This window comes from Caballeronia sp. INML2 (assembly GCF_023631365.1).
Lineage (GTDB): Bacteria > Pseudomonadota > Gammaproteobacteria > Burkholderiales > Burkholderiaceae > Caballeronia > Caballeronia turbans.
This window is the reverse complement of record NZ_JALQDH010000053.1, coordinates 1-57,671: the sequence shown is the minus strand read 5'-3', so window position 1 is coordinate 57,671 and position 57,671 is coordinate 1. Positions and strand designations below refer to the sequence as shown.

51 protein-coding genes (1 of these 51 running past the window's edge) are annotated in these 57,671 nt (G+C 63.9%); 38 read left to right on the top strand and 13 right to left on the bottom strand.

Translation table 11 applies throughout. From position 1 onward, the window contains the following. From phnL to NCT32_RS19840, 5 genes are all read left to right on the top strand, one after another. Positions 1–9: the 3' end of a phosphonate C-P lyase system protein PhnL gene (gene phnL / locus NCT32_RS19860; protein ID WP_061120742.1), read on the top strand. It extends 759 nt beyond the left edge of the window; 9 of the gene's 768 nt are visible here — the last part of the coding sequence; its start codon lies beyond the left edge, outside the window; its stop codon occupies positions 7–9. After that, a complete protein-coding gene (locus tag NCT32_RS19855) occupies positions 3–1,136 on the top strand; it encodes an alpha-D-ribose 1-methylphosphonate 5-triphosphate diphosphatase (RefSeq protein WP_061120743.1) in 1,134 nt (377 codons plus the stop codon). Before phnL ends, NCT32_RS19855 begins: the two co-directional genes overlap by 7 nt. 276 nt (positions 1,137–1,412) lie before the next feature. Continuing rightward, entirely contained in the window at positions 1,413–2,777 is a 1,365-nt protein-coding gene (locus NCT32_RS19850) for an MFS transporter (RefSeq protein ID WP_061120744.1), read from the top strand. A gap of 249 nt (positions 2,778–3,026) precedes the next feature. After that, the gene (locus NCT32_RS19845; RefSeq protein WP_250477508.1) at positions 3,027–4,565 is read left to right on the top strand and encodes a methyl-accepting chemotaxis protein; all 1,539 of its coding nucleotides are present in this window, start codon (positions 3,027–3,029) and stop codon (positions 4,563–4,565) included. Positions 4,566–4,727: 162 nt separating this feature from the next. Next, entirely contained in the window at positions 4,728–5,006 is a 279-nt protein-coding gene (locus NCT32_RS19840) for a hypothetical protein (RefSeq protein WP_061120786.1), read from the top strand. A 74-nt stretch (positions 5,007–5,080) separates the two neighbouring features. On the opposite strand, the gene NCT32_RS19835 is transcribed toward NCT32_RS19840, so the two are convergent. Further along, the gene (locus NCT32_RS19835) at positions 5,081–5,515 is read right to left on the bottom strand and encodes a VOC family protein (protein WP_061120746.1); all 435 of its coding nucleotides are present in this window, start codon (positions 5,513–5,515) and stop codon (positions 5,081–5,083) included. 114 nt (positions 5,516–5,629) lie between these two features. Here NCT32_RS19835 and NCT32_RS19830 point away from each other — a divergent pair, with 114 nt between their 5' ends. Both NCT32_RS19830 and NCT32_RS19825 read left to right on the top strand, forming a co-directional pair. Next, positions 5,630–6,568 (top strand): LysR family transcriptional regulator, encoded by a 939-nt coding sequence (locus NCT32_RS19830; protein ID WP_061120747.1) that lies wholly within the window; start codon positions 5,630–5,632, stop codon positions 6,566–6,568. Positions 6,569–6,604: 36 nt separating this feature from the next. Then, entirely contained in the window at positions 6,605–7,735 is a 1,131-nt protein-coding gene (locus NCT32_RS19825) for an FUSC family protein (protein WP_061120748.1), read from the top strand. A gap of 236 nt (positions 7,736–7,971) precedes the next feature. Here NCT32_RS19825 and NCT32_RS19820 read toward each other — a convergent pair whose 3' ends face one another. Further along, the gene (locus NCT32_RS19820; RefSeq protein WP_061120749.1) at positions 7,972–9,855 is read right to left on the bottom strand and encodes a PAS domain-containing sensor histidine kinase; all 1,884 of its coding nucleotides are present in this window, start codon (positions 9,853–9,855) and stop codon (positions 7,972–7,974) included. 385 nt (positions 9,856–10,240) lie between these two features. On the opposite strand from NCT32_RS19820, the gene NCT32_RS19815 reads away from it, so the two are divergent. The 3 genes from NCT32_RS19815 to NCT32_RS19805 all read left to right on the top strand — a co-directional run bounded on the left by NCT32_RS19815 (position 10,241) and on the right by NCT32_RS19805 (position 12,900). Further along, on the top strand, positions 10,241–12,049 hold the full coding sequence (locus NCT32_RS19815; protein WP_250490491.1) for an alkaline phosphatase: 1,809 nt from the start codon (positions 10,241–10,243) through the stop codon (positions 12,047–12,049). Between the two features lie 180 nt (positions 12,050–12,229). Further along, complete coding sequence (locus tag NCT32_RS19810) at positions 12,230–12,457, top strand: hypothetical protein (RefSeq protein ID WP_061120751.1); 228 nt, start codon at positions 12,230–12,232, stop codon at positions 12,455–12,457. A gap of 221 nt (positions 12,458–12,678) precedes the next feature. Beyond that, entirely contained in the window at positions 12,679–12,900 is a 222-nt protein-coding gene (locus tag NCT32_RS19805; RefSeq protein ID WP_061120752.1) for a hypothetical protein, read from the top strand. A 53-nt stretch (positions 12,901–12,953) separates the two neighbouring features. On the opposite strand, the gene NCT32_RS19800 is transcribed toward NCT32_RS19805, so the two are convergent. Both NCT32_RS19800 and NCT32_RS19795 read right to left on the bottom strand, forming a co-directional pair. Next, positions 12,954–14,483: an MDR family MFS transporter gene (locus NCT32_RS19800; protein WP_061120787.1), complete on the bottom strand. Its 1,530-nt coding sequence runs from the start codon at positions 14,481–14,483 to the stop codon at positions 12,954–12,956. Between the two features lie 58 nt (positions 14,484–14,541). After that, positions 14,542–14,955, bottom strand: coding sequence for a hypothetical protein (locus tag NCT32_RS19795; RefSeq protein ID WP_143756416.1), 414 nt, complete (start codon positions 14,953–14,955; stop codon positions 14,542–14,544). On the opposite strand from NCT32_RS19795, the gene NCT32_RS19790 reads away from it, so the two are divergent. Continuing rightward, complete coding sequence (locus tag NCT32_RS19790; protein ID WP_061120753.1) at positions 14,948–16,297, top strand: ATP-binding protein; 1,350 nt, start codon at positions 14,948–14,950, stop codon at positions 16,295–16,297. The two genes, NCT32_RS19795 and NCT32_RS19790, sit on opposite strands and share 8 nt — an antisense overlap. Before the next feature lie 167 nt (positions 16,298–16,464). Then, a complete protein-coding gene (locus tag NCT32_RS19785) occupies positions 16,465–17,148 on the top strand; it encodes a response regulator transcription factor (RefSeq protein WP_250490490.1) in 684 nt (227 codons plus the stop codon). Positions 17,149–17,174: 26 nt separating this feature from the next. Here NCT32_RS19785 and NCT32_RS19780 read toward each other — a convergent pair whose 3' ends face one another. Beyond that, positions 17,175–17,369: a DUF3563 family protein gene (locus NCT32_RS19780; protein ID WP_061120755.1), complete on the bottom strand. Its 195-nt coding sequence runs from the start codon at positions 17,367–17,369 to the stop codon at positions 17,175–17,177. A 292-nt stretch (positions 17,370–17,661) separates the two neighbouring features. On the opposite strand from NCT32_RS19780, the gene NCT32_RS19775 reads away from it, so the two are divergent. From NCT32_RS19775 to NCT32_RS19750, 6 genes are all read left to right on the top strand, one after another. Continuing rightward, positions 17,662–18,027 (top strand): hypothetical protein, encoded by a 366-nt coding sequence (locus NCT32_RS19775; RefSeq protein ID WP_061120756.1) that lies wholly within the window; start codon positions 17,662–17,664, stop codon positions 18,025–18,027. Between the two features lie 163 nt (positions 18,028–18,190). After that, a complete protein-coding gene (gene dinB / locus NCT32_RS19770) occupies positions 18,191–19,369 on the top strand; it encodes a DNA polymerase IV (RefSeq protein ID WP_061120788.1) in 1,179 nt (392 codons plus the stop codon). Between the two features lie 179 nt (positions 19,370–19,548). Next, a complete protein-coding gene (locus NCT32_RS19765; protein ID WP_061120757.1) occupies positions 19,549–20,484 on the top strand; it encodes a TauD/TfdA family dioxygenase in 936 nt (311 codons plus the stop codon). A gap of 33 nt (positions 20,485–20,517) precedes the next feature. Beyond that, positions 20,518–21,540, top strand: coding sequence for an ABC transporter substrate-binding protein (locus NCT32_RS19760; protein ID WP_061120758.1), 1,023 nt, complete (start codon positions 20,518–20,520; stop codon positions 21,538–21,540). 104 nt (positions 21,541–21,644) lie between these two features. After that, positions 21,645–22,466, top strand: coding sequence for an ABC transporter ATP-binding protein (locus tag NCT32_RS19755; RefSeq protein ID WP_061120759.1), 822 nt, complete (start codon positions 21,645–21,647; stop codon positions 22,464–22,466). Continuing rightward, positions 22,463–23,341, top strand: a complete 879-nt coding sequence (locus NCT32_RS19750) for an ABC transporter permease (protein ID WP_061120760.1) — start codon at positions 22,463–22,465, stop codon at positions 23,339–23,341. The genes NCT32_RS19755 and NCT32_RS19750 overlap by 4 nt, the downstream gene beginning before the upstream one ends. 6 nt (positions 23,342–23,347) lie before the next feature. Here NCT32_RS19750 and NCT32_RS19745 read toward each other — a convergent pair whose 3' ends face one another. Then, positions 23,348–24,241, bottom strand: coding sequence for a LysR family transcriptional regulator (locus tag NCT32_RS19745; protein ID WP_061120761.1), 894 nt, complete (start codon positions 24,239–24,241; stop codon positions 23,348–23,350). A 109-nt stretch (positions 24,242–24,350) separates the two neighbouring features. On the opposite strand from NCT32_RS19745, the gene NCT32_RS19740 reads away from it, so the two are divergent. Continuing rightward, positions 24,351–25,355: an aldo/keto reductase gene (locus NCT32_RS19740; protein WP_061120762.1), complete on the top strand. Its 1,005-nt coding sequence runs from the start codon at positions 24,351–24,353 to the stop codon at positions 25,353–25,355. 4 nt (positions 25,356–25,359) lie between these two features. Here NCT32_RS19740 and NCT32_RS19735 read toward each other — a convergent pair whose 3' ends face one another. Next, the gene (locus NCT32_RS19735) at positions 25,360–26,553 is read right to left on the bottom strand and encodes an MFS transporter (RefSeq protein WP_061120763.1); all 1,194 of its coding nucleotides are present in this window, start codon (positions 26,551–26,553) and stop codon (positions 25,360–25,362) included. A 113-nt stretch (positions 26,554–26,666) separates the two neighbouring features. Between NCT32_RS19735 and NCT32_RS19730 the strand changes: the two genes are divergently transcribed. After that, a complete protein-coding gene (locus tag NCT32_RS19730) occupies positions 26,667–27,485 on the top strand; it encodes an exodeoxyribonuclease III (RefSeq protein WP_061120789.1) in 819 nt (272 codons plus the stop codon). Here the strand turns inward: NCT32_RS19730 and NCT32_RS19725 are convergent. Both NCT32_RS19725 and NCT32_RS19720 read right to left on the bottom strand, forming a co-directional pair. Continuing rightward, the gene (locus tag NCT32_RS19725) at positions 27,482–28,306 is read right to left on the bottom strand and encodes an alpha/beta hydrolase (protein ID WP_061120764.1); all 825 of its coding nucleotides are present in this window, start codon (positions 28,304–28,306) and stop codon (positions 27,482–27,484) included. The two genes, NCT32_RS19730 and NCT32_RS19725, sit on opposite strands and share 4 nt — an antisense overlap. A gap of 744 nt (positions 28,307–29,050) precedes the next feature. Further along, positions 29,051–30,415, bottom strand: coding sequence for a nucleobase:cation symporter-2 family protein (locus NCT32_RS19720; protein ID WP_061120765.1), 1,365 nt, complete (start codon positions 30,413–30,415; stop codon positions 29,051–29,053). A 395-nt stretch (positions 30,416–30,810) separates the two neighbouring features. On the opposite strand from NCT32_RS19720, the gene NCT32_RS19715 reads away from it, so the two are divergent. The 16 genes from NCT32_RS19715 to NCT32_RS19640 all read left to right on the top strand — a co-directional run bounded on the left by NCT32_RS19715 (position 30,811) and on the right by NCT32_RS19640 (position 49,246). Further along, positions 30,811–31,728: an STAS domain-containing protein gene (locus NCT32_RS19715; RefSeq protein WP_061120766.1), complete on the top strand. Its 918-nt coding sequence runs from the start codon at positions 30,811–30,813 to the stop codon at positions 31,726–31,728. 63 nt (positions 31,729–31,791) lie between these two features. Then, positions 31,792–32,151: an STAS domain-containing protein gene (locus NCT32_RS19710; protein WP_061120767.1), complete on the top strand. Its 360-nt coding sequence runs from the start codon at positions 31,792–31,794 to the stop codon at positions 32,149–32,151. Positions 32,152–32,172: 21 nt separating this feature from the next. After that, positions 32,173–32,613 carry an anti-sigma regulatory factor gene (locus NCT32_RS19705; protein WP_061120768.1) on the top strand — a complete coding sequence of 147 codons (441 nt, stop codon included), beginning with the start codon at positions 32,173–32,175 and terminating at the stop codon, positions 32,611–32,613. Next, entirely contained in the window at positions 32,598–33,662 is a 1,065-nt protein-coding gene (locus NCT32_RS19700; protein ID WP_061120769.1) for an ATP-binding protein, read from the top strand. The genes NCT32_RS19705 and NCT32_RS19700 overlap by 16 nt, the downstream gene beginning before the upstream one ends. Beyond that, positions 33,659–35,383, top strand: a complete 1,725-nt coding sequence (locus NCT32_RS19695) for an ATP-binding protein (RefSeq protein WP_250477503.1) — start codon at positions 33,659–33,661, stop codon at positions 35,381–35,383. Before NCT32_RS19700 ends, NCT32_RS19695 begins: the two co-directional genes overlap by 4 nt. Beyond that, a complete protein-coding gene (locus NCT32_RS19690) occupies positions 35,380–37,299 on the top strand; it encodes a response regulator (protein WP_061120770.1) in 1,920 nt (639 codons plus the stop codon). Before NCT32_RS19695 ends, NCT32_RS19690 begins: the two co-directional genes overlap by 4 nt. 445 nt (positions 37,300–37,744) lie before the next feature. Beyond that, the gene (locus tag NCT32_RS19685; RefSeq protein WP_061120791.1) at positions 37,745–38,398 is read left to right on the top strand and encodes a GntR family transcriptional regulator; all 654 of its coding nucleotides are present in this window, start codon (positions 37,745–37,747) and stop codon (positions 38,396–38,398) included. A gap of 35 nt (positions 38,399–38,433) precedes the next feature. Beyond that, the gene (locus NCT32_RS19680) at positions 38,434–39,240 is read left to right on the top strand and encodes an SDR family oxidoreductase (protein ID WP_061120771.1); all 807 of its coding nucleotides are present in this window, start codon (positions 38,434–38,436) and stop codon (positions 39,238–39,240) included. Between the two features lie 15 nt (positions 39,241–39,255). After that, a complete protein-coding gene (locus NCT32_RS19675; protein ID WP_061120772.1) occupies positions 39,256–40,188 on the top strand; it encodes a 3-keto-5-aminohexanoate cleavage protein in 933 nt (310 codons plus the stop codon). Between the two features lie 14 nt (positions 40,189–40,202). Then, positions 40,203–40,976 carry an N-acyl homoserine lactonase family protein gene (locus NCT32_RS19670; protein ID WP_061120773.1) on the top strand — a complete coding sequence of 258 codons (774 nt, stop codon included), beginning with the start codon at positions 40,203–40,205 and terminating at the stop codon, positions 40,974–40,976. A 40-nt stretch (positions 40,977–41,016) separates the two neighbouring features. Beyond that, on the top strand, positions 41,017–42,144 hold the full coding sequence (locus tag NCT32_RS19665; protein WP_061120774.1) for a sugar ABC transporter substrate-binding protein: 1,128 nt from the start codon (positions 41,017–41,019) through the stop codon (positions 42,142–42,144). Between the two features lie 9 nt (positions 42,145–42,153). Continuing rightward, positions 42,154–43,665 carry a sugar ABC transporter ATP-binding protein gene (locus NCT32_RS19660; RefSeq protein WP_061120792.1) on the top strand — a complete coding sequence of 504 codons (1,512 nt, stop codon included), beginning with the start codon at positions 42,154–42,156 and terminating at the stop codon, positions 43,663–43,665. A 10-nt stretch (positions 43,666–43,675) separates the two neighbouring features. Further along, complete coding sequence (locus tag NCT32_RS19655) at positions 43,676–45,775, top strand: ABC transporter permease (protein WP_250490489.1); 2,100 nt, start codon at positions 43,676–43,678, stop codon at positions 45,773–45,775. Positions 45,776–45,802: 27 nt separating this feature from the next. Then, complete coding sequence (locus NCT32_RS19650) at positions 45,803–46,747, top strand: 3-hydroxyacyl-CoA dehydrogenase (RefSeq protein ID WP_061120776.1); 945 nt, start codon at positions 45,803–45,805, stop codon at positions 46,745–46,747. Positions 46,748–46,762: 15 nt separating this feature from the next. Next, positions 46,763–47,665, top strand: coding sequence for an SMP-30/gluconolactonase/LRE family protein (locus NCT32_RS19645; RefSeq protein WP_061120793.1), 903 nt, complete (start codon positions 46,763–46,765; stop codon positions 47,663–47,665). Between the two features lie 51 nt (positions 47,666–47,716). Then, the gene (locus tag NCT32_RS19640; RefSeq protein ID WP_061120777.1) at positions 47,717–49,246 is read left to right on the top strand and encodes a class I adenylate-forming enzyme family protein; all 1,530 of its coding nucleotides are present in this window, start codon (positions 47,717–47,719) and stop codon (positions 49,244–49,246) included. Here NCT32_RS19640 and NCT32_RS19635 read toward each other — a convergent pair. Genes NCT32_RS19635 through NCT32_RS19620 form a run of 4 tightly spaced genes read right to left on the bottom strand, consistent with a single transcriptional unit; the run spans position 49,239 to position 53,740 of the window. Then, positions 49,239–50,675, bottom strand: coding sequence for an efflux transporter outer membrane subunit (locus tag NCT32_RS19635; RefSeq protein ID WP_061120778.1), 1,437 nt, complete (start codon positions 50,673–50,675; stop codon positions 49,239–49,241). The genes NCT32_RS19640 and NCT32_RS19635 overlap by 8 nt on opposite strands. A 10-nt stretch (positions 50,676–50,685) precedes the next feature. Continuing rightward, positions 50,686–51,846, bottom strand: a complete 1,161-nt coding sequence (locus tag NCT32_RS19630; RefSeq protein WP_061120779.1) for an ABC transporter permease — start codon at positions 51,844–51,846, stop codon at positions 50,686–50,688. Next, positions 51,843–52,787 (bottom strand): ABC transporter ATP-binding protein, encoded by a 945-nt coding sequence (locus NCT32_RS19625; protein ID WP_061120780.1) that lies wholly within the window; start codon positions 52,785–52,787, stop codon positions 51,843–51,845. The genes NCT32_RS19630 and NCT32_RS19625 overlap by 4 nt, the downstream gene beginning before the upstream one ends. Beyond that, positions 52,784–53,740, bottom strand: coding sequence for an HlyD family secretion protein (locus NCT32_RS19620; RefSeq protein WP_061120794.1), 957 nt, complete (start codon positions 53,738–53,740; stop codon positions 52,784–52,786). Before NCT32_RS19620 ends, NCT32_RS19625 begins: the two co-directional genes overlap by 4 nt. 421 nt (positions 53,741–54,161) lie before the next feature. Between NCT32_RS19620 and NCT32_RS19615 the strand changes: the two genes are divergently transcribed. Further along, positions 54,162–56,585, top strand: a complete 2,424-nt coding sequence (locus NCT32_RS19615; RefSeq protein WP_061120781.1) for a penicillin acylase family protein — start codon at positions 54,162–54,164, stop codon at positions 56,583–56,585. Between the two features lie 373 nt (positions 56,586–56,958). Further along, on the top strand, positions 56,959–57,333 hold the full coding sequence (locus tag NCT32_RS19610) for a DUF4148 domain-containing protein (RefSeq protein ID WP_250490488.1): 375 nt from the start codon (positions 56,959–56,961) through the stop codon (positions 57,331–57,333). Positions 57,334–57,671: the final 338 nt, after the last annotated feature.

Sequence of the window (57,671 nt, the reverse complement as noted above, 5' to 3'; positions counted from 1 at the left end):
ACATGCTGATCAAGAATGCGCGCATCGTGACGCGCGACGAGGAGTTCGCGGGCACCGTGCGTGTCGAGGACGGACGCATCGCCGACATCGCGCCGGGCAATACATCGGCGCGCGATGCCGTCGACTGGGACGGCGACTATCTGCTGCCGGGCTTCGTCGAACTGCATACGGACAACATCGAAAAGCATCTCGCGCCGCGTCCGGGCGTGTTGTGGAATCACGAGGCCGCGATCATCGTCCATGACGCGCAAGTGGCATCCGCCGGCATCACGACGGTGTTCGATGCGCTCGGCGTGGGCTCGCGTCCCGAAGACGGCGTGCGCGGCCGCGAACTCCAGGTGCAATGCGCGAAGTCGATCGGCAAGTTCGTCGAGCGCGATCTCCTGCGCGCCGATCACTTTCTGCATCTGCGTTGCGAAGTGGGCACGACGGATGTCGTCGAAGTGTTCGATTCGCTCTCGTCTCATCCGCTTTTCAGGCTCGCGTCGGTGATGGATCACACTCCGGGGCAACGGCAATGGCAGGACCACGAGAAGTGGCGCAAATATCAGGAGCGTCACGGCAAGTGGAGCGACGAGCACACGAAAAAGATCCTCGCCGAGCTGGCGGAACATCAGGCGCGCTATGCCGCGAAGCATCGCGCGGAAATCGTCGGGCGTTGCAAGTCCCTGAACATCTCGCTCGCGAGTCACGACGACACGCTCGTCGAGCACGTCGAGGAAGCGGCGCGCGACGGCATCGCGCTCGCCGAATTCCCGACGACGCTCGACGCCGCCCGCGCCGCGCGCCACCACGGCATCGCGACCATCATGGGCGCGCCGAACGTCGTGCGCGGCGGCTCGCATTCGGGCAACGTGTCGGCGCTCGAACTGGCGCGCGAAGGGCTGCTGGATATCCTGTCCTCGGACTACGTGCCGTCCAGTCTGCTGATCGCTGTATTCGATCTCGTGAGCAAAGCGGCCTGGTCGCTGCCGCGCGCGGTCGCGACGGTGTCGTGGGCGCCGGCGCATGCGGCCGGCCTGACCGATCGCGGCGCCATCGCGGCGGGCCTGCGCGCGGACTTCGTGCGCGTCGCGTCGGTGGACGGATTGCAGGTTCCACGCGAGACGTATCGCGCGGGACGGCGCGTAGCCTGACACGCCGCGCTTCATTCCCATCCCGCCGATAGCCACAGGTCAGCGCTTCGTCATACGCGGGTAAGCCCGCGTTGACGAAGCGCGAGCTTCTTCAGTACCCTCACACGCGTGTTCGCTATGTGAATCGGTGTTCGTCTAACGAACATTCGCGCCGATTTCCATGCAACGACCGGGTCTGCGGCTCGCACGACAACGACAAAAACGCCGGCGGGAAGCGGTTTCAGTTCCGGGATGCGGCCTTGCGAGGCGCGCGCCCATCATCGAAAAGGGAATGAAGTGAGTAGAAGTCCTGCCGTGAACGTACAGACGTTCATCAACGAGCATCCGTTCTCGCCGTTTCAATGGCTCATCTTCGTGATGTGCTTCGTGATCGTCCTTCTGGATGGTTTCGATACCGCCGCGATCGGCTTCATTGCGCCTTCGCTCGTCAACGAATGGCATATCAGCCGGCCGGCGCTCGCGCCCGTTCTGAGCGCGGCGCTCTTCGGGCTCGCCGCGGGCGCGCTGCTTTCCGGGCCGCTGTCCGACAAGCTCGGCCGCCGCGCGATGCTGCTCTCGTCGGTGCTGCTCTTCGGCGTGGCGTGTCTCGCGTCGTCGTTCGCCGCGGACCTCACGCAACTGACGACGCTGCGCTTCATCACCGGCGTCGGCCTCGGCGCGGCCATGCCGAACGCCGTCACGATGATGAGCGAGTTCTGCCCCGACAACCGCCGCGCGACGCTCATCAATCTGATGTTCTGCGGCTTTCCGCTCGGCGCGGCGTTCGGCGGCTTTCTCGCGGCATGGATGATTCCGCATTTCGGCTGGCGCAGCGTGCTGATGCTGGGCGGCGTGGCGCCGCTCGTGCTGTCGGTGCTGCTCATCGTGAAGCTGCCGGAATCGGTGCGTTATATGGTGGCGAAGGCGAAGCCAGTCGAGAAGATTCGCGCGACGCTCGCGCGCATCTCCTCCGACGCCATGCAGGCGGGCTCGTTCTTCATGACGGAAGCCGCGCCCGCCGCGGCGGGGCAGAGCGGCATGAGCGTGGTGCTGTCGCGCTCGTACATCGTCGGCTCGGTCATGCTGTGGCTCGCCTACTTCATGGGCCTCGTGATCTTCTACGCATCGATCAACTGGATGCCGATCCTGCTGAAGGAATCCGGATTGACGCCGCAGAAAGCGACGCTCATTTCCGCGCTGTTCCCGCTCGGCGGCGTCGGCGCGGTGCTGTGCGGCGTGCTGATGGACAAGTTCAACGCCAACCGCATCATCGCGGCGTGTTATGCGCTCACCGCCGTGAGCGTGTATCTGATCGGTCAGGCCGTGGGCAACGTCGGCATGCTCGTGCTCGTCGTGTTCCTCGCGGGCGTTCTGATGAACACCGCGCAATCGTCGATGCCCGCGCTGGCGGCGGCGTTCTATCCGACGCAGGGACGCGGCACGGGTGTCGCGTGGATGCTCGGCATCGGGCGCTTCGGCGGCATCGCGGGATCGTTCCTCGTCGCCGAACTGACGCGCCTGCATTTCAGCTTCGGCGGCATTTTCGCGACGATCGCGGTGGCGGGAATCGTCTCGGCTGTCGCGCTCCTGATCAAGCAGGCGGCGCATCCGGAGACGGCGATGGCGAGCGACCTCAAGGCGACGGAACCGGTCGGGCATTGATTCGACGCAGTTTCGTGCAGGCATAGCGCCCCGCGTGGCTTCGGTCTCGCGGGGCGTTTTTCTTTGCATGACCCGCGTCGCGCGAGGTCCAGCGCCTCAAGAACGGCATCTGTCTGCCGTTAATTCCCATACGGCTTTCGATCGCAGGGCCACGATGCGCCTTTTCACGCAAACGTAAAACGGCACACGATCGCAAGCCGCACAGCAAGCGCCTGCCCCGGCGCTTTCATCGGCTCCTTCAACCAGATCGTGAAAAAAATATCCTTCAAGACCAAGCTCATGAGCACCGTGGGCTTCGTATGGCTCAGTCTGATTCTTCTGTGCGCGCTCAATGCGATCTCCACGAAACACTCGCTGATGCGCAACCGTGAAAACGCGCTCGCCGAACAGGTTCAATCGGCGACGAGCGTCGTCAGGTTCTATGTCAAGCAGGCGCAAAGCGGCGCGCTGCCCGCGGAAGACGCGAAGAAGCTCGCGATCGCCAGCGTGCGCGCGATCCGTTACGGCACGAACGGCTATCTCGCCATCCTCGATTCGAAGATGTTTCAGGTGCTGAACTCGGTGCGCCCGGACACGGAAAACAAGATCAATGATTTCGTCGACAGCACCGGCAAGCACTTCACCGGCGAAATCGTCAAGCACGGTCTCGACGGCTCGCATATCACGACCTATCTCTATCCGAAGCCCGGCGAGACCGAGCCGCTGCCAAAGATCACATACGGCGACTACGTGCGCGAATGGGACTGGCATATCTACACGGGCGCGTATATCGACGATATCGACACGGCCTTTCATGCGATCGTGCTCAAGTCGCTGCTGCTCATCGGCGTGATCGGCGCGGCGTTGACGCTCGCGATGGCGCTCATCATCCGCGGCGTGCTGAAGAGCATCGGCGGCGATCCGCAGGATGTGTCGATCGTCTGCCAGCGCATCGCGGCGGGCGATCTCGCGCAGGCCGTGCAGGTGAAGCCGGGCGACGATTCGAGTCTCATGCATTCGATGCACACGATGCAGTCGCGTCTCACGCAGACGATCGCGCAGATCAAGCTCGTCGCGGATGGCATCACGGCGGCGTCGCGGGAAATTGCAGACGGTCATCACGATCTGTCTTCGCGTACCGAAGAGCAGGCGGCTTCGCTCGCGGAAACCGCATCGAGCATGGAAGAGCTCACCTCGACCGTGCGCCTCAATTCGGATAACGCCGGCCAGGCGAGCCAGCTCGCGGCGAGCGCGTCGTCGACGGTCGAAAGCGGCAGCGGCGTCGTGCTCGGCGTCGTGGCGACGATGGACAAGATCGCGGGCAGCTCGGAGAAGATCGTCGACATCATCGGCGTGATCGAAGGCATCGCGTTTCAGACCAACATTCTCGCGTTGAACGCGGCCGTCGAGGCGGCGCGCGCGGGTGAGCACGGGCGCGGATTCGCGGTGGTCGCATCGGAAGTGCGCGCGCTCGCGCAGCGTTGCGCGGCCGCGGCGAAGGACGTGAAGACGCTCATCGACGAATCGGTGACGAACGTCACGGCGGGGCAGGATCTCGCGCAGCAATCCGGCGACACGATGAAGCAGATTCTCACGTCCGTCACGCGCGTGAACGACATCATGAACGAGATCTCGTCGGCCTCGTCGCAGCAAACGCAGGGCATCGAACAGGTCGGCGTCGCGATCACGCAGATGGACGCCGTCACGCAACAGAACGCGGCGCTCGTCGAGCAGGCGACGGCCGCCGCTGCCGCGCTCGCCGTTCAGGCCGAAGAGCTGAAGCGCGCGGTCTCCGTGTTCAGAACCTGAACGCCTTTCATTCGACGACACTCCGTTTGCGAATCGTCAGACCGTGGCATGTCGCGTGCTGATTCGTATCGTGCGAACCGGCCGCGGCTCAAGCGTCGCGGCCAGCAGGCAGAACAAGCCGCAAGCATCGCATTTCGCAAACCGCAAACAGGAGTGTCCGATATGAAACGTTTCGCCCTTTCCGCCGCTGCCGGCGCCTTCGCTCTCGTCTGTGCATCCGCTTTCGCGCAGGACAATCCGCCGAGCTCGAGCACGGGCCTGCAGGCCGGCGACAACGCGCAAACGACCACGCAGCACGCGCAGTCGAAATCCCACAAATCCACGCATTCGAAGAAGATGCAGAAGAGCCCGATGAACGCGGGCCCGTCCACCGCGCCGGGCGGCACGGCGGCGCCGAGCGGACCGGGCGCGCCGGTCAGCGCGAGCGGCTCGGGTCAGTAACGGGAAACGCGCGATGAAATGACGAACGGGACGCCGCTGGCGTCCCGTTTGCTTTTGGGCTTTTGATCGACGTCTTACTTCGCGAACAGCGACGACATATCCGCGAACGCCTTGATCTCCACGGCATTGCCCGACGGATCGAGGAAGAACATCGTCGCCTGCTCGCCGACTTCGCCCCTGAAGCGCACATGCGGCTCGATGATGAAGCGCGTGCCCGCGGCGCGCAGTCTGCCGGCCAGTTCTTCCCATTGCGGAACAGACAGCACGACGCCGAAGTGGCGCACCGGCACCGCGTCGCCGTCGACCGCGCTCGTCGAACGATGCCCGGCTTCCTCGGGCGCGAGATGCGCGACGATCTGATGCCCATAGAAATTGAAATCGACCCAGGCGTCGGAGCTGCGGCCTTCCGGGCAGCCGAGCAATTCGCCGTAAAACTCGCGCGCAGCGGCGAGGCTGTGAACGGGGAACGCGAGATGGAAGGGCGGCATGGCGTGCTGGGTCGTGCTCATGGCGTGAATCCTTTAATCGACATGTGGGGAACGAAACCCCAGTGTATTGATAAATAAATCTGTTGAAAAACGATATATTGCGTGAGTCACCTCCAATATTTTCGATGAATCGACATGCTGCGCGAACTTCAGACCTTCATCGCGGTGGCGCGCCACGGTACGTTTGCGGGCGCGGGCGCGCATATCGGCCTCACGCAGTCGGCGGTGAGCGCGCAGATGCAGCGCCTCGAAGCGCATCTCGGCGTCACGCTCTTCGACCGCACCGGCCGCTCCGCGACGCTCAACAAGGCGGGCAGACGCACGCTCGAACTCGCCGACGAACTGATCGCACTGTACGCGCGTCTGGCCGAACCGGAAGGCGAGGACGGGCGCGGCGGCTTGCTTTCGGTGGGCGCGATCGCCTCGGCCCATGCGGTGCTTTTGCCCGAAGCGATCGGCGCATTCCGGCGCGTGCTGCCCGCCTGGCGCATCCGGCTCGTGCCGGGCGTTTCGCTCAATCTGCTGGCGAGCGTCGATGCGGGCGAGATGGACATGGCCGTCATCATCCGTCCGCCGTTCGCGCTGCAGATAGAGCTGCGATGGCGCACGCTCGTCGCGGAGCCGTTCGTGCTGCTCGCGCCCGCCGCCAGGAAAGGCGCTGACTGGCGCGAACTGATCGAAACGGAGCCGTTCATCCGTTATGACCGGCGCTCGTTCGGCGGGCGGCAAGTCGATATGTTTCTGACCAAGCGCCGCATCGCGGTGCGCGACTCGATCGAAGTCGACGAGCTGCCGGGCATCGCGCAACTGGTGGCGCGGGGCCTGGGCGTGGCGCTTCTGCCGGTGTCAGACGGCATCGGTGCGTGGCCGCGCGGTGCGGTCGCGCTCGAACTCGGCGATGCCACGTTCCATCGCGAGATCGGTCTCGTCGAGCGCGCGCGGCGCCTGCGTGCGGACGAGCCGGATGCGGCGACGCGGCTCGCGGGCTGCATCGTCGAGGCGGCGGGGCGTGGCGCGGCGAAAACGCCTGTCGGACGCGCACGCAGGCGGAACCCGGGGCGCGGCATCGCCTAGAATGCGTTGCAGACGCGTTCCCTTCGGTGGATGCCCATGGATGACGAGGAAGATATCGGCGACGCGAGATCCGGCCTCGCGGACACGGCGCTGACGCTCGCGCGATCGGGCGCACGTCGCGCCGAGGCGGCGCTCGCGTGGCTCGATCGCGTCGATCCCGGCACGCATCGGCGTATCAAGGGATTGCGGCTCGTCACCGCGTACGGCCTCGCGGCGGCGCTCGGCGCGTTGCAGGACGTGACGCAGAGCGTGCCGCCGGGCGTGTCCGTCGGCGGGCTCGCGGGCGGGTTCGCGCTCTGGGCGAGCGTGTCGGAGGCGCGCGCGACGCGTTTCGAATCGAGCCGCGATCTCGTCGTGCTGTGCATCGCGGCGGCGTTCGGTGCGCTGACCTTTGCTCTGTTCGGCCCGTCGCTGCGCGAGCTCGGGCGCGGCGGCGCCGAGCTGATTCTCGTGACGGGCGCCTTTCTGGCGGGCTACCTGAAGCGGTTCGGAGTGACCGGCGCGGGTATCGGCTCGCAGCTCTACATCGGACAGCTTCTCGCCTATGGGATGGACCTCAGGCCCGGCGATTCACGGGCGATTCTGATCGCCTTGCTGATCGGGATGCTTGCTGCCATCGTGCCGCGCATGTTGAGCGGGCCGGCCGAGCATCCGGCCGTGCTGCCGGCGTTGGCGTCCGAGCCTGCGTATGGACGTCACGCGATATCGCCGGCGTTCGCGATGGGCCTGCAGGCGGCGTGCGGCGCGCTCGTCGTCGTAGTGCTGAACCGCGCGTTCGGGCTGGCGGAATCGGCGTGGGCGATCACGGCTTGCGTGTATGTCGTCGCGACGTCGGCGGTCGGGACGGCGGAGCGCGTGCGGCGACGCATCTACGGGACGCTCGTCGGGGTGCCGATCGGCATCGTTTGCCTGCCGCTTGCGGAGCATTGGCCGCTCGTCGTCTGGATCTTGTCCGCGTTCGCGATGATCGCTTATGCGATGGCGTTGCCGGAGCGGTATGACGTCGCGTGTGGGGCCTTTGCGTTCGTGCTCATCGTGACGATGGCGGCGAGCGGGGTGCATTCCGTGGAACTGCTGACGGCGCGGGCCTGGGAGACGCTTTTGGGTGGGGCGTTGGGGTTGCTTGCGTCGAGGGTTATTTTTCCGTTGCGGGTGGTGAGGGGGTAGGGTGGTGGTTTTTGGCGCCGCGGTGCTCCCTCTTCTTTTGGATAGCAAAGTTATCGGATTTGAAGTCAGAACGAAACAGGCAGGCGAAATGTTGTGTCGATGAAGCTGCGCAAAGCTGACGCTTCTTGAATTCGAGCGTTATGCGAGTAAGCGCCGCCCCGCACGGCGCAACGCTGATAAACCAACGCGAACACGCAACTGCCGAAAGCGCAAAAGCACCAGCTAACCCAACCAGCTCAACGCCCCGCCACCTTCTCCAGCAACCTGTCCAGCACGTCGAAATCGACCGGCTTCACGAGATGCATATCGAAGCCCGCCTGCGCGGAGCGTTCCTTGTCGCTCTCCTGCCCGAACCCCGTCATCGCGACCACTTTGGCGGGTCCAAGGAGCCGTTGCGAGCGCAGCGTCCGCAGCACCGCGTACCCATCCATATCGGGCAACGCCAGATCGAGCAGAACCAGATCCGGAGGAAAATGCCGAATGACTTCGAGCCCTTCCTTGCCGTGATACGCGGTGCGCACGTCATGCCCCTTCATCTGCAGCAGCATGGCGAGGCTGTCGGCTGAATCCTGGTTGTCGTCGATCAGCACGACGCGCAGACCATCGCCCGCGGCCTGCGTCGCGTTCTGCGCGAGCACGCGATGCGGCCGCGGCGCATCGTCGTCGGACGCATAGGGCAGGCGCACCGTAAACGTGCTGCCCTGATTCGGCCCGGCGCTCACCGCGCTGATCGAGCCGCCATGCATCTCGACGATCGACCGGCACAGCGTGAGTCCGATGCCGAGCCCCGCTTCGCCGGGATTGAGATAGTGATCCTCCTGCACGAAGAGATCGAAGATGGACGCGAGGCCCTTTTGCGAAATGCCGCGCCCGGTGTCGATCACTTTCAGCAGCAGGGCGGTCGGCTCAGGCTCGACGACAACGCTGATCGTGCTCCCCCGCGGCGAGAACTTCGACGCGTTGTTCAACAGGTTCTGCACGACCTGCACGAGCCGTGTGCTGTCCCCCACCACATGAACCGGCTCCTGCGGCAGCTTCGTGACGACGCGCTGCATGCGCTCATCGGTGAAAGGATGCACGAGCTCGGTGCTGCGCGCGACGATATCGCTCACGTCCACGCGCGCCATGCGCAGATCGATCTTGCCCGTGGTGATGCGGCCCATGTCCAGCAGATCGTCGACGAGCCGGCCGAGATGCGACGTCTGCCTGTCGATGATGTCGCGGCACGCGGCGACGCGCTGCGGCATGTCCGTTTCCATCTGCATCACGCCGATGGCATTGCGCACCGGCGCGAGCGGATTGCGCAGCTCGTGCGCGAGCGTAGCGAGAAACTCGCTGATGCGCCGCGACGATACCTCGAGCTGCTCGAGGCGCTTGCGCTCGCTCATGTCGCGCGTGACCTTCGCGAAGCCGCGCAGCACGCGATGCTCGTCGTACACCGCCGTGATGATCACGTTCGCCCAGAAGAGCGAGCCGTCCTTGCGCACGCGCCAGCCTTCGTTTTCCACGCGGCCAGTGCGAATCGCGGTCTGTAGTTCGATCTCGGGAAGGTTCGCGGCCAGATCCTCGGGGCAATAAAACGTCGAAAAGTGCTTCCCGAGAATCTCCGATGGCTGATAGCCCTTGATGCGCATCGCGCCCGTATTCCAGCTCGCGATATGGCCGCCCGTATCGAGCATGAAGATCGCGTAGTCGCTCACGCTTTCCACGAGCAAACGGAAGCGCTCTTCGGACAGACGCAGCTTTTCCTCCTCGGCGCGCTTGGCGGTGAGATCGTGCGTGCATTTCGCGTAGCCGATGATCTCGCCCTTCGTATTGCGCGCCGCGGTAATGACGACGTTCGCCCAGAACAGCGAGCCGTCCTTGCGCACGCGCCAGCCTTCATCCTCGAAGCGGCCGGTCGCGTACGCCTGCTTCAGTTCGTATTCGGGCCAGCCGCGCGCCACCGACTCCGCCGTGTAGAAGCGCGACAGATGCTGGCCGATGATCTCGTGCGCCTCATAACCTTTGATCTTGCGTGCGCCGCTGTTCCAGCTCGTGATGCGGCCGTTGAGGTCGAGCATGAAAATCGCGCAGTCTTCGATCGCATCGACGAGCGCGTGATACTGCGCGTCGGTCATTGCGCGCCCGCTCGAAGCCGGGCCTGCGACGCCGAGTTGGGGAACGGCGGATCTCGATCTGGTCATGGGTCTGTAGTCAGCGCAGCGGTGATGTGGTGTATCGCATTTCCGTGTAGCCGGTGCGTGGCCGGTGGACATCGCCTGGACAAAAGTCGCTTACGACAGTTTACCCGCTGGCGGCGCCTCGCACCGAAGCCTTTGTAACAAGCGGTAGGCGGCGGCTGGCCGTCCCGTAAACGTCCCTTGACAGCGCGCGGTGTGATTTATAGCTTTTAATCATTTCAATCCCGAAAAGAGCCTCGCTCATCCGTCGGATCGGCCGCTCGACGCATCCAGCGAACTCGTCTGTTGCGCACCGCCCTGACGTTTGCAAACGGAGGCTCTCATGGACCGTCGTCGCTTCCTCTCGCTGTCCGCGTTCTATACCGTCGCGGCCGCCACCGGCACGCTTGCCGCCTGCCATTCGGGCGATCACGACGACAACGGCAACGCCGGGGGCGGCGGTTCGACGCCGCCGCCCGCGGGCGCATTTGCGTTCCCGCAAGGCGTCGCGAGCGGCGATCCGCGCGACGTCTCCGCGGTATTCTGGACCCGCTGCGTCGCGAACGGCAGCAATGCGGCGGCGTCGCCGTCGCCCGTCGCGGTGACGTTGCAGGTGTCAGCGCAGCAGAACTTCGCGCAGCTCGTCGCCAGCGTGCCGTTGAGTGCCGTCGCAGATTACGACTTCACCGTGCGGACCAAGGTCACCGGTCTCGCCGCGAAGACGACGTACTACTACCGTTTCGTCGCGGGCAGCGACATCAGCGCGACGGGCACGACGCGCACCGCGGCCGCGGCGAACGAAGCCATCCCGCAACTGCGCTTCGCTTGGTTCGTGTGCCAGAACTGGAGCGCGAATCACTGGCAGGCAATGTCGCTGCTGGCCGCTGAAACCGATCTCGACTTCGTCGTGCATCTGGGCGATTACATCTACGAGGCGGGCTTCGCCGCGCAACCCGGCACCGTGGAGCCGGCGCATCCGGCGATCACGCTGCCGAGCGGCGGCGCCTATGCCAGCACGTTCGATGACTACCGCACGCTATATCGCACATATCGCGGCGACGCGCGCCTGCAGAACGTGCATGCGCGCTTCCCGGTCATCGCGATCTGGGACGATCACGAATTCTCCGACGATTGCTGGCAGGATCATCAGACCTATACGAACGCCAATCTTCAGCAGACCGCGCGACGCCGCAATGCGAATCAGGCGTGGGCCGAGTACTTGCCGGTCGACTGGGGCGACGTGTCGTTCGATCTCAACAACACGGCCTACGACAACATCCGCATCTATCGCGACTTCCACTTCGGCTCGCTCATGCATCTCGTGATGACCGACGAGCGGCTCTATCGCGACGATCACGTCGTGAGCGAAGCGGCCATCGCGCAGGCGCTCGGGCACGATCCGGTCAACGGCAACGATCTCGTCGGCTCGCGTTATTTCGTGGCCCAGCAAGTGCTCGCGCGATTCGAAGCAGCCGATACGCAACGGCTCGGGCGCGTACCCTCTATCTTCGGTCCCGCGCAGACGCAATGGTGGAAGGACACGCTGAAGGCTTCCACCTCGATATGGAAGGTATGGGGCAACGAAGTGATGATGAACCGACTGTGGCTCGATCTCACGTCGATCGCGCCCGCGCCCGATAACGTCGTGTTCGTGCTCGATTGCGACGCGTGGGATGGCTATCCGTCGCACAAGGCGGATCTGCTGTCGTTCGTGAAGGCGCAGAACATCACGAATCTCGTCGCGATCACGGGCGATCTGCATGCGTTCCAGGCGGGCATCGTGCGCGACGTGCCCAATCCCGCGACGGGCACGCCGGTGATGATCGATCTGATGTCGGCGGGCATCAGCAGCCAGCCTTTCTTCGAAGACGTGAAGACGTATGCGGCGGGCATGCCCCTCGCCTCGCTGATCGGTTCATCGGCGCTATTGGACAGCTTCATCCGCCAGAACAATCCGGACATGCTGTATGCCGATCACGACGGCATCGGCTACGCATCGGCGACTCTCACGCCCACGCAATTCGTCGCGATCTTCAACAAGATGAAGTTCCTCAATGCCGACGGCACTGCGCCGCAAAGCCCGCTGCAAAAGCGCACGCGACTGACGATCAATGCGGGCGCGGTATCCGTCGCTGTCGAGGACAACGTGTGAATGCACAACGCGCTTCATACACAAGCGATCGATCCATCCATTCCTATCCGTGCTTTTGAGGGGATTTCAACGCCGATCCGCGCACGTAGACTGCGTGCACATTTCATGAGGTCGGTTGCTGGCAGGCAGTGCAATGAGGCCGATTTGAAGTGGCTATGTGAAACCCTCAGGAGCACTATCATGACCGGCAAACTCAAAGGCATCTTCCTCGTCGCGGCGCTCGCGGGCGCTTCCCATGCAATGGCGAGCGGCTATGGCCCTGCACCGTATTACTCGCCGATGGACGGCGCGCCCATGTCGCAGCAAGGCATGAACATGCAGACCATCGCACAGGATGCACAGCAAACCAACGACGCGAGCGTCGACAAGTCGAAGCAGGACAGCCCGCTCATGCAGGCGCAGGACTGAGCACGTCTGCGATGACTTCGCGTCCTGCCGGTCATGCCGGCGGGACGCGCTCGTCCTGAATCCGCCGATGCGGTGACACCCATGGTGAGCCGTTCTTCCGGGGGGATTTCAAGTCGAGCGCACGCAATTACACTGCGGGCACATTTCGGAGGGTCGAGCCTGTGGCAGGCAGTGCGAAGAGGCCCTTGAAGTGAACCTTCGAAACCTTCAGGAGCACGACCATGACAGGAAGACTCATCGGCATTGTCCTCATCGCGGCGCTGGTCGCCGGATGCTATGCGCTCGCACGCGGCCATGGTCCCATGACGTACTACATGGACGACAACGCGCTGCTGTCGCGCTATCTCGCCGATGCACAGACGCTCGCAAGCGACAGTCAGCCCGCGAGCGCGAGTGTCGCGACCGTGAAGCACGACAGCCCGCTGCTTCAGTCGCAGGACTGACGACGCTCGGCGAAATGCGGCTGATGTACTGGGTCCAGATCATCGCCGACGATTCAATGGAACGCCTGATTCGCCGCGTTTTTCGCGGCGTTCGATGCGCCGTCCGCGCCGACGTTCCCGACGGTTTCCTTCGCGCGCCCGATCTCGATCTTCGGCATGAACAGCATCGCGACGACGGTGCCGAGCGCGATCACGAACATTGCCGCGAACGTCAGATGCAGCGAGTGATGCAGCACGAGTCGGATCTCGTTGTTCGTCGCGAAGTCGCCGGGCACGGACGAGAGCAGTTGCTTCAACTGGTCCGCGTGCACGGGCGGCAGGCCGTCCGTATGCGTGAGGCCGTAGTTCTGCACCGCGCCGAACACGGCGGCGCCGAGCGTGTTGCCGAGATTGCGCGAGAAGAGGTTCGATGCGGTCGCGCTGCCTCGCTCGTGCGGCTGCACGATTTCCTGGATCAGGATGAGACACGACACGCTCGTGATGCCCATGCCTAAGCCGAGCACCGCCGAGCCGACGCCCGCCCAGATCGCGCTCGATTGCGGACCGAGCAGCACGAAGGGCAACGCGCCGAGCGGAATGAACACCGGGCCGATCATCAACAGGCGCCTCAGACCGATGCGGCTGAACGAGCGCGAAGTAAAGGTCGCGCCGCTCGGCCAGCCGATCATCATCATCGTGAGCGCGAGGCCCGCTTCGACCGGCGTGCGATGCATCACGCCCTGCACGTACATCGGCAGGAAGGTGGTGAGGCCCATCATCGCCATGCCGGCGAGCAGGGTCGCGACGTTGCTCGCCGCGATCGGCCGATGCGACCACAGGCCGAACGAGATCATCGGATCGGCGGCGCGGCGCTCCTGAACCACGAAGCACACGCTGGCGATGACCAGCACCGCGATCTCGATGCCGACGCGCGCATTGCTCGCGTGGCCGGCGTCGGTGAGCGTCATCATCAGCGCGGCGACGGCGGCGGTGAAGAAGAACGCGCCCGCGAAATCGATCGCCGGACGGCCGTGACGCTTTTCCTCGTGCAGGAAGAGGATGAAAAGCAGCGCGGCCAGAATGCCGATCGGCACGTTGATCCAGAAGATCCACGCCCACGAGAACTGGCGGATCAGCAGGCCGCCGACCATCGGCCCGAGCACGGCGGACACCGCCCAGACGCTCGCGAGATAGCCCTGCACCTTGCCGCGCTCGCGCGCCGGATAGAGATCGCCGACCACCGTCAGCGCGACCGGCAGGATCGCCCCCGCGCCGACACCCTGGATCAGCCGGAACACGATCATCGCGGGCATCGACCACGCGAAGCCCGCGAGCACCGAGCCGATCAGAAAGATGGCGATGCCCGCAAGGATGGCCGGCTTGCGGCCGTACAGGTCCGCGAGCTTGCCGAACACCACCGTGAGCGCCGTCTGCGTGAGCAGGAAGGAAGAAAACACCCAGCTGTAGAGATTGAGCCCGCCGAGTTGCGTCGCGATTTGCGGCATCGCGGTCGAGACGATGGTGGCTTCGATCGCGACCATGGCCATCGAGGCCATGACCGCTGCAATGACGAGGGGACGGGCGGTTTGTCTGTTCTGTGACATGCGGTGATGAATGGCAGATCGCGCGCCGCGCGAACCGGATGCGATGCGCGCGAAGCGGTCATGCTCGAAAGATGGAATTGCGGCGGCGACGCCCAGGCTTGCGAATTCCTTGCAGCCGAAGCAATGTCGCCGATGAAGAAGCGCCGGATGCAATGTTATCCCGCCGCGGGAAACGCTGCTCGGCGACGCCTGACGCGCCCTCATTCAACGCTAATTCTTCGCGCCTACGCTTCTTCATGTGGACGGGCGGCGCTTGCCCCAGCACTTTGCGGCTCGTTTCACGTTTTTCGTAACTCCTCAGCCCTTGGGCGTCGGCCGTCATCGGACCGACGCCCTTTTTCTTCCGGCGCTCACGCGCAGCTGTCACGCACATGTCGTCTTTCAGACCGAAATCTCCGGGAATGTCGCCTAAAATCGAACGGGCAGCTGAATCGCCCCGTTCCTTTCCGAAGCGGCGCACCCGGATGATCAAATCACTGAAGAATCAACTCGTCGTCGCGCTGGGGCTGCTCGTGAGCGTGATCGGCGTCGTGCAGGGCGTGAGTTCGTATCAGTTGAGCAAGACCGGCATGAGCGCGCTCCTCGACATGCGGCTCGAACAAGTGGCGGCGCGCATGCGCGACGGCTTCGCCGAGGGCATACCGCAGAATCCCGCGCGCGGCTCGCAGGACGATCGCGATGTCGTCGTCGTCGTGTGGAAGCCCGATGCCACTTTCCCGTTCCGCACGACCGATCCGTCACTGCATTTTCCGCGCGACGCGCAAGCGGGTTTCTCCGGCGTCGAGGTCAACGACGAACATTGGCGCGTCTTCACCCGTCAGGAGCCGACGATGACCATTCAGGTCGCGCAACGTTCGTCCGTGCGCCGCGAGATCACGCAGGAAGCCGCGACGCAAACGCTCTGGCCGATCGCCGTACTGCTGCCGCTCATATGGATCGCGGTCGCGCTCGTCGTGCGGCGCTCGCTGCGTCAGTTGAACGAGCTGGGCGCGCAGGTGCGGGCCATCGACATGGGTCATCTGCAGCCGCTGCCGACCGTCGGCGTGCCGACGGAAATCACGCCCTTCATCGAGTCGATCAACACGATGATCGAGCGCCTGGCCACCTCGATCGAAAAGGAACGCAAGTTCATCGCCGACGCCGCGCACGAACTCCGCACGCCGCTCACCGCGCTTCAGCTTCAGGCCGACAATCTCGCGCCGCATATCGTCGCCGGCAATCAGGAGCGCTTTCAGGAATTGCGCAAGGGCATCGCGCGCAGCGGCAAGCTCATCGCGCAACTCTTGCGGCTCGCGCGCGCCGATGCACCGGTGAACGGCGCACCGCTCGCGCGCGTAGACCTCTCGGAAGTGGTGACGGGCGCCGTCGCCGACGTGCTGCCGATCGCGATCTCGCGCGGCATGGACATCGGCGCGGAGGAAATGGTGAACGCGCACGTGCGCGCGGTCGAGACGGACATCGGGATGGCGGTGAAGAATCTCGTGTCGAACGCGGTGCGCTATACGCCGGATGGCGGCACCATCGACCTGCGCATGCGGCGTGACGGCGACATGGTCTGGATCGACGTGATCGACAACGGCCCGGGCATCGACGAAGCACTGCTGCCGCGCGTGTTCGATCGCTTTTTCCGGGCGAATCCGGACGTGGAGGGCAGCGGGCTAGGCTTGTCCATCGTGAAGGCTATCGCCGCGCGCTACGGCGGCGACGTCACGCTGAGAAACCGCAGCGACGGCCAATCGGGCATCGTCGCTTCAATCAGCTTTCCGGTCGAAGAAGTCAGCGAAAACGTGCCTGCGCCTGTATTCAACACGTAGGGATTTGCGCGCGCTTTTACGACGATTACAATGCATTCGCTGCGCGGCACAAAGCGATCTTCACCGGTCAGTAGAAGAATTAAATAGACCGGTCGTGCGTTTGGATTTTTCGGGCCGCATTCCTAGGCGCGTGGCGCGCGCCATTCTCGCGAGGCGCGGGGTGGAACATGCGAATTCTCCTGATCGAAGACGACGTGCAGATCGGCACGAGCCTCATGCGTGCGCTCAAGGATGCCGACTATGCCGTGGACTGGGTCCGCGACGGCAACGCGGGCCGCGAGGCGATCAACGCCGCCGAATACACCGTCGTGCTGCTCGATCTCGGCTTGCCGGGCGTGACGGGCATCGAGCTGTTGCGACAGGCGCGCACGGGCGGAAACGCGACGCCGGTGCTGATCCTCACCGCGCGCGATGATGTCGACACACGCGTTCATGGCCTCGATCTCGGCGCCGACGACTATCTGCTCAAGCCCTTCAATATGCCCGAACTCCTTGCGCGCATCCGCGCGGTGCTGCGGCGCAAGGCGGGCTACGCGGTCTCGCGTCTCGGCGACGATTCGATCTGCCTCAATCTCGACCAGCGCACGCTCACCTGCGGCGAGAATTCGGGCGTGCTGTCCGCACGTGAATTCGCGCTGATGCACGCGCTGCTCGAACGTCCCGGCACGATCTTCTCGCGCGACCAACTGGAAGACCGGCTCTATGGCTGGGGCAAGGAAGTGGAGAGCAACGCCGTGGACGTGCTGATCCATTCGGTGCGCAAGAAATTCGGCGCGGGCGTGATCCGCAACGTGCGCGGGCTCGGCTGGACCGTGATGCTCGGGCAGGCGGGCCGCGAGGAAACGAAGTAGCGCGCGTTGCATCGGCGGCGCGGCGCTCAGGGCCGATCGTGATGCCGCCCGAGGGCGCCGCAGAAATACATGCTGTAGTCGTGATCCTGCGTTTCGACCTGACGCATGCGGCGTTCGAGATCGGCGAGATCGCTCGATGATGCGAGATAGGCGTCGCGGGCCTCGTCCGGCGTGTGAATCGAGAAGAGATGGTCGATGGACTGCGAAAGACGTGCAAACATGATGTGCTCCCGTCGTTGAAAAAAGGCCGATATGAGTGGGGCCGACGAAAGCAGGTTATGCCCGGCGAATTAGAAAGGAATGAGAGCGCAATCGCATGCCTTCGATGCGCGATTGCGCCCTTCGCATGACGAAGCGTTCGCCAACGCACCGTGAATCCGATCGCACTGCGGGCAGGCACTGCCGCGCCGCACCATCCCGTGCTATCGTGCTTTTATACGGGTTACATGCGGGTTTCGATACGAAACGCCGTGCGTCATCCGCGTTCGTCGATCGTCTCTCGTGAAGGCCGCCATGAACGATGTGTCTCGTATCCTCAGTGCCCGCGACCGCGTCGAGTTGCTCTGCTGGCTCACGTGCGGCAGTCTCGGCGCGTATTACCTGAATGGCGACTGGCCTGCCGCCTCGTTTCACGTGCAGGCCGCGCATAAATGGCTCGACCGGCATCAGCGCCTCGCGGACTGGCTCACGGTCGCCAAGCTCGCCGCCATTGCACGCGAGATCGCCACGCAGCATTGCGCGCTGCTCGAAGCGGACTGGGCGCGCGACGCCGTCGAGGAAATCCTCGACAGTGAAGACCTCAACTATCAATCGGATGTCGTCCGGCAGGTCTTCGACGATTGCCGCCGCGCACTCGCCGAAAAGCGCACGCCGGAATGACGTGCTCGCGCGCACGGGCAGGCTCTAGCGCGAATTACTGTATGGATGTACAGTAAGCCATTTTTATTGCCTGGCGGCACTGCCTTAGCATGTTCGGTGCGTTCTCCTCTGTCGATTTCGCCTTGAGCGCGTCTCGTTGCGCAGCGACGTTCTGATCGCCGCAATGGACACGCCGTCTCCGACACCCGCGCCGCGCCGCATCGCGCATCTCGACATGGATGCGTTCTTCGCGTCGGTCGAACTCCTGCGTTATCCCGAACTGCGCGGCATGCCCGTCGTGGTCGGCGGCGGCCGCAGCGCCACGCCCGAGACGCTCCCCGACGGCTCGCGCCGCTTCAGGCGCCTGCGCGATTACGCGGGCCGCGGCGTCGTGACCACATCCACTTACGAGGCGCGCAAGTTCGGCGTCTTTTCCGCAATGGGCATGATGAAGGCCGCGCAGCTCGCGCCCGACGCGATCCTTCTGCCGACCGACTTCGAGTCCTATCGCCACTACTCGCGCCTCTTCAAGGCCGCGATCGCGACGTTTACGACGCAGATCGAGAATCGCGGCATCGACGAGATTTATATCGACGTCAGCGATCTGCCTGGCGAGCCGGCCGATATCGGTCAGCGGATGAAGGACGCCGTGCGCGAGGCGACCGGGCTCACGTGCTCGATCTGCATCGCGCCGAACAAGCTGCTCGCAAAGATCGGCTCCGAGCTCGACAAGCCCGACGGCCTCACCATCCTCACGATGGCCGACCTGCCGACGCGCATCTGGCCGCTCGCCGCGCGCAAGGTGAACGGCATCGGCCCGAAGGCGAGCGAAAAACTCGCGGCGCTCGGCATCGTCACTGTGGGCGATATCGCCGCCGCCGATCCCGGGTTCCTGCAGACGCACTTCGGCGGCACGTATGCCGCATGGCTCGCGCGCATCGCGCAGGGACAGGACGAGCGGCCTGTCGTCGTGAGTTCGACACCCAAGTCGATGAGCCGCGAGACCACGTTCGAGCGCGACTTTCATCCGAAGCAGGATCGCGCGACGCTCTCCGCGGAGTTCACGGGCCTGTGCACGCGTGTCGCCGAGGACTTGCAGCGCAAAGGCTATGTCGGGCGCACGGTGGGCATCAAGCTGCGCTTCGACGACTTTCGCACCGTGACGCGCGATCTCACCGTGCCTGTTGCGACCGCTGATCCGGTCGAGATCCGCCGCGCCGCGACCGAATGCCTGAAGCGAATCGTGCTCGATCGCCGCATCCGGTTGCTTGGCGTGCGCGTCAGCGCGCTCGCGGGGCGCGATGAGAGTGGTTTCGCCGAGCCGGTGCAGGTCGAATTACCGTTCGACGCCGCCGGCGACTAAGCGTTTCCCCGTACGGCGCACTCGTCACCCAATGCCTATTAGGCTGATCAATACAGAAGTCTTTCATTGGTTCACCGCTCTGAGCGGGCTTTATCGCAGCGGCGCATAACGAAAGCTCGGATCCTTCGTTGCCGGCTCAATCGACGCGCGTTAGATTGTTCGCTTCCCCGAAGTTATCGATGGTTATCGATTCGACCGTGACGATTCAGACCGCTTTCAATCCCGCTCTCGCTTCCCTTGCCACATCCCGCGAAGCCGCCGATCAACCCATCGAGATTCGCCAGTTCGACGCGCCGCTCGGCGCCGAAGTGATCGGGCTCGATCTGTCGAAGCCGATATCGAAAGCCGATTTCGCGCGCATTCACCGCGCGCACCTGGATCATCACGTGCTCGTGTTTCGCGATCAGCGGATCACGCCCGATGAGCAGGTCGCGTTCAGCAAGCGTTTCGGCCCGTTGCAGATTCACGTGCTGCATCAGTTCGCGCTCGCGGGACATCCGGAAGTGCTGATCGTGTCGAACATCGTCGAGAACGGCAAGCCGATCGGCCTCGGCGATGCAGGCCATTTCTGGCACTCGGATCTCTCGTACAAGGACAAGCCGAGTCTCGGGTCACTTTTGCATGCGCAGGAATTGCCCACGGTCGGCGGCGACACGCTCTTTGCGAACCAGCATCTCGCGTGGGACACGCTGCCCGTGCATCTGCGCGATGCGGTCGAAGGCCGTGCGGCCGAGCACACGTATCTCGCCAAATACGCCGAGCTGCAACAGCGCAGCCCATGGCGGCCCAATCTTTCGGCGGAGCAGATCGCGCAGGTCAAGCCGGTCACGCATCCGATCGTGCGCACGCATCCGGAAACCGGGCGCCGCGCGCTCTTCGTCAGCGAGCATTTCACGACGCGCGTGATCGGCTTGCCCGAAGACGAAAGCCGCGCCTTGCTCGCGGAACTGTTCGCGCACAGCACGCGGCCAGAGTTCATCTATCGCCATCAATGGCGCGAGAGCGACATGGTGTTCTGGGACAACCGCTCGGTCATGCATCTCGCGGCGGGCACGCCCGACGATCAGCGCCGCAAGCTGTATCGCACGACCATCGAAGGCGACGCGCCTTTCTAAATACGAATATCGCTTCATTCACGGGGTTTTTCGATGCATTCTCGATCAGGGAAGGGCGCGCCGCGCGCCTTCATGGCCGCGCTCGCGGTCTCGCTCGGCATCACGTCGGCGAGCGCGCATGCGGAAGGCACATTGCGTATCGCCGAGCAGTTCGGTGTCGTCTATCTGTTGCTCAATGTGGCGCGCGATCAGAAGTTCATCGAGCAGGAAGGCAAGAAAGAAGGCCTTGATATCAAGGTCGATTGGGCGAAGCTGTCGGGCGGTTCGAGCGTGAACGACGCGCTGCTGTCCGGCTCGGTCGATATCGCGGCGGCGGGCGTCGGCCCCTTGCTGACGATCTGGGACCGTACGCACGGACGGCAGAACGTGAAGGGCGTCGCGTCGCTGGGCAATTTTCCGTATTACCTCGTATCGAACGATCCGCGCGTGAAGACCATCGCCGATTTCAGCGAAAAGGACCGCATCGCGGTGCCGGCGGTCGGCGTGTCCGTACAGTCGCGCATCCTGCAATATGCGGCGGCCAAGCAATGGGGCGACAAGCAATATGATCGCCTGGACAAGCTCACGCAGGCCGTGCCGCATCCCGATGCGACCGCGGCGATCATCGCGGGCGGCACGGAGATCAATGCGCACTTCGGCAATCCGCCGTTTCAGCAGCAGGAACTCGCGGGCAATCCGAAAGCGCATATCGTGCTCAATTCATACGATGTCCTCGGCGGCCCGAGTTCCGCGACCGTGCTCTACGCGACCGAGAAGTTCCGCAACGAGAATCCGAAGACATATCGCGCGTTCGTCGCCGGTCTCGCCGATGCCGCGCGCTACATCACGCAGCATCCCGATCAGGCCGCCGATATCTATCTGCGCGTGAACAACGCGAAAATCGATCGTGATCTGCTCATCAAGGTGATCAAGGATCCGTCGGTGCAATTCAAGGTCGCGCCGCAAAACACGTTCGCGCTTGCGCAGTTCATGCATCGCGTCGGCGCGATCAAGAACGAGCCGAAGTCGTGGCAGGACTACTTCTTCTCCGATCCCGCGACGAAGGACGGAAGCTGAACAGGCGCGCTTATCGGCGAGCGCGAATTGGATATGCGCATTGATTGGTTCGCTCGAGACGAGCGCGCCGGTATCGTGTTCGTTTGCCATCCAGCAGACAGATCATGGCCGCCAATCCCCAAGCGCTTTATTCACAGGAAGCCGATCGTCACACTTCCATGAGCGGCAAGCTTCTGAGCGCGAAGAACGTCACGCTCGAATACCGCACGCCCGAGCGTCTCGTGCGCGCGACGCACGATGTCAGTTTCGATGTGTACGGCGCCGACCGCTTCGTGCTGCTCGGGCCGTCGGGCTGCGGTAAGTCCACCTTGCTCAAGGCCGTCGCCGGTTTCATCGAGCCTGTCGCGGGCAGCATCGAAATCGGCGGCGAGCGCGTGCGCGGGCCGGGCGCGGATCGCATCGTCGTGTTTCAGGAATTCGACCAGTTGCCGCCGTGGAAGACGGTTCTCCAAAACGTCGCCTTCCCGTTGCGCGTCGCGCGCAAGCTCGGCCGCGCCGAAGCGCGTGAGCGCGCGCTGCATTATCTCGACAAGGTCGGCCTCGCCAAATTCGCCGACGCTTATCCGCACACGCTATCGGGCGGCATGAAGCAGCGCGTCGCCATTGCGCGCGCGCTCGCGATGCAGCCGCGCGTGCTCCTGATGGACGAGCCCTTCGCCGCGCTCGATGCGCTCACGCGCCGCCGCATGCAGGAAGAGCTGTTGCGCCTGTGGAGCGACGAGCGCTTCACGTTGCTGTTCGTCACGCATTCGATCGAGGAAGCGCTCATCATCGGCAATCGCATTCTGCTGCTGACGCCGCATCCGGGGCGCGTGCGCGCTGAACTGAACAGTCATCAATACACGCAGGAAAGCATGGGTCGCGGAGAGTTTCAGCAAAGCGTTGCGCGCATTCATCGTCTGCTGTTCGAAGAGGAGGCGCAATGAGCACGCCGCATCTGATCGTGCCGCCCGTGCGGCCCGAATACGAAGTCACGCCCGCCGCGCTTGCCGGGGTCGAACACGAAGCGCCGCTGCCGCTTGCGAAGCGGCTTGCGGATCGCGCGTGGCTGCGCAAGTCCATCATCGCGATCGTGTTGATCGCGATCTGGGAAATCGCCGCGCGCGCCGTCGATAACGATCTCCTGCTGCCGACTTTCAGCGCGACTTTCGTCGCGTTCGTGCAGGGCATTGCGTCGGGCGAGCTGATCGCGAAGGTCGGCATTTCGATGTCGGTATTGCTGCGCGGCTATGCGCTCGGCGCAGCGCTCGCGTTCGTGCTGACGTCGCTTGCGGTATCGACGCGCATCGGCCGCGACATCCTTTCTATGCTCACGGCGATGTTCAATCCGCTGCCGTCCATCGCACTGTTGCCGCTCGCGTTGCTGTGGTTCGGCCTCGGGACGGGAAGCCTGCTCTTCGTGCTCGTGCATTCGGTGTTGTGGCCGCTCGCGCTCAATACGTATTCCGGATTCCAGGCGGTGCCTTCGACCTTGCGCATGACCGGCCGCAACTACGGTCTCACCGGCATGCGTCATGTGATGCTGATCCTCGTGCCCGCCGCGATGCCGTCGATTCTCGCGGGGCTGCGCGTCGGCTGGGCATTCGCGTGGCGCACGCTGATCGCGGCGGAGCTCGTGTTCGGCGCGAGCTCGGGCAAGGGCGGCCTCGGCTGGTACATCTTCCAGAATCGCAACGAGCTTTACACGGATCGCGTGTTCGCCGGGCTCGCCGCGGTCATCGTGATCGGCCTCGCCGTCGAGCATCTCGTGTTCGATACCGTCGAGCGCGTCACGGTGCGTCGCTGGGGCGTGCAGCAATAACCGCGATCAATTTCCGTCGCGAATGAAGTCGATGAATGCGCGCAGCGGCCCCGGCATGTGCGCGCGGCTCGGATAGTAGAGCCGCGGGCCGGTGAAACTCTGCCACCACGGCTTGAGCACCGGCACGAGCGCGCCGGCGTCGATCGCCTCGCGCACGAATTCGTCGAACGTATAGACGAGACCCAGCCCGGCGATCGCCGCGCTTCTGCTTATTTCGATCGACGACGTGACGAGCGGACCCTGCGGTGCGATGCGCATCACTTCCTTGCCGCGCATGAATTCCCACACCGCCAGCACGCCGCTGTCGAAGCGATGCCCGATGCACGCGTGGTTCACGAGATCGCGCGGATGTTTCGGCTCGCCGTGCGCGGCGAGATAGGACGGCGCCGCAACCGCGACGAAGCGCTGCGTGCGCGGCCCGATCGGCACCGCGATCATGTCGCGCTCGATGCGCTCGTCGTAGCGAATGCCCGCATCGAAACCGGCGGCGAGCACGTCGATGAACGTATCGGTTGCGCTGATTTCCAGCTTGATGCCCGGATGCGCCGTCAAAAAGCGCGCGACGATGGGCGGCAGTATTTCGCGCGAGACGATCCTCGGCACGTTTAGCCGCAGCGTGCCGGTCGGGCTGTCGCGAAAGTGGTTGACGGTATCGAGCGCGCCCGCGATTTCCGCGAAGGCGGGCGCAAGGCGTTCGATCAGCCGCTCGCCCGCTTCGGTCGGCGTGACGCTACGCGTCGTGCGATTGAGAAGGCGCACGCCCAGCCGTGTTTCGAGCCTGCGGATCGCCTCGCTCAGCGACGACGCCGACACGCCGCGCAACAGCGCCGCCTGCCTGAAGCCGCGCGAGCGCGCGACGGCCAGAAACGCGTGAAGGTCCGACAAATCCGGCTCGTCCATGGTTTGCTCATTGTTCGCATGGGCGCACAGCCCATTCGCATTGAGGCGGATTATCGCACGTGTCAATTGCTCCCATAATCCTCTCCACGTCCTTCAGGAGAGAACCATCATGGAACAACGCAGACTCGGGAAGACCGGACCGCAATCGTCGGCCATCGGGCTCGGATGTATGGGCATGTCGGGCATGTACGGGCCATCGGATCGCGCGGAGAGCATCGCGACGATTCACGCGGCGCTCGAAGTGGGCATCACGCTGCTCGACACCGGCGACTTCTACGGCATGGGCCACAACGAAATGCTGATCGGCGAGGCGCTGAAAAGCGCGCCGCCTTCACGGCGCGATTCGGCGATTGTGAGCGTCAAGTTCGGCGGCATGCGCGACCCGGCCGGCAATTTCATCGGGTTCGACGGACGTCCCGTTGCCGTGAAGAACGCGCTCGCGTACACGTTGCAGCGGCTCGGCGTCGACCATATCGACATCTTCCGCCCCGCGCGGCTCGATGCGAACGTGCCGGTCGAAGATACCGTCAGCGCCATCGCCGACATGATCGAGGCGGGCTATGTGCGTCATGTCGGGCTGTCGGAAGTGGGCGCGGAAACGATCCGCAAGGCGGCGGCCGTGCATCCGGTGTGCGATCTGCAAATCGAGTATTCGCTGATCTCGCGCGGCATCGAGGACGCGATCCTTGCGGCATGCAGGGAACTCGGCATCGGCATCACGGCGTATGGCGTGCTGTCGCGGGGGCTCATCAGCGGACACTGGAGGAAGGACGCCGCGCAAGCGGGCGACTGGCGCGCGAACAGTCCGCGCTTTCAGCAAGGCAATGTCGAACGCAATCTCGCGCTCGTCGATGCGCTGCGCAAGATCGCGGATGCGAAAAGCGTGAGCGTCGCGCAGATCGCCATTGCATGGGTGCTGGCGCAGGGCGATGACATCGTTCCCGTGATCGGCGCACGCCGCCGCGATCGCCTGACGGAATCGCTCGGCGCGCTCGACGTGACGCTCACGAAGGATGACTTCGCCGCGATCGAAGCGGCGGTGCCGAGGGGCGCGGCGGCGGGCGATCGCTATGAGGCCGTGCAGATGGCGCACCTCGACAGCGAGAAAAACTAAGCGCTCATCGTGCGCGCAGAAACACCCACGCATTGAACGCGGCGCCGGCGAACATCAGCACGCTCGTCATCGCGAAGACGGAGTGCATGCCCGAATGCGCGGCGATGAAGCCGCCCGCGAGCGGTCCCGTCACCTGCCCGATGTATTGCGCCGATGTCGCGTAGCCGAGGATGTATCCGGCTGCGTGATCGGGCACGTTGTGACGCACGACGCTCGTGATCGCGGGCAGCAGGCCGCCCAAAGCGAGGCCCATCAGAAAGCGCAGCACGACGAGCTGCGTGCCGTTGGTGACGAACATCTGCGGAATCAGCAGCACGCCGCAGACGGCAAGACACGCGACGATCACCTTCGGTGCGCCGATGCGATCCGCAAGCCGTCCGACGCGCGGCGCCGCGAGCACGCTGCCGAGCGCGGCGGCCGACATCACGAAGCCCGCGACGAGCGTGACCTGCTTCGCGTCCTTCACGAGTTGCGCCACGTACACCGTGATGATCGGCTCGATCGACATGTTCGCGAACATGAGGAGCATCGCGCTCACGAGCATCGCGATGACGGGCGTAAGCAGCGGCACGTCGCGCCAGCCGCCGCGAGGCCTTGTCTTCGCGTGATCGGGCGCGCGGCGCGCTTCCTTGACGAGCAGCGTCGTCATGATGAACGAGCAGAAGATGAGGCCGCCCGCGAGAAAGAACGTCGCGCGTATGCCGATCAGTCCCGGCAGGAGTCCGCCGACGAGCGGTCCGACGAGATTGCCGGCCATCATGCCGGCCGCGTGCGTGCCGAGCGCCCATGCGGTGCGGTGCTTCGGCGTCTGCGTTGCAATCATCACGATGGCGCCGCTCGCATAGCCGCCGACGAGCCCCGCGAGAAAGCGCATCGCCACGAGTTGCCAGACGGTCTGTACGACGCCGAGCAGGGACATCGTGATCGCCATGCCGAGGCTCGCGCGGATCAGGATCGGCTTGCGGCCGTAGCGGTCGGCGAGACGCCCCCATAGCGGCGCGACGAGCCCCGCCGCGAGAAACGTCGCGCCGAAAGCGACGCCGGACCATTGCACCGCCGCATCCACCGACGAGGCCCCGAGCTGCTGCACATAGAGCGGCAGGAAGGGCAGGAGCAGCGTCATCGCCATGATGGTGGTGAACGAGCCGAATACGCAGACGTAGAGATTGCGCTGCCAGTGAGCGGAGCCTTCGGACATGGATGCAAGGAGGTCGCGGAGTTCGCGTGACTTTCGCAGATTTTGCGCCGATGCGCTCGCGCACGTTGCGGCACGCAAACTGCGACGCGTGTACGATCGATCCCGATCCACCGATGGAGAGACGCCGAGTGAAAATCGCGACCTTCAACATCAACGGCATTCGTCCGCGTCTCGACGCCTTGTTGAAATGGCTCGAACGCGAGTCGCCCGATATCGTCTGTCTGCAGGAATTGAAAGCGACGGATGCGCAGTTTCCCGCCGATGCGATCGCGAGCGCGGGCTATGGCGCGCTATGGCACGGACAGCAGTCGTGGAACGGCGTGGCGATTCTCGCGAAGGATGCCGAGCCGGTGCTGGTCCGGCGCGGGCTGCCCGGCTACGAGGACGACACGCATAGCCGTTATATCGAAGCGGCCGTGGGCGGATTGCTGATCGGTTGTCTGTATCTTCCGAACGGCAATCCGCAGCCGGGCCCGAAGTTCGACTACAAGCTCGCGTGGTTCGAGCGTTTCAATGCGCACGCGAAAGCGTTGTTCGACAGCGGTCATCCCGTCGTGCTCGCGGGCGATTACAACGTCGTGCCCACCGACGAGGATATCTACAACACGCGCTCGTGGCTGAAGGACGCGCTCCTGCAGCCCGAAAGCCGCGCGGCATATGCGGATCTCCTTGCGCAAGGCTGGACGGATGCGTTGCGCAAGACGTTTCCCGACGAGCGCATCTATACGTTCTGGGATTACTTCCGCAATCACTGGCAGACCAACTCGGGCCTGCGCATCGATCATATTTTGCTCAGCAAGGATCTGGCGAAGAAGCTCGAGAGCGCGGGCGTGGATACATGGGTGCGCGGCGAGCCGCATGCGAGCGATCATGCGCCGACATGGGTCACGCTCAAGCTCGGGCGCACGCGCAGGAAAGCGGCGGGCGCTTAGGCTTGCAGCGTGTCCCGCGCCGGTTGCAGCGAGGAGAGGAATTGCATGACGTGCTCGCGGCCGCCCATCGTCCAGACGTCGAGATGATCGGCGTCTTCGATGAGCGCGAGGCGCTTGTCGCCGCGTGCGGCGTCGAAGAGGCGCTGGAAGTGCGCGGGCGGGATCACCCCGTCTTTGGTGCCGCCGTAGATCAGAAGCGGCGCGCGCACCGATGCGATCTTCGAAAGGCTATCGTAGCGATCGCGTGCGAGCAGCCGCACCGGGAAGAGCCGGAATCGCATCGCCGCCACATCGACGATGCTCGTGAACGGGGCTTCGAGCATCAACGCGTTGATTTTTGCTTCGCTCGCGAGCTGCACGGCGACGCCCGAGCCGAGCGAATAGCCGTGCAGCACGATGTTCGATGAACGCGCCGATGCATAGGCGTAGGCGGCGCGTGCATCGGCATAGAGGCCGGCTTCGTGCGGCCTGCCGGGGTTGCCGCCGTAGCCGCGGTATTCGGCGAGGAGCACGCCGTAGCCTGCTTCGATCAGCTCGAGCGCGATGTGGCCGCGTTGGGCGAGGTCTTCGCCATTGCCGTGGAAGAGGATGATTGTCGAGGCGGTTTTTTGTTTGGGTGCTTTGTAGCGGACGGTCAGGGTGAGTTCGTCTTCGGTTTTTATGCGGACCGCTTCGGTTTGCTCCTCCAGTTCCGCGTTCTTGAAAGCTTCGATCTTTTCCAATGGATAGACCAGGCGGCCTTGTAGCCAATAGAGTCCCGCCAAGGCAATGGCGTAGAGCAGCGCGATCGCTGTCAGAAGAATCCAGAGGGTTTCTGGCATTTGTTTTTGAGGGCGAGGGCGGAGGTGGGGGCTTTCCTATGGTAGTGGGTTTGCTTTTTGTGCGTTTGTACGGTGGATTGCTTTTGGGTTTCGTTTTTCGCCGGATCCCGTTTTGTTTGTGGTTTATTAGCGTTGCCCCTATGCGGGGCGGCAGTCACTTTCTTTGCTGCTGCAAAGAAAGTAACCAAAGAAAGCAGCTTGTTAGGCCCGCGGTCACACGCAGTTTGGCCATGCTTGCCATGTGATCGTGGGCTGCCTAAGTGTCGCCCTCACAAGACTAATCGGGCTTGGCTCGCGCACGGTCTGTCACCTCGCGCCGCACAGCGGAGCGGTTCAGCACCAAAAGGCTCCGGCCCGCTTCGCGGCCGATGGGTTCATCGGGTTTGCGCGCGCTTCGTCGTAACGCTTCCATCTCATTGCATGTGCGATAGGTTGGTTTCCTTTGTAGACCCGTCGGCAGCGCGTAGCGCTGTGCCGGTGCTATTTGGTGCTGAACCAGCAAGTGGAGTGGTGCGATGATACAGACCGTGCGCGATCCAAGCGCGGTTGGGCCTATGAGGGCGACACTTAGGCAGCCCACGATCACATGGCACGCGTGGCCAAACTGCGTGTGACCGCGGGCGTGTGGAGCTGCTTTCTTTGGTTACTTTCTTTGCAGCAGCAAAGAAAGTGACTGCCGCCCCGCATAGGGGCAGTGCTAATAAACCAATACGAAAACGGGATCCGGCGACAAACAAACAACCCTCACTCCCTCACATCCCCATCCCGTAAGCTCAGAGGCATCTCCGCAGCGATCTCCCTCTCGATATCCTCCGAATCGCGCTCCCGATTAAGAAGCGCATTGAGCAGAATCGCAAACACGGCAGCGAGCGTGATCCCGCTATGCGTAAGGGGCCCTGCCCACCCCGGCATATGGGCAAAAAACGTCGGCGCTGCAAGCGGAATCACCCCCACGCCCAAACTGATCGCGATGATGAGCAAATTGTTCTTGCTGTCGAAATCGACCTTGCTCAGGATCTTCACGCCGGTCGCCGCGACCATCCCGAACATGGCGATGCCCGCCCCGCCGAGCACGACAACCGGTATCGAAGCAATCAGATTGGAAAGCTTCGGCAACAGCCCCAGCAAAATCAAAATCACTCCCGACACCGCGACGACCCACCGGCTTTTCACACCGGTAATTCCCACGAGCCCGATGTTCTGCGAGAACGACGAATGCGCAAACGTATTGAAGATCCCGCCGATCACCGTGCCGAGACCATCGGTGCGCAACCCGCGCGTCGCATCGATGCGCGAAACGGGCCGCATCGTGAGATCACCAAGCGCGAGAAACATGCCGAGCGATTCCACCATGATGACGACCATCACGAGGCATAGCGACGCAATGGCAGCGATATCGAAAGTCGGCATGCCGAACGCGAACGGTCGCACCGGCGCGAACCACGCGGCCTGACCCACGCCCGCGAAGTCGACGAAGCCGAGCGGCAGCGCGATCACAAAGCCGATCGCCATGCCGAGCAACACGGAAATATTCGCGATGAAGCCCTTCAGATACTTGTTGATGAGCAGAATCGCGAGCAGCACGGTCGCCGCGATCATCAGGTTCCTCGGCTCGCCGAAATTCGCCGCGCCGCGCCCGCCGCCCGCCCAGTTGATCGCCACCGGAAAGAGCGTCATGCCGATCGTGAGAATGATCGTGCCCGTGACGAGCGGCGGAAAGAAGCGCATCAGCCGGCCGAAGAAAGGCGCGATCAGTATCGCGAAAACACCCGCCGCGATCGTCGCGCCGAAGATCGTCGTCAGGCCGGCGCCGGATGACGCCATCGCGACCATCGGCCCGACAGGGGCGAAGCTCACGCCCATGATCACCGGCAAGCGGATGCCGAACTTCCATACGCCGATGCACTGCACCAGCGTGACGAGCCCGCACGCAAAGAGGTCCGAGCTGATCAGAAACGCGACCTGATCCTTGGGCAGCTTCAACGCCGCGCCGATGATGAGCGGCACCGCGATCGCTCCCGCATACATGACGAGCACGTGCTGAATGCCGACCGCGAGCATCTGACCGATAGGCAGCACTTCGTCGACGGGATGAATCGTTTGGGCCATGTGCGCTCCGGCGGGTCGAATGACGTTCTTGTCTATCGCCCGAGTATTGCATCGGGCAATACCCAAAAAAATATTCCCGCCGCTATACACGGCATCGCACGGCGCGCCAGCGGGCGGCTGTACACGCACGCATGACACAGGATATTTGACCGGACTTCGGTGCCCGCGAGCGAAAGACCGGAAGCAATTGCCGATTCACCGACGTGCGACAGACGGCCAACGACATATTCACGGAATCCCTTGCGCTACAAGACTTCCCGGACTGTCGATTTTTGGGATGGCGTGCTACATTCCGAGCGCCTTGCGTCGCGTTTATTTCGATACTCGTAGCGGCGACGCAACAACCAACGTCCGGGGCTTGGCGCCCGATAACATCATTTGCACAGGATCTCGGCATGGAAATGGTCGGCGGAATGCGGCTTGCCCAATTGTTCACTAACAATCAGGAACAACTGCTCGCGGAGTGGTTCGCGCAGCAGCACGCCATCGCTTCGCGGCGCGGACTCGTCGGTGAAGCGGAGTTGCGCAATCAGTTCGCGCAATTCGTCTCGCTGCTGATGGCGGCGCTCGGCTCATCCGAGCGCGTCGATTTCAAATCGCCCGCGTGGCAGGATGTGCGCGCGTTTCTCGCGGAAATGTCCACGCAGCGCGCGCGTCAGGGCTTCACGCCGGTCGAGACCGCCATGTTCGTGTTCTCGCTGAAGCAGCCGCTCTTCATGCGTCTGCGCGAGGCGCTCGGCAACGATGCCGCGACGCTCGCCGATCTCACCTTGACGGTCAGCACGCTCTTCGACGACCTCGGCCTCTTCACGACCGAAGTCTTTCAGACGAGCCGCGAGCAGGTCATCGTGCGCCAGCAGCAGGAACTGCTCGAACTGTCGACGCCCGTCGTGCAGTTGTGGGACGGCATTCTCGCGCTGCCGCTCATCGGCACGCTCGATTCCGCGCGCACGCAGGTCGTGATGGAGAACCTGCTGCAGAAGATCGTCGAGACGGGCGCCGCGATCGCGATCATCGACATCACCGGCGTGCCGACCGTCGATACGCTCGTCGCCCAGCACTTGCTCAAGACCGTCGCGGCGGCGCGTCTGATGGGCGCGGACTGCATCATCAGCGGCATTCGTCCGCAAATCGCGCAGACCATCGTGCACCTCGGCGTCAACCTGTCGAACGTCACGACCAAGGCGACGCTCGCGGCGGCCTTCGTCATCGCGCTGCAGCGCACCGGCAAGTCGGTGACGGCAGGGTCCGCGCAGGACGCATTGCGCGCAGGCCGTTCGAGCGACGGCTTCGATTCGCTGCAACCGGAATGACGCCGCATCTCGCCATTCGAAGCACGCATCGAACGCAACGCGACTGAACGGGGCCCTCAAGCAATGGAACGCATTCCGATTCTCAGGATGGGCAAGCTGCTGCTCGTCACCATTCAGGTCGACATGCACGACCGGCTCGCGCTCGCGCTGCAGGACGACCTGACGAGCCGCATCGTGAAGGACGGCGCGCGCGGCGTGCTGATCGACATTTCTTCTCTCGATGTGGTCGATTCGTTCATCGGACGCATGATCGGCAATACGGCCGCGATGGCGCGCGTGCTCGACGCGGAGACGGTCGTCGTCGGCATGCAGCCGTCGGTGGCGATCACGCTGGTCGAACTCGGGCTCACGCTCTCAGGCGTGCGCACCGCGCTCAACGTGGAGAAGGGCATGGCGCTCCTCGCGACGAACGGCACGGTCTGACGGCCGCATGCGAACGACGCCATGACGACCTTCAACTCCACAGCCGCACCGACGTCCAGCACGCCGCCCGACACGCTGCCGATCCGCTCCGACGAACAGATCGTGCGGCTGCGCCAGTTCGTGCGCGAGCGCGCCGTCGCACAGGGCCTCTCGCTCATCGATCAGACCAAGTTCGTGACGGCGGCGAGCGAACTGGCACGCAACACGCTCATCTACGGCGGCGGCGGCGACGTGCACTGCTATCTCGTCGAGCGCAACGGCCGCCGCGGCCTTAGACTCGAATTCGTCGACAATGGCCCGGGCATTCCGGATATCCAGCGCGCGCTGTCCGACGGCTTCACATCGGGCAGCGGCCTCGGCCTCGGCCTTGGCGGCGCGAAACGTCTGTGCGACGAATTCGACATTCGTTCGGCGCCTGGCGTTGGTACGCAGGTCTCGATCACGAAATGGAAACCGTTCTGAAGGAATCGATGGCCGCGCAGCAGCGCTTCGAAATCGCGGAGGCGAGTCAGATCGCCTATGCGCGGCGCTCGATCGGCGAACTCGCGCGCGGGCTCGGTTTCAACGAGACCGCCGCGGGCGCGCTCGCGATCGTCGTCACCGAATGCGGCACGAATCTGCTGAAGCACGCACAGCGCGGCGAGTTGCTCGTGCGGCCGCTCGTCGATGCAGGCGAGGGCGGCGTTCAGCGTTACGGCATCGAAGTGGTGTGCATCGATAGCGGGCCGGGCATTTACGACCTGCATCGCTGTTTCGAGGACGGCTACACGACCGCGGGCAGCGCCGGCAACGGCATGGGCGCGATCGAGCGCCTGTCCCACGCGCTCGATATCTGGAGCGCGCCGGGACGCGGCACCGTGCTGCGCGTCGTGTTCTGGAACGCGGCGGGCGCGGCGCACGCGCCTGACACGCAACTGACCTATGGCGTCGTGAATCTGCCGCTGCACACGGAAACCGTTTGCGGCGATGCATGGGCATGCTGCGCGAATCACGGCGAATTCACCGTGCTCGTCGCCGATGGCCTCGGTCACGGTCCGCTCGCGAATGTCGCGGCGGTCGAGGCGGCGAAGGCGCTGGCCGCACATGGCGATCTGCCGCTCGAGCGCATCATGGAAGCCGCCAACGACGCCCTGCGCCCGACGCGCGGCGCCGCGGTCGGCATCGCGCGCATGCCGGCGTTCGCGTCCATGGCGGGCACGCCGGTTTCATTCGCGGGCATCGGCAATATTTCGGCGAGCGTGTGGGCGGAAAGCTCGCACAGGCATCTCGTGTCGCACAGCGGCATCGTCGGGCATGCGGCGCGGCGCGCGCAGGTGTTCGACGTGCCGTACCCGCCGAACGCGCTCGTCGTGCTGCATTCGGACGGGCTCGCGTCGCGCTGGGATCTCGCGCGCTATCCGGGTCTCGCGATGCGGCATCCGGCGCTCGTCGCGGCGGTGCTGTACCGCGACTTCTCGCGCGGCCGCGACGATGTCACCGTGTTCGTCGCCCGCGTGACCGGAGGCGCATGATGACGCAGCCGCTCTACGCGATGCATATCGAAAACGAGCGCGACATGGTCGCGGCCCGCGTGAAGGCGCGCGATGCGAGCGCGGCGCTCGGTTTCTCGCCGCAGGATCAGACGCGCATTTCGACCTCCGTCCTCGAAGCGGCGCGCACGGTGCTGACTGCGGGGCAGCCGGCGCGCGCCGAATTCCTCGTCGAAGCCGCCACGCGTCCGCGACGCTTCGTCGTGCGTTTTCTGGCGGCCGCGGGCGCAGGCGAGCGTTTGCGCGCGATGCGCAACGACGACGCGCAAGCCGCGCTCGGCCTGCTCGCGGCCCAGCGTCTGATGGATCAATGCGCGATCGCCGATGAAGCGGACGGCGTCACGTCGATCTCGCTCGCGAAGGCGCTGCCCGATGGCGTGCCGTGCGACCTGCAGGCGGTCGGCGACGCGCTTTCGCGTCAGCCGCGCGAGGACACGGCGGCGGAATTGCAGCGCCAGAATCGCGAGCTGATCGCCGCGTTGGCCGATCTGCGCGAGCGTCAGGAAGAATTGACGCGTCTCACGCGCGAGCTCGAAGACACCAATCGCGGCGTCGTCGCGCTCTATGCGGAACTCGATGCGCGCGCCGATCATCTGCGTCGCGCGGATGAATCGAAGTCGCGCTTCCTGTCGAACATGAGCCACGAGTTCCGCACGCCGCTCTCGTCGATCCGTGCGTTGTCGAAGCTCTTGCTCGATCGTATCGACGGCGATCTGACGGAAGAGCAGGAGAAGCAGGTGCGCTTCATCCGCAAGGCGGCCGAGGATCTGTCGGAGACGGTCGACGACCTGCTCGATCTCGCGAAGATCGAGGCGGGCAAGATCGAAGTGCGCCCGGCCCAGTTCGAAGTCGATACCTTGTTTTCGGCGCTGCGCGGCATGTTGCGGCCGCTGTCGCCGGGCGGCGCGGTCGAGCTGATTTTCGATTCGTGTGAAGGCCTGCCGCCCATCCGCACCGATGAAGCCAAGGTCGCGCAAGTGCTGCGCAACTTCGTGTCGAACGCGCTCAAGTTCACCGAGCGCGGCGAAGTGCGCGTCGCCGCGAACTATGACGATGTGCGCCGGCTCATTACGTTTTCCGTCAGCGATACGGGCATCGGCATCGCGCCGGAACATCAGCAAGTGGTGTTCGAGGAGTTCGGGCAAGTCGAGAACCGGCTTCAGCAATACGTGAAAGGCACGGGACTCGGCTTGCCGCTATGCCGCAAGCTCTGCAAGCTGCTCGGCGGCGACGTTTCGCTCACGAGCGAAGTCGGGCGCGGCTCGACTTTCAGTGCCACGATTCCCGCGCATTACGGCGCGGACGTCGACGCGGCGCATCATGCGGCAGGCGATACGCGGCCCGCCGTGCTCATCGTCGCGAGCAATCCGATCGAACGGCTCGATTGCGAAGCCGCGCTGCGCGATTCTTCGTATCGTGCAATGAGCGCCGCGACGCTCGACGAAGCCGGCCGCGTGCTCGCGCGCACGCAGCCCGTCGCGCTCCTGCTCGCGGTGCGCCCCGCGCCTTCGGAAGCATGGATCTGGCTCGCCGCGCTGCGGGCGCAGGCCGCGACGCGCAGCATTCCGATCGTCGTGCTCGGCGATGTCGAGGATCGCAATGAAGCGCAGGCGCTCGGCGCGGCCGCGTTCATCGGCAAGCCGGTCGGCGGCGGCGCGCTGCCGGGTGCGCTCGACGCGGTGACGGGCAAGGGGCCATCATGAGAAGCGACTGGAACGAGGTGCTGATCCTCAACGTCGACGACAACGACGGCGCGCGCTATGCGAAAACGCGCATCCTGTCGCGCGCGGGCTTCAATGTGATCGAAGCGGCGACGGGCACCGCCGCGCTCGAACGCGTGCGCGTGGACGCGCCCGATCTCGTGCTGCTCGACGTGAAGCTGCCCGACATCAACGGGCTCGAAGTGTGCCGGCAGATCAAGGCGTCGCCGGAAACCGCGAGCGCGCTCGTGCTGCAGACATCGGCGGCGGCGGTGCATAGCCTCGATCGCATTCGCGGTCTCGAAGGCGGCGCGGACAGCTATCTGACCGAACCCGTGGAACCCGCCGAGCTGATCGCGCATGTGCGTGCCTTGTTGCGCGTGCGGCTCGCGGAAAACGCGTTGCGCGAGAGCGAAGAGCGCTTTCGCCAGCTTGCCGAAAATATCGACGACGTGTTCTGGATGCTCGATCCCGCATCCGGCGAACTGCTTTACGTCAGCCCCGCCTACGCGCATCTCTTCGATCCGGGCGACGGCGCGCCCGCGCCCGTGCCGGGACCGGATCACTGGTCCGGCGATATCCTTCCGCTCGATCGTCATCATGTCGCCGATGCGTATCGGCAACTGCTCGCGAACGGCACGCCGTATCAGGTCGAATATCGCATCGTGCGGGCGAGCGGCGGGCCGCGCTGGGTGGCGGAGCGCGCGTTTCCGGTGCGCGGCGCGGCGGGGCATCCGGCGCGGCCGTATCGCATCGCGGGCATCGTCAACGATATCTCCGAGCGCAAGGCCGCCGAACTGCTGTTGCGCGAAGCGGACCGTCGCAAGGACGAGTTTCTCGCGATGCTCGCGCACGAGTTGCGCAATCCGCTCGCGCCCATCCGCAACGCCGTGGATTTGCTCGACCCCGACCGCGAGCCTTCCGTGCAGCACTTCGCGACGGTGCGCGCGATCATCGACAGGCAGGTGCGGCATCTGAGTCATCTTGTCGACGATCTGCTCGATGTCGCGCGCATCACGCAAGGCAAGATCACGCTGCGTCAGGAAACGGTCGATCTCGCGGCGGCGATCGCCGCGGCCATCGAGACCGTGCAGCCCGCGCTCGAACGAAAGCGCCATACGTTGACGGTGAAGCTGCCGGATGCGCCGCTTTACATCGTCGGCGATATCGTGCGGCTTGCGCAGGTGTTCGGCAATCTGCTTTCGAATGCGTCGAAGTACAGCCTCGAAGAGGGCGAGATCGCGATCGAGGCCGAACAGTTCGGCGACGAAGTGCGCATCGTCGTGCGCGACAAGGGCATCGGCATCGCGCCCGACATGCTGCCGCATATCTTCGATCTGTTCGTGCAGTCGGAGACGTCGCTGGAACGATCGGAGGGCGGGCTCGGCATCGGCCTGCCATTGGCGAAGACGCTCGTCGAGCTGCAGGGCGGGCGCGTCGAGGCATTCTCGGCGGGACCGCAGACGGGCAGCGAGTTCGTCGTGCGGCTGCCGCTCGCGCTGGATGCCCAGGTGGCCGCGCAGGGCGCGGGAGAAGCGCCGGTGGGCGTGGCGGCCGGCAAGCGCGTGCTGGTCGTCGACGACAGCGTGGACGCGGCCACCGCGATGGCGCTGCTGCTCGAAGCGGACGGCTTCGACGTGCGCATGGCGCACGACGCGGCTGAAGCGCTCGCGCTCTCCGATGTCTTCGCGCCGCAAATCGTGCTGCTCGACATCGGCTTGCCGGGGATGGACGGCTATAGCCTCGCGGGCGAAATGCGCGCGCGCCCCGCAACCGCCGACGCCTTGCTGATCGCGGTGACGGGATACGGGCAGGCGCATGATCGCCAGCGCTCGAAGGAAGCGGGCTTCGATCATCATCTCGTGAAGCCGGTCGCGTTCGCGGAGATTCAGCGGGCGGTCTCCGGGAAGTTCGCGTAATCAGGGTTTCGCGAGTTCGGGGCCAGATCTCACGGCATCGAGCATCGGCTTCCTCGCGGCCGTGCGAGCGGTCGACAGACTCGTCGTCGCCAATGTCATGGACTATGGACAAAATACATCCATCGTTCACGGTATCGTCCTTGAACGTCTGGCCGTGGTGCCACGCTGGCCGATGCTTCGTCTCACCGGCCGGGGAACCGTGCTCGACCGGCTACTTTGACTGATGCGTTACGACGCGGCGCGCATACCCGGAGTCGGCGTTTTCACCTAGCAATTCGAGGTTGACTCGGGCGGGCGCACGTCCGAAACTTTAGTCACTCGATGTGTGATCACAGGTCACACGATACGCAGACATTGCAGCAGCCGAACGAAAGTACGGAGGCAGATTGTGGCGACACGCTCGACGACGGACTTACCCGCGCTCGAATTGGTTGCACGCGAAACGATGGCCGGCCGCGTCTATGCGCAACTGAGGCAAGCGATCATGACGGGCCGCTTCGCGCCCGGACAGTTGCTGAGCCTGCGCAGCGTCGCGGAAGCAGTCGGCTCTTCGACGATGCCGGTGCGCGCCGCGCTCACGCGTCTGCAGGCGGAAGGCGCATTGATCGACGGCCCCGGCCGCGCGCTGATGGTCCCGCCGATGACGCTCGAGTTGCTCGACGAACTGCGCGACGTGCGCATCGCGCTCGAGGGCGCGGTCGCGAAGCGCGCGGCGTCGCGCATGACGCGCGCCCATCTCGAAGCATTGCAGGCGATTTTCGACACGATGGACGCCCATGTGGAAGCGGGCGACGTGCCCGCTTATCTGCGCAGCAATTTCGAGTTCCACATCGCCATCTACGCGCACGGCGCGAGCGACCTCACGCTCGCGACGATCCAGAACCTCTGGATGCGTATCGGCCCGTTCCTGAATCTCGTCGCACCCGACATTCCCCATATGCGCCGTTCGATGGCCGCGCATCGCCATATCGTCGAGGCCCTCTGGCGAGGCGACGGCGAAGGCGCGCGCGCGGGCATCGAAGAAGACATCGGCGATGCCGCCGCCGACTTGCAGGAGCGCCTGCAAAGCGGCGACATGTCGAAGGAAGCGAGCGCCTGAGCTGTACCGCAACGACAACAAAAAAGGAGACATGCATGACGGTTCTTCAGATGCTGAAACCGCAGGCGGGCCTGCGCGTACTCATCACGGGCGGCGCATCGGGCATCGGGCTCGTGATCGCGCGCGCGTTCATCGATGCAGGCGCGCGCGTGCACGTCTGCGATGCGAGTCCCGAGGCGATCGATGCACTGACGAAAGCCGAAGCGAGCGCGGAGTGCAACGCGATCACGTCGACGCTCGCGGACGTATCGGACAAGGATGCGGTCGAGCGTGTGTTCGCCGATGTGCAGAGCGAACTCGGCGGACTCGATGTGCTCGTGAACAACGCGGGCATCGCGGGGCCGACGGGCGGCATCGACGAACTCGACGTGAAGGAGTGGGAGCAAACCGTCGATGTCAATCTGAACGCGCAGTTCTACTTCGCCCGCCGCGCAGTGCCGCTGCTGCGCGACGCGCACGGCGGCGGGACGATCATCGCGTTGTCATCGGTGGCGGGCCGGCTCGGCTATGCATTCCGCACGCCTTATGCCGCGACGAAGTGGGCGGTCGTCGGCATGACCAAGAGTCTTGCGATCGAACTGGGGCCGTCCAATATCCGCGTCAATGCGATACAGCCGGGCATCGTGAAAGGACCGCGCATCGAGCGCGTGATCGCCGCACGCGCGAAGCAACTGAACCTGCCGTATGAAGAGATGGAGAAGCAATATGTCGAGAAGATCTCGCTGCGCCGCATGACCACGCCCGAGGAAGTCGCGGCCACCGCGCTCTTTCTGTGCTCGCCCGCGGGCAGCGGCATCTCGGGACAGGCGATCTCGGTGTGCGGCAACGTGGAAGTCCTGTAAAACAACGAGGATCACATGGCAACGAAACGCAAGGTCATCATCACATGCGCGCCGACCGGCGCGATCCATACGCCTTCGATGTCGCCGTATCTTCCGCTGACGCCGCAACAGATCGGTGATGCAGCGCTCGCAGCCGCACAGGAAGGCGCGGCGATTCTGCATCTTCACGCACGCGATCCGAACGACGGCCATCCGACGCAGGATCCCGCCGTGTTTCAGGAGTTCCTGCCGCGCATCAAGGCGAATACCGATGCCGTCATCAACATCACGACGGGCGGCAGTCCGCACATGACCGTCGCGGAGAGATTGAAGCCGGCGCATCACTTCAAACCGGAAGTCGCGTCGCTCAACATGGGCTCGATGAACTTCGGCCTCTATCCGATGCTGGAGCGCTTCAAGGATCTCAAGTACGAGTGGGAGCGCAAGCATTTGGAGAACAGCCGCGATCTCGTGTTCAAGAACACCTTCGCGGATATCGAATACATCCTCACGTCGTGCAGCGCGAACGGCACGCGTTTCGAGTACGAGTGCTACGACATCTCGCATCTGTACAACCTCGCGCACTTCGTCGATCGCGGGCTCGCGAAGCCGCCGTTTTTCGTGCAGAGCGTGTTCGGCCTGCTCGGCGGCATCGGGCCGCATCCCGAAGATCTCGCGCACATGAAGCGCACCGCGGATCGGCTCTTCGGCAAGGACTACGTGTGGTCGATTCTCGGCGCGGGTCGCAACCAGATTCCGCTCGGTTCGATCGGCGTCGCGCAGGGATCGAACGTGCGCGTCGGCCTCGAAGACTCGCTGTGGATCGAGCCGGGCAAGCTCGCCGAATCGAGCGCGGCGCAGGTGCGCAAGATCCGCCAGGTGATCGAAGGCCTGTCGCTCGATATCGCGACGCCCGCCGAAGCGCGCGAGATGCTCGCGCTCAAGGGCGCGAGCGACACCAATTTCTGACGACGGAGGGCATCGTGAACGCGAAGCTGAAAGTAGTCGCGATGCCGACGGGCTGGCTCACCGTCGATCGCTCGTCGCAGGTGTATGGCCGCTACTTCGGCCAGCAGATGAAGGTGCCGGTGTGGTCGACGGCGATCGTCGGCGCGCAGAAGAAGATCGTCGTCGATACCGGCATTCATGATCCGGGCTGGGTCTCGAACTTCGTGTGCCCGTGCGATCAGGCGCCGGAAGAAAAGCTCGAGCGCGCGTTGAAGGAATACGTCGGCTGGAGCGCGGATGACGTCGATATCGTCATCAACACGCATCTGCATTACGACCATTCGGGCGGCAACACGCTCTTCAAGAATGCACGTTTCATCGTGCAGGCGGCCGAGTGGGAATACGCGGGCCATCCGCTGCCGACGCAGGCCACGTATTACCAGGAGTTCCTGATCGGCCGCGAGCCGCTCGCGTATTTTCGCTGGCAGTTCGTGAACGGCGTGACCGATATCGTGCCCGGCGTGCGCGTCGTGCCGACGCCGGGCCATACGCCGGGGCATCAGTCCGTCGCGGTCGATACGGAAGAAGGCGTCGTGCTGATCGCGGGCGATTGCGCGAACTGCATGGAGAACATCGTCGATCTCGTGCCGGTGGGCATCGTGCATGAAACGCTCGCGGAAATCGGCTCGCTTTCGCGCATTCGCCAGATCGCCGATTTCGTCATACCCGGACACGATCCGAACGTCGTTCCCGGCAGCGCGGGCATCGCCTTGCCTGCGAGCGCTCGCCTGCCGCACGTCCGAACCTAGAAGCGCCCGCTTCATAACCATACGAAGACCGGAGGAAGACATGAAAGCATTGACGCAGTCGATTCGTCATGCGGGACGGGCCGCGCTCGGCCTCGCGTTCGCGGCGGCGCTCGCCGTCTCGGGCCAGGCGCACGCGGCCGGCAAGTACAAGATCTTCTTGTCGATGAGCTATGTCGGCAACGACTGGCAGACGGAAGCCGCGAATATGGTGAAGGCGATGGCCAACACGCCCGCGCTCAAGGACAAGGTCGATCTCGAAGTGCAGGTCGCGGGCACCGACGCGCAGAAGCAGATCCAGCAGATCAATTCGATGGTGCAGGCCGGCGCGAAGGCGATCGTCATCTATCCCATCTCGCCGACCGCGCTCAATCGGGCGATCAAGAATGCGTGCTCGAAGGGGGTCGTCGTCGCGGCGTATGACGGCGAAGTGACCGAGCCGTGCGCGCACAACGTCACGATCGATCAGCATCAGGCCGGCACCGTCACCGCCGAATGGCTCGCCAAGACGCTCAACGGCAAGGGCAACGTCGTGATGATCACGGGGGTGCCGGGCACGTCCGTGGACCGTGCGCGCACCGAAGCGGCGAAGGCCGTGTTCGCGAAGTTCCCGGGCATGAAGATCGTCGCGGAAGGCACGGGCATGTGGAGCCAGGCGACCGCGAAGACCGAGCTCTCGAAGATTCTCGCGACGAATAGCTGGGACAAGATCGACGGCCTGTGGATGCAGGTGGGCTGCTTCACGGCCGCGTCGATGCAGCTCGAGGCGGGCATCGCCGACGACAAGATCAAGCCGTGCGCGGGCGAATCGTCGAACGGGCATCGCGTGCAGATGCTGCCGCCGGGTGAAGTGAAGGGGCAGGGCGGCTATCGCTCCATCGGCTATCGCTCGATCTCTTACGGCGCGCCGCCGTACTCCGGCGCGATGGCGCTCAAGATGGCCGTGAAGAAGCTGGATGGCGGCGACTTTCCGCAGCGCGTGACGCTGAAGCTGCCGCTCGTGCTGACATCGGAGTCGAAGCTGTGCAAGACCGGCAGCATCGACGAGCTGAAGGCGGGCTGCACGGCGTTCCCGCCGGACAAGGTGCCGCCGGGCTGGTTCGCGGACATCTACTCGGAAGACACGAAGGAAGTGGGCTTCAACGCGGCTCTGACAGGTAATCAGGACTGAGGCATGGCGATGAACGACGCATCACTGGCGATCGATCTGTCGAAGGTGACGAAACGCTTCGGCGCGACCGTCGCGCTCGATGGCGCGTCGTTCTCGGTGAAACGCGGCGCCGTGCATGCGCTGCTCGGCGAGAACGGCGCGGGCAAGTCCACCACGGTCAAGCTGTTGTCGGGATTGATGCAGCCGGACGCGGGCAGCATCCGTGTGATGGGCCGCGACGTGACGATGCGCGGCCCGAAAGACGCGCATCGCGCGGGCGTGCAGACGGCGTTTCAGGAGATGACGCTCGTGCGCGATCTCACGGTCGCGCAAAACCTGCTGATGTCGTATGAGCCGACGGGTTTTCTCGGGCGCATCAGGAAGCGCGATGCGCAGCGGCAGGCGGCAGAATGGCTCGACAGGCTCGAACTGTCCGATGTGCGTCCGGGCGCGTATATCCGCGATCTTTCACTGCCGGTGCGGCAGAAGATCGAGATCGCGAAGGCGATCGTGCGCCGGCCGAAGGTGCTGCTGCTCGACGAACCGACTTCGGCGCTGTCGGGACGCGATGTCGCGTGGCTGTCGAGGCGCATCGACGAACTGAAGGCGAGCGACGTGACCTTCGTGTTCATCTCGCATCGGATGCAGGAAGTGCGCGAGTTCTGCGACAGTCTCACGGTGTATCGCAATGGCCGCGACGTGGGCGCATTCGACGCCGCCGATATCTCCGATGACGAAGTGATCCGCCTCGTCATCGGCCGGTCGATGGAGGCGAAGTATCCGCCGAAGGTCGCTTCAGTGAAGCGCGACGCGACGCCCGCGATTGAGACGCGCAACGTTCGCGTCGATGGCGTCGTGACCGATTTCGATCTTGCCGTGAAGCCTGGCGAAGTGCACGGCATCGCGGCGCTGCAGGGCATGGGGCAACGCGAGCTGTTCGAAGCGCTGTTCGGCGCGACCTATATCGACGATGGCGAGATACGCATCGACGGCAAGCCGGTCACGCTGACCTGCACGGCGGATTCGCTGAAGGCCGGCGTATCGACGAGCTTCCTGCCGGAGGATCGCAAGACCGAAGGCCTGTTCCTGCGCCTGCCGGGCGGCGAGAACGTGTCCCTGCCGGTGATCGGCCGCTATACGCGCTTCGGCCTTATCGATCGAAAGCGCGAGCAGGCCGCGATACGCCGCTCGCTCGCGCAGATGGAGGTGAATCCGCGCGCGCTCTACAAGCCGTGCCTGTCGTTCTCGGGCGGCAATCAGCAGAAGATCGCGATGGCGAAATGGCTGCTCACGCAGAGCCGCGTCTGGCTCATGTTCGACCCGACGCGCGGCATCGACGTCGGTACCAAGCATCAGATCTTCGTGTTGATGCGCGCGTTCGCGGCAGCGGGCGGCTCCGTGCTGTTCTATTCGACCGATGTGCCCGAACTCGTCAACGTGTGCGATCGCGTCTCGGTGATGTATCGCGGCCGCAATGTCGGCGAGCTGAGCGGCGATGCGCTCACCGAAGAGAACGTGATGCGCAAGATGCTTTCCAGTTGAGAGGTTGCTCATGAAGATAGCCGTTGCGTCGCCCGAAAGCGAGATCGTGCGGCCGGGCGCGCGCCTGGGTTGGGGCGCGCGCATCGATCATAATCGCGGGCTCATCATCGCGATCAGCGCGTTGCTCGCGATGCTCGCCGCATGGGTCGCGCTGTCCGCGACGCCCGTCGGGCTCTATGACATCGGCTCGGTGATTTCGAGCGCGACCACGCTCGCGCTCGCGGCGATCGGGCAGACGATCGTCGTGTTGTCGGGCGGCTTCGATCTGTCGGCGTCGGCGGTCGTGTCGCTCGCGAACGTGCTCGCGGTGCGCTTCGTGCAGGGGTCACCCATCGAACAGTGGGCGGGCGCCGCGCTGATTCTCGCGATCGGCGGCGGTATCGGCCTCGTGAACGGCGCGCTGATCGCATGGTTTCGCCTGCAATCCATCGTCGTCACGCTCGCGACGATGTTCATGGTGCAAGGCCTCACGCTGCTGATTCAGAACAAGCCGGGCGGCAGCGTTGGCGATCAGTTCGGCGCGGTGCTCACGGCCGATCTCATTGCCGACAAGATGCCGATGTCGGCCGCCTTGCTGATTCTCGCGTTGCTGATCTGGTCGTTCATCAAGCGCACGCGCTTTGGCGTGGGGCTTTATGCGCTCGGAAGCGATCCTGACGGCGCGTATGCGAACGGCATGCCGGTCACGCGCTATCGCATCTCGACGTATGCGCTCGCAGGCATGTTCTACGCGGCGGCGGGCCTGTATGTATCGGCGCAGACGGGTTCGGCCGATCCGCTCGTCGGTCGTCCCTTGCTGCTTTCGATGTTCACTGCCGTCGTGCTCGGCGGCACGCTGCTTGGCGGCGGGCGCGGCGGTTGCGTCGGCACCGTGTTCGCCGCGATGACGCTGATGATCACCGTGAACATCCTGCTCGTGCTGAACGTGTCGGCGTTCTTCACGACGATCGCTGAAGCCGTGATCCTGATGCTCGCGGTGCTCGGTTCGTCGATCGGCAAGCAGTCGGCGGCGCACGAATCCGCCCGTCATGCGGCGCAGTGGTTCAAGGCGATGCGAACGGAAACACGGGCGCGCGACGACAGAAACGCGCGACGCGTCACGTTCGAGGTCGACGATTTTCGTCCGGTCGAGAACACGGAGTTGAAGGGCCGTCCGATCGCCGACTGGATCGAGCGCAATCGCGAATGGGTCAAATATGTCGTTCCGGCGTATCTGCTGTTCTTTGCGGTCGTCATCATCACGGGCTTCGTCTATGGTCCCGGCGTGCTCGTCAGCGCGAACTTCTACAGCAGCCTGCTCACGTTGACCTTGTTCCTCGCGATTCTCGGGCTGGGGCAGGGTGCGGTGATTCTGACGGGCGGACTCGATCTCTCGATGCCCTGGCTCATCACGCTATCCGGCGTCCTGTTGACAGGACTCACGCACGGCATGAACGGCGCGGCCGCGTGGGCGGTGCCGATGGTGCTGCTCGTCGGGTTGCTCGTGGGCGTGTTCAACGGCGTGGGCGTCGTCATGCTCGGCTTGCCGCCCATCGTCGTCACGCTTGCTGCGAATGGCTTGCTGCAAGGGCTGACGCTGATCTATTGCAACGGCTCGCCGCAAGGATGGTCACCCTCGTCGATCAGCGAATTCACCAACGGTCGAGTCGGGCCGCTGTCGCTCGCGGCGTGGAGCGTGCCGGTGTTTCTCGTCGTCGCGTTGTTGCTGTTGCATCGCACGCCGTTCGGGCGGCGCGTGTATGCGCTCGGCAATTCGCCCGTCGCGGCGAAGCTCTCGGGCGTGCGCGTAGGCAACACGTTGATCGCCGTATATTGCCTCTCCGGTCTTTGCTCGGCGATCGTCGGCCTGCTGCTCGCGGGGTTCAGCTCGCAAGCGTTCCTCGGCATGGGCGATCCGTATCTGCTGCCGTCGATTGCCGTGGTCGTGGTCGGCGGCGCGCTCATCACCGGTGGACGCGGCCACTATCTCGGCGTGTTCGGCGGTGCGTTGCTGCTCACGGCGCTCGGGACCTTGCTTGCGGGAACCACCGTGCCGCCCGCGGTGCGGGACATCATCAACGGACTCGTCGTGCTGGCGGCTGTCATCACGCTGCGGGACAAGAAAGGCTGAACCAACTCGAATGAGGAACAGACACAGATGCAAGCGAAGAACATTGCGGTGATCGGCTCGGGCCGCATCGGCCGCGCGTGGGCGATCGTATTCGCGAAGAGCGGTTTCGACGTGAAGATTCACGATGCATCGAAGGACATGCTCGCGGGCGCGATTCCGTCGATCCGCGAAAGCCTGCAGGATCTCGCGTCCTTTCACCTGATCGACGAACCCGTCGATACGATCGTCTCGCGCATCACCGCATGCGAAAGCCTGGCCGACGCCGTCGCCGATGCGGATCTCGTGCAGGAGAACATTGCGGAAGTGGTGGAAGCGAAACGCGCGTTGTTCGTCGAACTGGATCGTCTGACGAAGCCTGATGCGCTGCTTGCAAGTTCGACCTCGGGACTGCCCGCATCGACATTCACGGAGGGTATTGCAGGCCGCGCGCGCTGCCTCGTCGCGCATCCGGTCAATCCGCCTTCGCTCGTGCCGCTCGTCGAGTTGTGCGGCGCGCCGTGGACCGCGCATGAAGCGGTGGAGCGCGCCCGTGCCATCTATGAACGGGCGGGACAAAAGCCCGTGACCGTCAACGGGGAAATCTCGGGGTTCTTGCTCAATCGACTGCAAGGCGCGCTGCTCGACGAAGCGTTGAGCCTCTATGAACAAGGCTATGCGAGCGCCGCCGATCTCGACACCGTGATTCGCGACGGCCTTGCGATGCGCTGGTCGTTCATGGGGCCGTTCGAAACGATCGACCTGAACGCGCCCGGCGGCGTGGCGGATTACGCAGCGCGCTACGGCGGCACGTATCGCACGATTGCGTCGGGGCGCACGCCGTTCGACTGGTCCGCCGATACGCTTCACAGGCTCGATGCGGAACGCCGCGCCGTGCTGCCGCGCGAAAGCATCGAGGAACGCAGCCGCTGGCGCGATCGACGCCTGATGGCGCTGCTCGCGCACCGGCGCGATGTCAAGGACGGTGACGACTAACCAAAGGAGATGACGATGGCCGAAGTACGCTTGCTGGTCGATGCGAACAATCACCTCGGCGAAGGGCCGCTCTGGGACGTCAAGGAGGAACGCCTGTACTGGATCGACAGCACCGCCGCGGAGATCTATAGCTGCCGCGCGGATGGCAGTGACGTAAAGCGCTATTTCGTGCCGCGTCATATCGGATCGATGGCATTGCGCGAGCAAGGCGGCGCGGTGGTCGCGCTCGCGAACGGCCTGCATTTCTACGACTTCGACGCGCAGACTGTGCAGTTCATCGCCGATCCGGAAAGCGACGATCCCGAGACGCGTTTCAACGACGGCAAGGTGGATCGACGTGGCCGCTTCGTCGCGGGGACGATGTCCTACGATTTCGATCGCTACGACGCCGATCGCGGTCAGCGCTCCACGCGCAGCGGCGGTCTCTACCGGCTCGATACGGACGGCAGGGTCGCGCGACTCGATAGCGGCATCAGTTGTTCGAACGGTCCATGCTGGAGCCCCGACGACCAGACGTTCTACTTCACAGACACGTACAGCAAGGAGATGTACGCATACGACTACGACATCGAAACGGGCGCGGCGACGAACAAGCGCCTCTTCGCATCCGCGCATGACATGGCGGGCACGTTCGATGGCGCGACCGTGGACGAGGAAGGCTATGTCTGGTCCGCGCTCGTGTTCGGCGGGCGCATCCTGCGCTTTGCGCCTGACGGGAAGCTCGATCGCATCGTGCCGTTTCCGGTGCGCAATCTGACGAGCGTGATGTTCGGCGGGCCGAATCTCGACATCCTCTATGTATCGACGATGGGCCGCCCAATGTGGGGCATTCCGCAGAAAGAGCGGGACAAGGGCGGCTTGTTCGCAGTGACGGGTCTCGGCGTGCGTGGCATTCCCGAGCCGCGTTTCGCAGGATGATGCACGAGCGTTATCATGCGTGCCTGAAAGTCACGAACGCTATCGCTCGATATGGATACGAACACGCTCATTGCGTCGCTGCCGTCGCGCATCGACGCGATCGTCTCGCGCGGCGCGAAGGCGCATCCCGATCACATTGCGTTGCATGAAGACGCGCGGACGCTGACCTATGCGCAACTCGACGATGCCGTCGATGCGCTCGCCGCGCGTCTTGCGGCTGCGGGCGTACGAGCCGGCGACCGCGTGATGCTGACCGGCGAAAACAGCGTCGCGCTCGTCGCATCGCTCTTTGCCGTGAGCCGTCTCGACGCATGGGCGCTCGTCGCGAATGCGCGACTGTCCCCTGTCGAACTCGATGCGATCCGCGCGCATGCGACGCCGCGCATCGCCCTCTATACCGTGGAAGCATCCGACGATGCCGCGCGTCACGCGCAACGCGATGGTGCCGTGGTCGAATCGCTCGAAGCAACGCCGATCGGTGCGTTTGCGCTGAGCGCCATCGAAACGACTTCCGCGCAAGAACCGCACGGCCTGCCTTCGGACCAGCAGTGCGCGGCGCTCATCTACACGACCGGCACGACAGGCGCACCGAAAGGCGTAATGCTGTCGCATCGCAATCTGCTCTTCGTCGCCGCGGTGTCGAGCACGCTGCGCCGTGTGGGTTCCGACGATCGCGTGTATGCCGTGTTGCCGATCTCGCATGTGTTCGGTCTTGCATCCATGTGTCTCGGCTCGCTCTATGCGGGCGCGACGCTGCGGCTCGCGGCGCGCTTCGACGCCAAGCGCGCGGGACGCGTGCTCAGCGAGGAACGCATGACGATCTTTCAGGGCGTGCCCGCGATGCACGCGAAGCTGATCGATCATTTCACGCCACGCGGCGGCCTGAATGCACCCTCGCTGCGATTCGTCTATAGCGGCGGCTCGCCGCTCGACACGACACTCAAGTCCGCTGCCGAAGCGTTTTACGGCGTGCCCTTGCACAACGGTTACGGCATGACAGAAAGCAGCCCGACGGTGTCGAACACGCTGCTCGATGCGCCGGCGCGCGATTCGTCCGTGGGCCCGTTGATTCCCGGCGTCGAGGCGCGCATCGTGCCGCTCGCGCGTGAGAGCGAGAGCGACGACACCGGCGAACTATGGGTGCGCGGCCCGAACGTGATGCTCGGCTATTACCGTGATGCGGTGCAAACGGCCGCCACGGTGACGACGGACGGATGGCTCAAGACCGGCGATCTCGCGCACTTCGAGGACGGCAATCTGTATATCGTCGGACGCAGCAAGGAGCTCATCATCCGTTCGGGCTTCAATGTGCATCCCGCCGAAGTGGAGCAGGCGTTCAACAGTCATCCCGCCGTGCTGCATTCCGCCGTGATCGGGCGAAGCGCGCGGGGCAACGAGGACGTGCTCGCGTTCGTCGAACTGAGGCCAGGCTGCACGGCGGATGAAGACGAACTCGCTCAGTGGGTGAGCGCTCGGCTCGCGCCGTACAAGCGGCCTTCCTCGATCCGCATTCTCGGTGCGCTGCCGGTGTCGGCGAGCGGCAAGGTGCTCAAGCATCGGCTCGGGACGCTCGCTAATTAGTCGATGCAACCGGTTTGATCGCAGCTTTCGTGTCCTCGCCGGCGCCGCCTAGCGACTGAAAGAGCGCGGCCGTATCAGACAGGCGGCTCGCTTGCGCGAGCGCGTAATCGAGTTGCGTTTGCAGCGCCTGGCGTTGCGTGTCGAGCAAATCGAAACGGCTCACGCCGCCTGCCGCATACCGCGCGTTGTTGGTATCGAGATTCGCTTGCGCCTGGTTTGCTGCTACGCGGCGCGCTTGCAATGCATCGCCATCGTTCTGCAGCGCCGTCAGGCTGTCGGCGACTTGCTGAAGCGCGTCCAGCACGGTTTGTCGATAGGCTTGCATGGCTGCATCGTAAGCCGCTTCCGACGAACGCTTCTTCGCGCGCAGTTCGCCACCATGAAACAGCGGCTGCGTGAGATTCAGGCCGACATTCCATACGTTCAGGCTATTGAGCATGTCGTGGATGTTCGTGCGCTGGGTTCCCACGCCCGCCGAAAGCGAGAACTTCGGATAGAGATCGGCCGTGGCCACGCCGACATTCGCGCTCGCCTGATGCAGCAACGCTTCCGATGCACGGATGTCGGGACGTTCGCGGGCGAGCGTCGAAGGCAGCGTGAGCGGAACGCTGTCTGGCAGACGCAGCGAGTCGAGCGTGATCGCATCGAAGTCGGCGACGGAAGGCTCGACGCCGATCAATACCGCAAGCCGGTGATCGGCCTGATCGCGTTGCGTGACGAGCGATGGCAGATTCGCGCGCGTCTGCTCGACGAGCGTGCGCTGGCTGCGCACATCGAACAGCGCGACGCCGCCCGCTTGCAGTCGGCCTTCCATGATCGACAGTTGCCGCATCTGTGCATCGACGAGGCGCTCGGTAAGCGTGATCTGTTGCTGCACTGAAGCGCGCCGGATCGCGGCGGCGACGACATTGCCCGCGATCGAGAGACGCGCCGCATCGAGTTCGAAGGACTGGTAGTCCACTTGCGCGCGCAACGCTTCGAGCGCCCGCCGCTCGCCGCCGAAGATATCGAGCGTGTACGACACGCTGACCGATGCATCGTAGAGCGTGAAGGGGCCGGGGCTCGGAATGGGCACGCCGAACGCGGCCGGGTCCACCTTCTGGCGCGTGCCGGAGACCGAGGCGTCGATGGCGGGGAAGTACGTCGCGCCCGCTTGCGCGCGGTAGTCTTCACGCGCTTGCACGAGCTTCGCACGGGCTTGCTCGAGCGTGGGACTGTCGCTCAATGCGCGATCGACGAGGCGGTTTAGCGCATCCGAGCCGAACTGCGTCCACCAGCGCGGCAACGCGTGATCAATGGCGGGAAAGCTTTGCGCCGCGACAGTCGTTTTGACATAGGTCTGCGTAGCGGGGGGCGCGGGCGCGTGAAAGTCGGGGCCGACAGTGCAGCCGCACAGCACGAGCACACAAAGCGGAAGAAGCGGTTTCATCGACGTCTCCCTAATCGAGCGTGCGCCGGTAGAAGCGCAGCGCAATACCCATCACGATGACGGTGAAGAGGACCATCGGCCAGACCGAAGGCCACAGGTCCGCCCAGCCGTTGCCCTTGAGCAGAATGCCGCGTATCAGGCGATTGAAGTAAGTGAGCGGCAGCAGATTGCCGATGAACTGGGCCCACGCGGGCATGCCCGCGAATGGAAACATGAAGCCCGAAAGCAGAATGTTCGGCAGGAAGTAGAACATGGTCAGTTGCATCGCCTGAAGCTGATTCTGCGCGAGCGACGACAGCGTGATGCCCACCGTCAGATTCGCGGCGATGAACAGCAGCGCGGCGAGGTAGATTGCGAGCGGATTGCCGACGAGCGGCACATGAAACACGAAGCGCGTGGCCGCGAGAATGATCGATGCCTGAATGAGGCCGATGAATACGTAGGGCACGATCTTGCCCGTCATCACTTCGACGGGGCGCACCGGTGTCGCGAGCAGGTTCTCCATCGTGCCGCGTTCGCGTTCGCGTGTCATCGCAAGGCCTGTCATCATCACGAGCGTCATCGTGAGGATCACGCCCATCAGGCCAGGCACGACGTTGTATTGCGTGATGCCTTCGGGGTTATAGAGGTTGTGGATCTGCACGTCGAAAGCGGCGGGCGTGCCGTTCAAGCGCGCGAGCGGGCCGGTGAGGTCCTTGCTTGCCACGGATTGCACGAGCGCTGACAGTGAATTGCTCGCTTTGCTGACCGCGTTTGGATCGGTGGCGTCGGCTTCGACGAGCAGCGCTGGCCGCTCGCCGCGCAACAGCTTGCGCGAGAAATCGGCTGGAATGCTGAGCACGAAAAGCACGCGGCCTTGTGCGAGCGCGCGGCGGCCGGCTTCGTCGTCGGGCAGCGTGTCGACGATATCGAAGTAGTCGGAGTGCTCCATCGCAGCGATGAAGCTGCGCGAAAACGGGCTTTGATCGCCGACGATCACGGCGGTGGGCAGATGCTTCGGGTCCGTGTTGATCGCGTAACCGAAGAGCGCGAGCTGCACGATCGGCAAGCCGATGATCATGCCGAATGTGATGCGGTCGCGCCGAAGCTGCAGAAACTCCTTGATCACAATGCTCCACCAGCGCGTGACGGAGAAGCGCGCGAAGAGCGCGATGCGATCGCCGGCCTTCATGACCTCACCTTGAAGTTGTCGGTCGAGCGGCTCATCAGATAGATGAAGACGTCTTCGAGCCCGGTTTCGATGGGCTCCGCACGCGTTGCGGCGTCTTTCGTCGCATCACGCACGGCCTGTTCCAGCGCGGCATGATCGCTGCCGCTCACATGGAGCGCCGAGCCGAACACGACCGTCTGATCGATGCCCGGTGTCTTGCGCAAGCGCTCGGAGAGCGCGCTGAGATGCTCGCCGTGAATGCTCCACGTCGCGAGGTTTTGCGACGCGATGACCTCGTTCGCGGTGCCTTGCGCGAGCAGCTTGCCGTATGCGATATACGCGAGCTTGTGACAGCGCTCGGCTTCGTCCATGTAATGCGTGCTGACGAGAACGGAAATGCCTTTCGCCGCGAGCCGATGCAGCTCTTCCCAGAAGTCGCGGCGCGCGGTGGGATCGACGCCCGCGGTCGGTTCATCGAGCAGCAGCAGTTTCGGCTCGTGCAACATGCATGCGGCGAGCGCGAGGCGTTGCTTCCATCCGCCCGAGAGCGAACCCGTCAGTTGCTTCGCGCGGCTTTGCAAACCCAGCGCTTCGAGCGCGCGGTCCACGGCTTCGCGGCGGTTTTCCATTTGATAGATGCGCGCAACGAAGTCGAGATTCTCGCGGATCGTCAGGTCTTCCCAATACGAGAAACGCTGCGTCATATAGCCGACGTTGCGCTTGATCTCTTCGCTTTCGCGGACGATGTCGTAGCCGAGACACGTGCCGCTACCCGAATCGGGCGTGAGCAGGCCGCACATCAGGCGGATGGAGGTTGTCTTGCCACTGCCGTTCGGGCCGAGAAAGCCGAAGATCTCGCCGCGCGCGACCTGCAACGACACATCGTTGACGACGTGCTTGTCGCCGAAACGCTTGTTGAGATTGTGTACGTCGATGACGTAAGGTGTGTCTTGCGCGTTCATTGCACCCTCACCGCGACGGGTTGGCCGGGATGGAGCTTCGCTGCATCGGCCCGTTGCGGATGCGCCTCGATCATGAACACGAGCTTCGAGCGGTTTTCGTTGCTATAGATCACGGGCGGCGTGTATTCCGCCTGATTCGACACGTAGGAGATCGTCGCGGGCACGTCTTGCGCGCAGCCGTCGCAATGAATCGATACGGCGCGCCCCGCCGCGAGACCGCCCACTGCGCTCTCTGGCACGAAGAAGCGAACCTTCACGTTCTGCGGCGGCAGCATCTGCACGACGGGCGTGCCAGCCTGCACCCATTCTCCGACGCGATAGAGCGTGTCGTACACGAGTCCGTCCGCTGGCGCCGCGACACGCTTTTGATCGACTTTCCATTGAGCCTGGACGACGAACGCCTTCGCGGCGGCCACTTGCGCGCGCTGCGCTTCGATCTGCTGAGGACGCCCGGGTAAGCGTGCGATGTCGACTTGTTCGGCGAGATCGCGCACTTGCGCAGCGGCAGCATCGGCATTGGCGCGCGAATCGTCGAGTTGTCCTTTTGCGATGCCGCCTGCACTGAACTGCGCTTCGTCGCGGCTCAGTTGCAATGCGGCCTTGCGGGCGTTCGCGCGTGCCTGCGCGAGTTGCGCGCGCACCGAAGCGATTTCGGGTGCGCGCTTACCTGTGAGGATGTCTTCGAGTTGCGACTGCGCGGCAGTCAACTGGCGTTGCGCCTGATCGAGTGCCGCGGTTTCATCGACGGATTCGAGCGCGAACGTGCTCGCGCCCGCTTTAAGCGTTTGCCCGCGGGCGACGGACAATGTGGCGAGCTTGCCGGATTGCGACGAGCCGAGGTAGACGAACTCTCCCTCGACATAGCCCTGATAGACGTCGCGGTCCTGATGAGAGCACGCCGCGAGTGCCGCGGCGAAAAGTAGATAGAACGGTATGCCGGTGATGCGGCTCATGGCGTACTCCATGATCAGGTTGTCTTTCATTTGGTTGGTCTACCAAACAATAAACGAGGCGCTTGGTTGCTGTCAATCGGAGCGCGCCTGGGGCCCGCGCTTCGGCGTTCAAGACAAGGATAGAAGAGGACTGCGTCGGCAAGGCGTCTGCCGAATGAAAGCGGGGAACGGGCGCTCGGAGCGATGGATTCGTACGCTCGGTCACGAACCGGTAGCGAGGAAGTAAATACCGGCAAGTCGCATGGACGGTATGAGTAAAAATGACACGCGGGATGTGCTTCCATTCTCGTGCGTGCGCTACTTCGTGTATCGAAATCCAGTCTGGCAGGACAAGTCCACCTTTGCGCGTGCTGTGCATTCGCATTACATTGCGATATCCGCGTGACTCGAATCGATACCGATAAAAAAAGGAGACGCCAAGATGAAGGGAAGGAAGAGACAACGCCTGCTCGCACTGATGATCGGTGCATCGCTCTGCGGACCGCTTGCGGCCCGAGTCGCGCTGGCTGATGCTCTCGCCGACGAAACGATCGCTGTAGCGGGACTCTCGCAGCCATCGGACATTCTGATCGACCACTGGGGTGTACCGCATATCTTCGCGGCCAACGACAGCGATGCGTTCTTTGTACAAGGCTTTAATGCCGCACGCGACCGTATGTTTCAGATCGATCTATGGCGCAGGCGGGGACTCGGTGAGCTGTCGGAAGTGTTCGGCCCGGCCTACGTGGAGCAGGACAAGGCGACACGGCTCTTTCTCTATCGCGGCGACATGGCGACCGAATGGCAGCGTTATGGTCCCGATGCAAAGCCTGCTGCCGTGCGCTTTGCCGCAGGCGTCAACGCGTACATCGACTGGCTCGCAGCGCATCCGGACCGCATGCCCTATGAGTTTCGCAAGATCGGCTATTGGCCGGCGAAATGGAATGCGAACGACATCGTGCGCATTCGCAGTCACGGTCTCACGCGAAATCTGACGAGTGAAGTCGCGCGTGCGCGTGTGGCGTGCAAGAGTTCGCTCGATGCTGATTCCGTGCGCTTCGGGCTGCAGCCGCCTTGGAAAGCCCAGATGCCTGCCGGCCTCGATCCATGCCTCCCCGATGACGTGCTCAAGGTCTTCACGCTCGCGACGCAAGGCGTGCGCGTAACGAAGGAGTCGATGAAGAGCGCGGATGCATCGGCGACGATGATCGCCGCAGCCGACAATCCCGAGGAAGTCACCGAAGGCAGCAACAACTGGGTCATCGCGCCATCGAAGTCGGCGACGGGCCGCGCGATCATGGCGAACGATCCGCACCGCGCGTACGCGGCGCCGAGCCTTCGATACATCCAGCAGATCAGCACGCCGACGCTCGATATCATCGGCGCGGGCGAGCCTTCCGCGCCGGGCATTTCGATCGGGCATAACGGTTCGATCGCTTACGGGCTCACGATCTTCAATATCGATCAGGAAGATCTCTATGTGTATGAGCTGAATCCCGCGAATCCGCGGCAGTATCGCTACAAGGGCAAGTGGGAGCCGATGCGCGTCGTGCACGAACAGGTCGCGGTGCGCAACGGATCGCCTGTCACGGTCGATCTGTTATTCACGCGTCACGGCCCTGTGATCTATACGGAGGAAACCAGGCATCGCGCATTCGCGGTGCGTACCGCGTGGCTGTCGCCGGGGATGTCGCCATACTTCGATTCGATGCGCTACATGCGCGCGAAGAACTACGCGCAATTCAAGGCATCGCTCGCGACCTGGGGCGCGCCGACCGTCAATCAGGTCTACGCGGACAAGGACGGCAACATAGGCTGGGTCCCGAGCGGGCTTGCGCCGATACGCCCGAACTGGGACGGCCTCATGCCCGTGCCCGGCGATGGCCGCTATGAATGGGCGGGCTTCTGGCCGCGCGATGCGATGCCTTCGGTCTATAACCCTGCGCAAGCCTATTTCACTACGTCGAATGAAATGAATTTGCCGGCGGCTTATCCGTATGCCGAGCGCAAGCTCGGTTTCGAATGGACCAACGGGTCGCGACATCAGCGTATCGATGAAGTGTTGAAGTCGCTGCCCAAGGTGTCGATCGAAGACTCGGAGCGCTTGCAGAACGATATCGTTTCGATTCCGGCGCGCAGACTCGTCGCATTGCTCGCGCCGCTGTCGAGCGATGACGAAGACACGCGCGCCGCACTCGCGATGCTCAAGGGCTGGGATGCACACATGGGCGCCGATTCGCCGCAAGCCGCGCTCGAAGAGGTGTGGCTGTCGCGGCATCTCGGACGCACATTCAAGGAAGCGGTCTTGCCGAAGAACGCGGCGGCATCGTTCGGCGCACCCGATACAGCCGTGATGCTCGACACGCTCGAACACCCTGAGGCGCGTTTCGGCGATAACGCTCAAGCCAAACGCAATGCCGTGCTGATGTCGAGCCTGCACGATGCCTATGTGGAAATGCGGCATCTGCAAGGCGACGATGCAAGCCAGTGGCAATGGGGAAAGCTGCAGACGAACATGAACGCGCATCCTTTGGCCGATGTCGTCGATGCGGATATGCGCGCGAAGCTCAACGTCGGGCCAATCGGAAAGGGCGGCAGCGCGTATACGCCGAATCAGTCGACGTATCGCGCGAACGATTTCCGCGAGACCAACGGGCCTTCGTTTCGTGTGGTCGTCGATGTCGGCAACTGGGACGGCTCGCGTGCGGTGAATCTGCCTGGCGAGTCGGGTGACCCGGATAGCCCGCATTACCGTGATCTCGCGCAGATGTGGCTCGACGGACAGTACTTCCCGTTGCTGTATTCCCGTAAGGCCGTCGAAGCCGCGACCGAGAAACGCGTGCATCTCGTGCCGGACGCGCATTGAGCATCGGATTCGCGCGCTTCATTGTTGCGAGATAGGCAAGGCATCTTCAACGCGAGCAGCGATGATCTTCACGCTGCCTTGCGTCACAATTCGATCGCGGTGGACGGGTGCTGGCTGGCGCCTTGCCGGACTCCTCATCCGGCTCGTCCTCCGCGCTTTCTCTCCTTCATCTCTCCCGTTGATGCCGACGCCCGTCGGCTGAAAACGTGCATCGCCGCGGGAATAGATCGCGACGTCCCCGGGTTAACCAATCGAAGCCTCAACGCTTGAAACTGATTCGAGTGAGTCGAAGCCGCGCAAGGGCCCTGTGCGTTCGATGAGGTTCGTGGATCGCGTGCGATCCGGTCAACCTTTCTGTCGGAGTGTGAACATCATGAACGCTATCGCCAAATTCGTCGTGTCCCTCGCCGTGGTCGCTGCGCCCACGTTCGTTTTTGCGCAGAGCCAGAACGGCCCGTTGACGCGCGCGCAAGTGAAGGCCGAGCTAGTCCAGCTCGAACAGGCAGGCTATTCGCCAGCGGTGGGAGAGCAAGCCAACTATCCCGCGGATATTCAGGCCGCGGAAGCGAAGGTCGCTGCGCAACAGAACACGAAGGAAACGAACGAAGCATATGGCGGCACGGGTGCCGGCGGCGCGTCTTCCGGTTCCGGCTCGATGCGTGCGCCCATGTGGAGGCAGCACGGTTCGATGCCGGCGTCGGAGTGCGTCGGGCCTGCGGGATTCTGCACGCCGTTCTTTGGAAGCTGAACCGTCGGCTGGTTATCGGGCACGGGAAGATCAGTCATGGCTCTTCGCGCTCGCAACGCCTTGGCCTGGACATGGCATTCTTTGACGCCCCTGTGGCCTTAGAAAAAAATTTGCGAAGGGGGCTTGCGAGGACGTCATCGGCCCGTCATAATCTCGTTTCTCTGCTGCTGATGCAGCGACGCAAGACGGAAGGTGAGGTAGGGGTCTTGCGATGTGCTCTTTAAAAACTAACAGCCGATAAGTGTGGGCGCTTGATGTTGAGTGCGGTCTGGTTCTTCGGAGCTGGATATAGCGAAAGTATCAAGAGTCTCACACGAAGTATCAGAGGAAGGTTTTTC

Coding starts and splice junctions, on each gene's coding strand:
- NCT32_RS19855 (WP_061120743.1), top strand. CDS start 3: ATGCTGATCAAGAATGCGCGCATCGTGACGCGCGACGAGGAGTTCGCG.
- NCT32_RS19840 (WP_061120786.1), top strand. CDS start 4,728: ATGAAACGTTTCGCCCTTTCCGCCGCTGCCGGCGCCTTCGCTCTCGTC.
- NCT32_RS19835 (WP_061120746.1), bottom strand. CDS start 5,515: ATGAGCACGACCCAGCACGCCATGCCGCCCTTCCATCTCGCGTTCCCC.
- NCT32_RS19830 (WP_061120747.1), top strand. CDS start 5,630: ATGCTGCGCGAACTTCAGACCTTCATCGCGGTGGCGCGCCACGGTACG.
- NCT32_RS19825 (WP_061120748.1), top strand. CDS start 6,605: ATGGATGACGAGGAAGATATCGGCGACGCGAGATCCGGCCTCGCGGAC.
- NCT32_RS19820 (WP_061120749.1), bottom strand. CDS start 9,855: ATGACCGACGCGCAGTATCACGCGCTCGTCGATGCGATCGAAGACTGC.
- NCT32_RS19815 (WP_250490491.1), top strand. CDS start 10,241: ATGGACCGTCGTCGCTTCCTCTCGCTGTCCGCGTTCTATACCGTCGCG.
- NCT32_RS19810 (WP_061120751.1), top strand. CDS start 12,230: ATGACCGGCAAACTCAAAGGCATCTTCCTCGTCGCGGCGCTCGCGGGC.
- NCT32_RS19805 (WP_061120752.1), top strand. CDS start 12,679: ATGACAGGAAGACTCATCGGCATTGTCCTCATCGCGGCGCTGGTCGCC.
- NCT32_RS19800 (WP_061120787.1), bottom strand. CDS start 14,483: ATGTCACAGAACAGACAAACCGCCCGTCCCCTCGTCATTGCAGCGGTC.
- NCT32_RS19790 (WP_061120753.1), top strand. CDS start 14,948: ATGATCAAATCACTGAAGAATCAACTCGTCGTCGCGCTGGGGCTGCTC.
- NCT32_RS19785 (WP_250490490.1), top strand. CDS start 16,465: ATGCGAATTCTCCTGATCGAAGACGACGTGCAGATCGGCACGAGCCTC.
- NCT32_RS19780 (WP_061120755.1), bottom strand. CDS start 17,369: ATGTTTGCACGTCTTTCGCAGTCCATCGACCATCTCTTCTCGATTCAC.
- NCT32_RS19775 (WP_061120756.1), top strand. CDS start 17,662: ATGAACGATGTGTCTCGTATCCTCAGTGCCCGCGACCGCGTCGAGTTG.
- dinB (WP_061120788.1), top strand. CDS start 18,191: ATGGACACGCCGTCTCCGACACCCGCGCCGCGCCGCATCGCGCATCTC.
- NCT32_RS19765 (WP_061120757.1), top strand. CDS start 19,549: ATGGTTATCGATTCGACCGTGACGATTCAGACCGCTTTCAATCCCGCT.
- NCT32_RS19760 (WP_061120758.1), top strand. CDS start 20,518: ATGCATTCTCGATCAGGGAAGGGCGCGCCGCGCGCCTTCATGGCCGCG.
- NCT32_RS19755 (WP_061120759.1), top strand. CDS start 21,645: ATGGCCGCCAATCCCCAAGCGCTTTATTCACAGGAAGCCGATCGTCAC.
- NCT32_RS19750 (WP_061120760.1), top strand. CDS start 22,463: ATGAGCACGCCGCATCTGATCGTGCCGCCCGTGCGGCCCGAATACGAA.
- NCT32_RS19745 (WP_061120761.1), bottom strand. CDS start 24,241: ATGGACGAGCCGGATTTGTCGGACCTTCACGCGTTTCTGGCCGTCGCG.
- NCT32_RS19740 (WP_061120762.1), top strand. CDS start 24,351: ATGGAACAACGCAGACTCGGGAAGACCGGACCGCAATCGTCGGCCATC.
- NCT32_RS19735 (WP_061120763.1), bottom strand. CDS start 26,553: ATGTCCGAAGGCTCCGCTCACTGGCAGCGCAATCTCTACGTCTGCGTA.
- NCT32_RS19730 (WP_061120789.1), top strand. CDS start 26,667: ATGGAGAGACGCCGAGTGAAAATCGCGACCTTCAACATCAACGGCATT.
- NCT32_RS19725 (WP_061120764.1), bottom strand. CDS start 28,306: ATGCCAGAAACCCTCTGGATTCTTCTGACAGCGATCGCGCTGCTCTAC.
- NCT32_RS19720 (WP_061120765.1), bottom strand. CDS start 30,415: ATGGCCCAAACGATTCATCCCGTCGACGAAGTGCTGCCTATCGGTCAG.
- NCT32_RS19715 (WP_061120766.1), top strand. CDS start 30,811: ATGGAAATGGTCGGCGGAATGCGGCTTGCCCAATTGTTCACTAACAAT.
- NCT32_RS19710 (WP_061120767.1), top strand. CDS start 31,792: ATGGAACGCATTCCGATTCTCAGGATGGGCAAGCTGCTGCTCGTCACC.
- NCT32_RS19705 (WP_061120768.1), top strand. CDS start 32,173: ATGACGACCTTCAACTCCACAGCCGCACCGACGTCCAGCACGCCGCCC.
- NCT32_RS19700 (WP_061120769.1), top strand. CDS start 32,598: ATGGAAACCGTTCTGAAGGAATCGATGGCCGCGCAGCAGCGCTTCGAA.
- NCT32_RS19695 (WP_250477503.1), top strand. CDS start 33,659: ATGATGACGCAGCCGCTCTACGCGATGCATATCGAAAACGAGCGCGAC.
- NCT32_RS19690 (WP_061120770.1), top strand. CDS start 35,380: ATGAGAAGCGACTGGAACGAGGTGCTGATCCTCAACGTCGACGACAAC.
- NCT32_RS19685 (WP_061120791.1), top strand. CDS start 37,745: ATGGCCGGCCGCGTCTATGCGCAACTGAGGCAAGCGATCATGACGGGC.
- NCT32_RS19680 (WP_061120771.1), top strand. CDS start 38,434: ATGACGGTTCTTCAGATGCTGAAACCGCAGGCGGGCCTGCGCGTACTC.
- NCT32_RS19675 (WP_061120772.1), top strand. CDS start 39,256: ATGGCAACGAAACGCAAGGTCATCATCACATGCGCGCCGACCGGCGCG.
- NCT32_RS19665 (WP_061120774.1), top strand. CDS start 41,017: ATGAAAGCATTGACGCAGTCGATTCGTCATGCGGGACGGGCCGCGCTC.
- NCT32_RS19660 (WP_061120792.1), top strand. CDS start 42,154: ATGAACGACGCATCACTGGCGATCGATCTGTCGAAGGTGACGAAACGC.
- NCT32_RS19655 (WP_250490489.1), top strand. CDS start 43,676: ATGAAGATAGCCGTTGCGTCGCCCGAAAGCGAGATCGTGCGGCCGGGC.
- NCT32_RS19650 (WP_061120776.1), top strand. CDS start 45,803: ATGCAAGCGAAGAACATTGCGGTGATCGGCTCGGGCCGCATCGGCCGC.
- NCT32_RS19645 (WP_061120793.1), top strand. CDS start 46,763: ATGGCCGAAGTACGCTTGCTGGTCGATGCGAACAATCACCTCGGCGAA.
- NCT32_RS19640 (WP_061120777.1), top strand. CDS start 47,717: ATGGATACGAACACGCTCATTGCGTCGCTGCCGTCGCGCATCGACGCG.
- NCT32_RS19635 (WP_061120778.1), bottom strand. CDS start 50,675: ATGAAACCGCTTCTTCCGCTTTGTGTGCTCGTGCTGTGCGGCTGCACT.
- NCT32_RS19630 (WP_061120779.1), bottom strand. CDS start 51,846: ATGAAGGCCGGCGATCGCATCGCGCTCTTCGCGCGCTTCTCCGTCACG.
- NCT32_RS19625 (WP_061120780.1), bottom strand. CDS start 52,787: ATGAACGCGCAAGACACACCTTACGTCATCGACGTACACAATCTCAAC.
- NCT32_RS19620 (WP_061120794.1), bottom strand. CDS start 53,740: ATGAGCCGCATCACCGGCATACCGTTCTATCTACTTTTCGCCGCGGCA.
- NCT32_RS19615 (WP_061120781.1), top strand. CDS start 54,162: ATGAAGGGAAGGAAGAGACAACGCCTGCTCGCACTGATGATCGGTGCA.
- NCT32_RS19610 (WP_250490488.1), top strand. CDS start 56,959: ATGAACGCTATCGCCAAATTCGTCGTGTCCCTCGCCGTGGTCGCTGCG.